At 72.8% G+C, this 57,671-nt stretch carries 53 protein-coding genes and 1 pseudogene (1 of these 54 running past the window's edge); 8 read left to right on the plus strand and 46 right to left on the minus strand.

Annotated elements, in window-relative coordinates:
* Both AC162C_RS12880 and AC162C_RS12885 read right to left on the minus strand, forming a co-directional pair.
* Positions 1-237 (minus strand): annotated as a pseudogene (locus tag AC162C_RS12880) (polysaccharide deacetylase family protein); the annotation flags it as partial.
* A 95-nt stretch (positions 238-332) separates the two neighbouring features.
* Complete coding sequence (locus tag AC162C_RS12885; RefSeq protein ID WP_484097891.1) at positions 333-3,626, minus strand: DNA polymerase III subunit alpha; 3,294 nt, start codon at positions 3,624-3,626, stop codon at positions 333-335.
* A 107-nt stretch (positions 3,627-3,733) separates the two neighbouring features.
* Here AC162C_RS12885 and AC162C_RS12890 point away from each other — a divergent pair, with 107 nt between their 5' ends.
* A complete protein-coding gene (locus tag AC162C_RS12890) occupies positions 3,734-4,078 on the plus strand; it encodes a hypothetical protein (protein WP_484097892.1) in 345 nt (114 codons plus the stop codon).
* 41 nt (positions 4,079-4,119) lie between these two features.
* Here AC162C_RS12890 and AC162C_RS12895 read toward each other — a convergent pair whose 3' ends face one another.
* From AC162C_RS12895 to AC162C_RS12910, 4 genes are all read right to left on the minus strand, one after another.
* A complete protein-coding gene (locus tag AC162C_RS12895) occupies positions 4,120-4,302 on the minus strand; it encodes a hypothetical protein (protein WP_462974388.1) in 183 nt (60 codons plus the stop codon).
* Between the two features lie 53 nt (positions 4,303-4,355).
* Positions 4,356-5,540: a Y-family DNA polymerase gene (locus AC162C_RS12900; protein WP_484097893.1), complete on the minus strand. Its 1,185-nt coding sequence runs from the start codon at positions 5,538-5,540 to the stop codon at positions 4,356-4,358.
* A 293-nt stretch (positions 5,541-5,833) separates the two neighbouring features.
* A complete protein-coding gene (locus AC162C_RS12905) occupies positions 5,834-7,150 on the minus strand; it encodes a cryptochrome/photolyase family protein (RefSeq protein WP_484097894.1) in 1,317 nt (438 codons plus the stop codon).
* A 4-nt stretch (positions 7,151-7,154) separates the two neighbouring features.
* Complete coding sequence (locus AC162C_RS12910) at positions 7,155-7,853, minus strand: 2-phosphosulfolactate phosphatase (RefSeq protein ID WP_484097895.1); 699 nt, start codon at positions 7,851-7,853, stop codon at positions 7,155-7,157.
* Between the two features lie 264 nt (positions 7,854-8,117).
* Between AC162C_RS12910 and AC162C_RS12915 the strand changes: the two genes are divergently transcribed.
* Complete coding sequence (locus tag AC162C_RS12915) at positions 8,118-8,873, plus strand: rhomboid family intramembrane serine protease (protein WP_484097896.1); 756 nt, start codon at positions 8,118-8,120, stop codon at positions 8,871-8,873.
* Positions 8,874-8,937: 64 nt separating this feature from the next.
* Here the strand turns inward: AC162C_RS12915 and AC162C_RS12920 are convergent, their stop codons facing one another.
* The gene (locus tag AC162C_RS12920) at positions 8,938-10,335 is read right to left on the minus strand and encodes a hypothetical protein (protein ID WP_484097897.1); all 1,398 of its coding nucleotides are present in this window, start codon (positions 10,333-10,335) and stop codon (positions 8,938-8,940) included.
* 538 nt (positions 10,336-10,873) lie between these two features.
* Between AC162C_RS12920 and AC162C_RS12925 the strand changes: the two genes are divergently transcribed.
* Positions 10,874-11,668 (plus strand): DUF4397 domain-containing protein, encoded by a 795-nt coding sequence (locus tag AC162C_RS12925; protein ID WP_484097898.1) that lies wholly within the window; start codon positions 10,874-10,876, stop codon positions 11,666-11,668.
* 50 nt (positions 11,669-11,718) lie between these two features.
* Positions 11,719-12,432, plus strand: coding sequence for a class F sortase (locus tag AC162C_RS12930; protein WP_484097899.1), 714 nt, complete (start codon positions 11,719-11,721; stop codon positions 12,430-12,432).
* 36 nt (positions 12,433-12,468) lie between these two features.
* On the opposite strand, the gene ade is transcribed toward AC162C_RS12930, so the two are convergent.
* The 10 genes from ade to ppdK all read right to left on the minus strand — a co-directional run bounded on the left by ade (position 12,469) and on the right by ppdK (position 27,670).
* Entirely contained in the window at positions 12,469-14,238 is a 1,770-nt protein-coding gene (gene ade / locus AC162C_RS12935) for an adenine deaminase (RefSeq protein WP_484097900.1), read from the minus strand.
* Positions 14,225-15,166 (minus strand): carbamate kinase, encoded by a 942-nt coding sequence (gene arcC, locus AC162C_RS12940; protein ID WP_484097901.1) that lies wholly within the window; start codon positions 15,164-15,166, stop codon positions 14,225-14,227. The genes ade and arcC overlap by 14 nt, the downstream gene beginning before the upstream one ends.
* Positions 15,163-16,167 carry an ornithine carbamoyltransferase gene (locus AC162C_RS12945; protein WP_484097902.1) on the minus strand — a complete coding sequence of 335 codons (1,005 nt, stop codon included), beginning with the start codon at positions 16,165-16,167 and terminating at the stop codon, positions 15,163-15,165. The genes arcC and AC162C_RS12945 overlap by 4 nt, the downstream gene beginning before the upstream one ends.
* A gap of 43 nt (positions 16,168-16,210) precedes the next feature.
* Positions 16,211-17,233, minus strand: a complete 1,023-nt coding sequence (locus AC162C_RS12950) for an LLM class flavin-dependent oxidoreductase (protein WP_462974662.1) — start codon at positions 17,231-17,233, stop codon at positions 16,211-16,213.
* Complete coding sequence (locus tag AC162C_RS12955) at positions 17,230-18,552, minus strand: amidohydrolase family protein (protein ID WP_484097903.1); 1,323 nt, start codon at positions 18,550-18,552, stop codon at positions 17,230-17,232. Before AC162C_RS12955 ends, AC162C_RS12950 begins: the two co-directional genes overlap by 4 nt.
* Complete coding sequence (gene xdh, locus AC162C_RS12960; RefSeq protein WP_484097904.1) at positions 18,549-21,146, minus strand: selenium-dependent xanthine dehydrogenase; 2,598 nt, start codon at positions 21,144-21,146, stop codon at positions 18,549-18,551. The genes AC162C_RS12955 and xdh overlap by 4 nt, the downstream gene beginning before the upstream one ends.
* A gap of 2 nt (positions 21,147-21,148) precedes the next feature.
* A complete protein-coding gene (gene pyrB, locus AC162C_RS12965; RefSeq protein WP_484097905.1) occupies positions 21,149-22,102 on the minus strand; it encodes an aspartate carbamoyltransferase in 954 nt (317 codons plus the stop codon).
* A complete protein-coding gene (locus tag AC162C_RS12970) occupies positions 22,056-23,441 on the minus strand; it encodes a pyridoxal-phosphate dependent enzyme (protein ID WP_484097906.1) in 1,386 nt (461 codons plus the stop codon). Before AC162C_RS12970 ends, pyrB begins: the two co-directional genes overlap by 47 nt.
* The gene (locus AC162C_RS12975) at positions 23,438-24,940 is read right to left on the minus strand and encodes a pyridoxal-phosphate dependent enzyme (protein ID WP_484097907.1); all 1,503 of its coding nucleotides are present in this window, start codon (positions 24,938-24,940) and stop codon (positions 23,438-23,440) included. Before AC162C_RS12975 ends, AC162C_RS12970 begins: the two co-directional genes overlap by 4 nt.
* A gap of 132 nt (positions 24,941-25,072) precedes the next feature.
* A complete protein-coding gene (gene ppdK / locus AC162C_RS12980; RefSeq protein ID WP_484097908.1) occupies positions 25,073-27,670 on the minus strand; it encodes a pyruvate, phosphate dikinase in 2,598 nt (865 codons plus the stop codon).
* A gap of 213 nt (positions 27,671-27,883) precedes the next feature.
* Between ppdK and AC162C_RS12985 the strand changes: the two genes are divergently transcribed.
* A complete protein-coding gene (locus AC162C_RS12985) occupies positions 27,884-28,408 on the plus strand; it encodes a P-loop NTPase family protein (RefSeq protein ID WP_484097909.1) in 525 nt (174 codons plus the stop codon).
* Positions 28,405-29,910: a PQQ-dependent sugar dehydrogenase gene (locus tag AC162C_RS12990; RefSeq protein WP_484097910.1), complete on the plus strand. Its 1,506-nt coding sequence runs from the start codon at positions 28,405-28,407 to the stop codon at positions 29,908-29,910. Before AC162C_RS12985 ends, AC162C_RS12990 begins: the two co-directional genes overlap by 4 nt.
* Here AC162C_RS12990 and AC162C_RS12995 read toward each other — a convergent pair.
* The 10 genes from AC162C_RS12995 to AC162C_RS13040 form a co-directional block, all read right to left on the minus strand.
* Positions 29,889-30,098: a hypothetical protein gene (locus AC162C_RS12995; protein WP_484097911.1), complete on the minus strand. Its 210-nt coding sequence runs from the start codon at positions 30,096-30,098 to the stop codon at positions 29,889-29,891. The genes AC162C_RS12990 and AC162C_RS12995 overlap by 22 nt on opposite strands.
* Positions 30,095-30,931: a pyruvate, water dikinase regulatory protein gene (locus tag AC162C_RS13000; protein WP_484097912.1), complete on the minus strand. Its 837-nt coding sequence runs from the start codon at positions 30,929-30,931 to the stop codon at positions 30,095-30,097. Before AC162C_RS13000 ends, AC162C_RS12995 begins: the two co-directional genes overlap by 4 nt.
* Complete coding sequence (locus tag AC162C_RS13005) at positions 30,928-31,395, minus strand: aminoacyl-tRNA deacylase (RefSeq protein ID WP_484097913.1); 468 nt, start codon at positions 31,393-31,395, stop codon at positions 30,928-30,930. Before AC162C_RS13005 ends, AC162C_RS13000 begins: the two co-directional genes overlap by 4 nt.
* 14 nt (positions 31,396-31,409) lie before the next feature.
* On the minus strand, positions 31,410-33,236 hold the full coding sequence (gene glyS / locus AC162C_RS13010) for a glycine--tRNA ligase subunit beta (RefSeq protein WP_484097914.1): 1,827 nt from the start codon (positions 33,234-33,236) through the stop codon (positions 31,410-31,412).
* A complete protein-coding gene (locus AC162C_RS13015; protein ID WP_462975408.1) occupies positions 33,236-34,093 on the minus strand; it encodes a glycine--tRNA ligase subunit alpha in 858 nt (285 codons plus the stop codon). The genes glyS and AC162C_RS13015 overlap by 1 nt, the downstream gene beginning before the upstream one ends.
* 283 nt (positions 34,094-34,376) lie before the next feature.
* Complete coding sequence (gene recO / locus AC162C_RS13020) at positions 34,377-35,117, minus strand: DNA repair protein RecO (protein WP_484097915.1); 741 nt, start codon at positions 35,115-35,117, stop codon at positions 34,377-34,379.
* A gap of 29 nt (positions 35,118-35,146) precedes the next feature.
* Positions 35,147-35,977: a bifunctional DNA-formamidopyrimidine glycosylase/DNA-(apurinic or apyrimidinic site) lyase gene (gene mutM, locus AC162C_RS13025; protein WP_484097916.1), complete on the minus strand. Its 831-nt coding sequence runs from the start codon at positions 35,975-35,977 to the stop codon at positions 35,147-35,149.
* A 19-nt stretch (positions 35,978-35,996) separates the two neighbouring features.
* Entirely contained in the window at positions 35,997-37,295 is a 1,299-nt protein-coding gene (locus tag AC162C_RS13030; RefSeq protein ID WP_484097917.1) for a thymidine phosphorylase, read from the minus strand.
* Positions 37,292-38,014, minus strand: a complete 723-nt coding sequence (locus tag AC162C_RS13035) for a class I SAM-dependent methyltransferase (protein WP_484097918.1) — start codon at positions 38,012-38,014, stop codon at positions 37,292-37,294. The genes AC162C_RS13030 and AC162C_RS13035 overlap by 4 nt, the downstream gene beginning before the upstream one ends.
* Positions 38,011-39,177, minus strand: a complete 1,167-nt coding sequence (locus tag AC162C_RS13040) for a phosphopentomutase (RefSeq protein ID WP_484097919.1) — start codon at positions 39,175-39,177, stop codon at positions 38,011-38,013. The genes AC162C_RS13035 and AC162C_RS13040 overlap by 4 nt, the downstream gene beginning before the upstream one ends.
* Before the next feature lie 97 nt (positions 39,178-39,274).
* Here AC162C_RS13040 and AC162C_RS13045 point away from each other — a divergent pair, with 97 nt between their 5' ends.
* Entirely contained in the window at positions 39,275-39,433 is a 159-nt protein-coding gene (locus tag AC162C_RS13045) for a hypothetical protein (protein WP_484097920.1), read from the plus strand.
* Positions 39,434-39,439: 6 nt separating this feature from the next.
* Here the strand turns inward: AC162C_RS13045 and ald are convergent, their stop codons facing one another.
* From ald to AC162C_RS13090, 9 genes are all read right to left on the minus strand, one after another.
* Positions 39,440-40,564: an alanine dehydrogenase gene (ald, locus tag AC162C_RS13050; protein WP_484097921.1), complete on the minus strand. Its 1,125-nt coding sequence runs from the start codon at positions 40,562-40,564 to the stop codon at positions 39,440-39,442.
* A gap of 139 nt (positions 40,565-40,703) precedes the next feature.
* The gene (locus AC162C_RS13055) at positions 40,704-41,666 is read right to left on the minus strand and encodes a 2-hydroxyacid dehydrogenase (RefSeq protein ID WP_484097922.1); all 963 of its coding nucleotides are present in this window, start codon (positions 41,664-41,666) and stop codon (positions 40,704-40,706) included.
* Positions 41,663-42,469: an aldo/keto reductase gene (locus AC162C_RS13060; RefSeq protein WP_484097923.1), complete on the minus strand. Its 807-nt coding sequence runs from the start codon at positions 42,467-42,469 to the stop codon at positions 41,663-41,665. The genes AC162C_RS13055 and AC162C_RS13060 overlap by 4 nt, the downstream gene beginning before the upstream one ends.
* Positions 42,466-43,446 (minus strand): DUF3866 family protein, encoded by a 981-nt coding sequence (locus AC162C_RS13065; protein ID WP_484097924.1) that lies wholly within the window; start codon positions 43,444-43,446, stop codon positions 42,466-42,468. Before AC162C_RS13065 ends, AC162C_RS13060 begins: the two co-directional genes overlap by 4 nt.
* On the minus strand, positions 43,446-44,546 hold the full coding sequence (locus AC162C_RS13070) for a M20/M25/M40 family metallo-hydrolase (RefSeq protein WP_484097925.1): 1,101 nt from the start codon (positions 44,544-44,546) through the stop codon (positions 43,446-43,448). The genes AC162C_RS13065 and AC162C_RS13070 overlap by 1 nt, the downstream gene beginning before the upstream one ends.
* Before the next feature lie 56 nt (positions 44,547-44,602).
* Positions 44,603-46,249, minus strand: coding sequence for a CTP synthase (locus AC162C_RS13075; protein ID WP_484097926.1), 1,647 nt, complete (start codon positions 46,247-46,249; stop codon positions 44,603-44,605).
* A 274-nt stretch (positions 46,250-46,523) separates the two neighbouring features.
* On the minus strand, positions 46,524-48,185 hold the full coding sequence (locus AC162C_RS13080; RefSeq protein ID WP_484097927.1) for a DNA repair protein RecN: 1,662 nt from the start codon (positions 48,183-48,185) through the stop codon (positions 46,524-46,526).
* Positions 48,186-48,247: 62 nt separating this feature from the next.
* Complete coding sequence (locus AC162C_RS13085) at positions 48,248-49,066, minus strand: NAD(+)/NADH kinase (RefSeq protein ID WP_484097928.1); 819 nt, start codon at positions 49,064-49,066, stop codon at positions 48,248-48,250.
* Between the two features lie 10 nt (positions 49,067-49,076).
* The gene (locus tag AC162C_RS13090; RefSeq protein ID WP_484097929.1) at positions 49,077-49,838 is read right to left on the minus strand and encodes a TlyA family RNA methyltransferase; all 762 of its coding nucleotides are present in this window, start codon (positions 49,836-49,838) and stop codon (positions 49,077-49,079) included.
* A 21-nt stretch (positions 49,839-49,859) separates the two neighbouring features.
* Between AC162C_RS13090 and AC162C_RS13095 the strand changes: the two genes are divergently transcribed.
* On the plus strand, positions 49,860-50,495 hold the full coding sequence (locus tag AC162C_RS13095; protein ID WP_484097930.1) for a class I SAM-dependent methyltransferase: 636 nt from the start codon (positions 49,860-49,862) through the stop codon (positions 50,493-50,495).
* Positions 50,496-50,601: 106 nt separating this feature from the next.
* Here the strand turns inward: AC162C_RS13095 and AC162C_RS13100 are convergent, their stop codons facing one another.
* The 10 genes from AC162C_RS13100 to AC162C_RS13145 all read right to left on the minus strand — a co-directional run.
* On the minus strand, positions 50,602-51,372 hold the full coding sequence (locus AC162C_RS13100) for a polyprenyl synthetase family protein (protein WP_484097931.1): 771 nt from the start codon (positions 51,370-51,372) through the stop codon (positions 50,602-50,604).
* Positions 51,359-51,562: a hypothetical protein gene (locus AC162C_RS13105; protein ID WP_462973850.1), complete on the minus strand. Its 204-nt coding sequence runs from the start codon at positions 51,560-51,562 to the stop codon at positions 51,359-51,361. The genes AC162C_RS13100 and AC162C_RS13105 overlap by 14 nt, the downstream gene beginning before the upstream one ends.
* Positions 51,559-51,942 (minus strand): transcription antitermination factor NusB, encoded by a 384-nt coding sequence (gene nusB / locus AC162C_RS13110; protein ID WP_484097932.1) that lies wholly within the window; start codon positions 51,940-51,942, stop codon positions 51,559-51,561. The genes AC162C_RS13105 and nusB overlap by 4 nt, the downstream gene beginning before the upstream one ends.
* On the minus strand, positions 51,942-52,250 hold the full coding sequence (locus AC162C_RS13115) for an Asp23/Gls24 family envelope stress response protein (protein WP_484097933.1): 309 nt from the start codon (positions 52,248-52,250) through the stop codon (positions 51,942-51,944). The genes nusB and AC162C_RS13115 overlap by 1 nt, the downstream gene beginning before the upstream one ends.
* On the minus strand, positions 52,247-53,605 hold the full coding sequence (locus tag AC162C_RS13120; RefSeq protein WP_484097934.1) for an acetyl-CoA carboxylase biotin carboxylase subunit: 1,359 nt from the start codon (positions 53,603-53,605) through the stop codon (positions 52,247-52,249). The genes AC162C_RS13115 and AC162C_RS13120 overlap by 4 nt, the downstream gene beginning before the upstream one ends.
* A gap of 6 nt (positions 53,606-53,611) precedes the next feature.
* Positions 53,612-55,414, minus strand: a complete 1,803-nt coding sequence (gene accB / locus AC162C_RS13125; RefSeq protein ID WP_484097935.1) for an acetyl-CoA carboxylase biotin carboxyl carrier protein — start codon at positions 55,412-55,414, stop codon at positions 53,612-53,614.
* Positions 55,415-55,478: 64 nt separating this feature from the next.
* A complete protein-coding gene (efp, locus tag AC162C_RS13130; protein ID WP_484097936.1) occupies positions 55,479-56,045 on the minus strand; it encodes an elongation factor P in 567 nt (188 codons plus the stop codon).
* A gap of 17 nt (positions 56,046-56,062) precedes the next feature.
* Complete coding sequence (locus AC162C_RS13135) at positions 56,063-57,103, minus strand: M24 family metallopeptidase (protein ID WP_484097937.1); 1,041 nt, start codon at positions 57,101-57,103, stop codon at positions 56,063-56,065.
* Positions 57,100-57,528 (minus strand): type II 3-dehydroquinate dehydratase, encoded by a 429-nt coding sequence (locus AC162C_RS13140; RefSeq protein WP_484097938.1) that lies wholly within the window; start codon positions 57,526-57,528, stop codon positions 57,100-57,102. Before AC162C_RS13140 ends, AC162C_RS13135 begins: the two co-directional genes overlap by 4 nt.
* A 34-nt stretch (positions 57,529-57,562) precedes the next feature.
* Positions 57,563-57,671, minus strand: the 3' portion of a protein-coding gene (locus AC162C_RS13145; RefSeq protein WP_484097939.1) for a GFA family protein. Its footprint extends 260 nt past the window's final position; only the last 109 of its 369 coding nucleotides appear in the window; the start codon falls outside the window, past its right edge — the gene reads right to left on this strand; its stop codon occupies positions 57,563-57,565.

Raw genomic sequence — 57,671 nt, forward strand, 5'->3', positions numbered from 1 at the left:
GGTCGGGAGGTGCGCGAGGAGGTCATCCTTCGAGTCGAAGAGCAGCATGCCGACGGTCGCCCAGGTCGCCCGCACCCCGTGCCGCGCGAACGTCTCGAGGAGCACCGGGATCGCGCGCCTCGCGCCCAGGACGTTCTCGCCGTAGTCCGCGATCGTCCGGCGCTCGCGGACCCCCCACATGAGCTCGAAGTCGAGCGAGATCAGGAAGCGTGACGTCTCGGGCGCGTGGCGGGGCATCGGCGGCGTGGCGAAGGATAGGTCGGAGGTGCTCCTCGCGCCCGTCGTCGCGCTGCCGCCGGGCGGCTGTCCGGCGGCGGGTCGGGCCGGTGAGGTCAGCGATGGCCGAAGTGGTGGGCGCGTGGGAGCGAGACGACGACGTCGTCGCTCCCGGCGACCGTGCGGGCGAGGGCCGAGAGGCTCTCCAGCGTGGAGACGAGGACGTTGCGGTTCCGGTCGACCCGCTCGAAGCGCCCGCGGGCGAGGAGCAGCGGCTCGGTGCGCACGATCGAGCGATGGTGCTCGTACACCTCGGACGGGACGACGAGGTTGACCTGGCCGTGCTCGTCCTCGAGCAGCATGAACACGACCCCCTTCGCCGTCGACGGGCGCTGCCGCGCGACCGTGAGCCCGGCGAAGGAGACCGGCGCGCCGTGCCGCGCGCCGTGCAGCTCCACGCTCGTCAGCGTCCCGGCCGGAAGGTGCGGCCGCAGGAGCGCGAGGGGATGGCTGTCGACGGAGAGGCCGGTCTCGCGGTAGTCGGCGAGCATCCGCTCCCAGCGCGTGAGGTCACGGAGCGCCGGGGTCTCCGCCGTCGGCGTGAGCGAGAGCGGAAGCTGCTTCGCCGCCCCTCGCGAGCCCTCGATGGAACGCGGACGGGGGGCGAGCCCGAGCTCCCAGAAGAGGTCGCGCCGGCGCCCGAAGACATCACAGGCACCACCGCGGACGAGCGCCCGCAGGCCGTCGTGTGACAGCGGGACGCGGCGTGCGAGGTCCGCCACGTCGACGAACGGGCCCTCGGCGTCACGCGCTGCGACGATCGCGTCGGCGTCGTCCTCGCCGACCGCCTGCACGTACGCGAGGCCGATGCGCACGGCGGGAGCGCCACCGCCCCACGGCTCCAGCGTGCACCGGGCCGCGCTGAGGCCGACGTCCGGCGGACGCACCTCCACCCCGCGCCGCTGCGCGTCGCGGACGAGGCTCGCCGGCGGATAGAAGCCCATCGGCTGCGCGTTGAGCAGCGCGCAGAGGAACTCCCCCGGGTAGTGGTGGCGCAGCCAGGCCGACTGGTACGCGAGCAGCCCGAACGCGGCGGCGTGCGACTTCGGGAAGCCGAACCCGGAGAACCCGACGAGCTTGTCGTAGACGAGGTTCGCCGTCGCGTCGTCGACCCCGTTCCGGGCCGCCCCCTCCACGAACCGGTGCCGGTGCGCCTCCAGCGCGGCGAGGCTCCGCTTGCGGCTCATCGCGCGTCGCAGGCCCTCTGCCTCGCCGACGGTGAACCCCGCCAGCGCGATCGCGACGTCGAGCACCTGGTCCTGGAAGACGACGACCCCGAGGGTCGAGGCGAGCGGCTCGCGCAGCAGCTCGTGGTCGACCGGGAACACGAACGACGGGTCCTCGCGCAGCCGGCGCCGGTGCTCGATGTAAGGGTGCACCGCCTTGCCCTGGATGGGGCCCGGTCGCACCAGCGCCACCTGCACGGTGAGATCGTCGATCGTCTCCGGACGCGTGCGGAGGAGGCTCTGCATCTGTGCCCTGGACTCGATCTGGAAGACGCCGACCGTGTCCGCGCCCTGGATCTCACGGAAGACCCCGGCATCGTCGAGCGGGATCCGGGAGAGGTCGATCGGGGTGTCGTGCAACCGTGCGATCTGCTCCACGCAGTCCTCGACCGCCGACAGCATCCCCAGCCCGAGCAGGTCGATCTTGAGGAACCCCGCATCTGCACACGAGTCCTTGTCCCACTGACAGAGCTGTCGTCCCGCCATCGCCGCCGGTTGGACCGGGACGAGCTCGACGAGCGGACGCGACGAGATCACCATCCCTCCCGGGTGCTGGGAGACGTGCCGCGGCAGCCCGGAGATCTCTCCGGCGAGGACGCGGAAGGCGCGCCAGCGGCGCGACTCGAGCTTCCGCTCCGCATCGGGCAGCGCAGCCACCTCGTCGGCGACCCGCGTCGCGCTCCAGCCGTCGGTGACACGCGCTAGCCGTTCGAGCTCCGTCTGCGGCAGCCCGAGCGCCTTGCCGACGTCACGGATCGCACCACGGGAGCGATAGGTGGCGAAGCTCGCGACGAGCGCCGCGTGGTCGCGCCCGTAGCGCTCCGTGACCGCGACGATCAGCCTCTCGCGGATGTCGCGCGGGAAGTCGAGGTCGATGTCCGGCACGGACGCCATCTCCTCGTTGAGGAAGCGGCCGAGCGAGAGGCCGTTCACGACCGGGTCGACATGGGAGAGCCCGGTGAGGTAGCAGACCATCGAGCCGACGGAGCTGCCACGGCCCCGGCCCGGCGGCAGGAAGCGGCGTGGAGAGTGGCGGCCGCGCACCTCGAGCGCGCACTCCCGTGCGAGCTCGAGCACCTCGTGGTGGAGCAGGAAGAACCCTGCGAGGCCGAGCTCGTCGATCAGCCGGAGCTCCTCTTCCAGCCGCGCACGGGCCTCTCCGCGCAGCGAGGCGGCGCTCGCCGTGTAGCGCTCCCCGAACGCCGCCTCGCAGATCGCCGCGAGCTGCCGGATCGCCGGCTCGGCCCCCCCGGAGAAGTCCGGGTAGCGGTACCCGAGCTCCCGGGTGAGATCGAACTCCAGTCGCTCTGCGAGCACCGCGGTCCGCTCCGCCGCCTGGCGGTCGACGCTCTCGAAGCGCTCGACCATCTCTCCGGGAGGGCGCAGCACCGCCTCCCGGTTGCCGCGCCGCTCGGCCTCGCAGCCGTCGAGCGACGTGCGGCAGCGGATCGCGACGAGCACGTCCTGCAGCACGGCCCGTCGGCTCGTGTGCGCGTGGACGTTGCCCGTGGCGACCGTCTCCACGCCGAGGTGCTCCGCGAGGCCGACGAGCAGGGCGTGCCGCCGGGCATCGCCCCGCTCGTAGGCACGTTGCAGCTCGACGAAGAAGCGCTCCCGGCCGAACGCCCGGGCGAGCACCGCGGCGCCGTCCGGATCGCGCAGCGCGAGCCCGTGCCGGGCGCACCCGGAGAGGCAGACGAGCCCCTCGGTGTGCTCGGCGACCGTCTCCAGGGCGACGGACGGAGGGCGGAGGACGCGATGCTCCCTGCCCGGTGGCCGCGTGTGCGCATGCGCGGCCGTCAGGATCCGGCAGAGGCTCGCGTAGCCACGGCTCGACTCGCAGAGGAGGGTGATGTGCGCGTCGGCGCTCCCCGCTCCGGCGTCCTCGCGTCGCCGCTCGGTCGAGCCGGTGCCGTCGACCGTGACCTCGGCACCGGTGATCGGCCGCACCCCGAGCGCCTTCGCCGCGTGTGCGAACTCGAGGGAGCCGTAGACGCCGTCGTGGTCGGTGAGCGCGAGCGCTTCGTAGCCGAGCTCGGCGGCACGGGCGGCGAGCTCCTCCGGCAGGGAGGCCCCGTCGAGGAAGGAGTACGCCGAGTGGCAGTGCAGCTCGACGTACGTCATAGACTCCTCCCGTGGAGCCCGTCGTCGCCACCGACCGCCGCGAGGGCGCCGCGCCCGATCCCGCCTGCTGCGAGCGCCACGACGTCCACGACCCCGCGTAGGCACCGATGACGCCCGTCGCTCGCGAGCGCTACGACGACATCGTCGACGCGATCACCGGCTGGCACCCGCACTGCCGCGCTTCGAAGGTGTTCGGGATGCCGTGTGTGAAGCGGGGCGGCCGGGTCGTCTTCGGCCTCTCCCGCACGGGGATGGTGTTCAAGCTCACCGACCCGGCCGCCCGTGCACGCGCGCTCTCCGCTCCCGGGGCGCACCTCTTCGACCCCTCCGGCCGGGGCGAGGCGTTCCGACAGTGGGTCGTCGTCCCCCCGGACCGGGCCGAGGACTGGGAAGCGTTCGCCTACGAAGCGGCGCAGCAGGACCACTCGCTCCCTCCCGGCCCGTCGCCGTAGAGCGTCGCGGCGGGCACGCGGATCGCGGGCCGCCGTTCGCCTCATGCGCGCTGCGTGAACCAGGACGCCGTCTCCCGGTCGCGGTAGACGGCGGTGTTGCGGCCGGACTCGAGCACGACGTCGAAGTAGCGCCGGTCGATCGGCTCGTCCGTCCACCAGCGGTCGACGACCCGCCACTCCTCGCGCACGGCCACGACCGCCTCGCGGTTCACGAGGCGCGGCACCCCGTCCACCCCTGCCTCGACGAGCGCGGGGCGCGGCGGGTTCAGCCGTCCCGCTACTCGTCCCGCGGCACGACGAGCGCCCGCGCCTCGGGTATCCGCGACCACGGCGCCACCTCCACTACCGAGCAGACCGATCCAGATCCCACCCCTGCGCGCACCTGGCGCAGGCCTTCGCGCAGCCGGACGTCGAGCTCCTCACCCTCGGGCGCCACGAGCGCGAGCTGCTGCCCGACGTGCTCCGCGAGCTCGACCGCCTCCAGCCGCAGCTCGACGACCGGAGCGGGGATCTCTGCGAGCTTCGGCCCGAGCGCCGTCCGCAGGCGCCCGCTCTCGGCCGACGCCTCCCGCAGCGTCACCGTGCGCCTCCAGGAGCCGCCGTCCACGAGGCGCGCGCCGATCGCGAGCTTCCGGAACGGCCTGGAGGCACGCTCCGGTCGCGCGAGCAACCGCTCGAGCAGTGCGGTGAGCGCGCGCCGCAGGGTCAGCTCGTTCGCAACCGCCTCGGGGAAGGAGAGGGCCTCGACCAGCTCCGCCGCGGGAGATCGCCCGCGCACACGACGGCGCTCCCCGCCGCGCGCAAGGCTCCACGCCCGCTTCCCCTCAGGCCCGAGCCGCTCCGCGACGGCGCCTCCCGGCAGCTGGGCGAGCTCGCCCAGCTGCCGGATGCCGAGGCCTTCGAGCTCGGCGTAGCGCTCTCGCTCGAGCGGCAGCAGGGTGAGGGGGAGCGGCTCGAGGAACGCCTGCTCCTCCTTCCCCTCGACGATCACGGCCTGCCCAGGGCGCGCGACACTCGCCGCCGCGAGGGCGACGAAGCGGCGCTCCCCTGCGCCGGCACGCGGGTCCCAGGCAGGCCCGACGGAGCCGAGGGCACGCTTCAGCGCCTCCTCCACTCCTCCGTAGAGCCGCTCCACGCCGGACGTCTCGAACACGACGACGCCGGGCTCGACCGGCTCGACCGCGAATCCCGCGTCCTCCAGCCGTCGCAGGATCGCCTCCCACTCCTGCTCCACCGCCGCCGGGTCGCGCTCGACGAGCACCAGCCCCGGACAGGTGGCGAGCGCCTCCCCCAGGCGCATGCCCGGCGTCACGCCCGCGTGCTCTGCGGCGGCCGTGACCGCTCCGACCCGCTGCTCCGTCCCCGGCTCGGGCGCGAGCGCCGCGGGAGCGAGCAGGAGACGGGGCCGGGCCCGCAGCGCCGCCCGCAGCTCGAACCCGGAGACGACGACACAGGCGATCATGGGAACATGTGTTCTATACGAACACGTGTTCTCCTGTCAAGAGGCGGCACCCCACGCGCGGTTCGCGTGTCACCCGAGCGGCCCGGTCACCCGGTGACCGAGCGCGACCAGTGAGCGGGTCGCTTCCCCCTCCCCGCGCCGAGGTCGACCACGTCGCACGGTCGTTCCCCGGCCAGCCAGCGCACCGCATCGTCCGGGTAGCCCGGCCGTGCCGCTCGTAGGCGTCGGCGGCCTCGGCGAACGAGCTCGCACCACCGCGTCTCTCGTCGCGGTGGACGACCACGTGCAGGAGGCTACGTCGCGCGTGCCCGCCGCGCCCGGAACGCGGCGATCGCCTCGGCGTGCTCGACGATCGGCGTGGGGTACGAGGGGGCGAGCAGCCCGGGCTCGGCGATCTCCCGGGCGGGGACGTCGGCGAGCTCCGGAACGTAGCGGCGGACGTACGCGCCTTCGGGATCGAGCTTCCGCAGCTGGGCGGTCGGGTTGAAGACCCGGTTCGGCCGCGTGTCGACGCCGGTGCCCGCGACCCACTGCCAGTTGCCCACGTTCTGCGCCACGTCGCCGTCGAGCAGGAGGTCGAAGAAGACCCGGGCGCCCTCGCGCCAGTCGATGCCCAGGTGCTTGGTCAGGAACGACGCGACGACCATGCGCGCGCGGTTGTGCATCCACCCCTCGGCCCGGAGCTGGCGCATGCCGGCGTCGACGAGCGGGTAGCCCGTCATCCCCTCGCGCCACGCCGCGAGCGACTCCGGGTCGTCGAGCCAGCGGTCGCCACGTGAGCGGAGGTCGTCGACCTGGGTGTGCGGGTTCGCCCAGAGGAGCTGGGCGTAGAAGTCCCGCCAGCAGAGCTGGCGCACGAACGCATCACCGGTGCGGCCGTCGGCCTCGACGGCGAGGGCGCGCGCGGAGACGCAGCCGAAATGGAGGTACGGCGACAGGCGCGAGGTCACGTCGCCGCCGAGGTCGTCGTGCCCCCCGGTCCCGTACCCGCCGAGGTGCTCGTCCAACCACCGCGCCGCCCGGGCGCGCCCTGCCCGCTCCCCACCGGTGAAGGCGCCGGCACCGGTGCCGGGGGAAGGCGGCGGCGTCGGCGCGACCCCGTCGGGCAGCCGCAGGCGGGCCGGTGGCGGCAGCGGGTCGCCCATGGGCACCTGCTGCCATGCGCGGTGGTAGGCGGAGAAGACCTGGTAGTGGTCGCCGCCGCCCGGCGTCACCTCGCCCGAGGGGACGACGAAGTGGCCGTTGACGAGGCGCAGGTCGAGCTCGCGGGCGAGCCGGTCCTCACGCCGGCGCGCGTACGGGCTGACGTCCGCCGACGCGTAGACGGCCTCGGCGCCGACCTCGCGTGCGAGGCGGACGGTCTCGGCGACGACGTCCCCTCGACGCAGCACGAGCCCGCCGCCGAGCTCGCGAAGCGACCGGTCGAGGTCGACGAGCGCCTGCTCGAGGAACGCGCGCCGGCCCGGAGCGCCTCCGTACCGCGTCGCGCGGATCCCGTCGTCCTCCACGAACAGCGGGAGCACCGCGTCGGCCGCCTCGGCGGCCGCGACGAGAGCAGGGTGGTCGTCGACCCGGAGGTCGCGCGTGAAGAGGACGACGGCGACGCGCACGGCCTCAGAGGCGGACCTCGGCCGCGACGCCGTGCATCGAGGTGAACCTCGGCACCACGGTGAGCACGCTCTCCCGGGCGCACCGCGGGATGTCGGCCTCGAGCTCGGGCCCGTGCGCGATCAGGTTGCGCCCGCTGCGCGACTGCCGGAACGCCTCCTCCGCGCTCGCGTAGGTCGAGACGAGACGGACGGCGGCCTCGGCGGCGTCCGTGCGCTCGCAGCCGAGCCCCTCTGCGATGCGTCCCGCGACGTAGGCGTCGTCGAGGGCGAACGCGCCCTTGACCCCGGCGCAGACCACGACCACGTCTTCGCCGGGCTCGGCGGCTGCGGCGACGACGGCGTCGAGGTTGAGGAGCGACGCGACGAGCACGCGGTCGCATCGCTCCACGGCGGCGACGATCGCCCGCGTCCCGTTCGTGGTCGACATCGAGAGCACCGGTGAGCGCGGCTCCAGGTACTCCTGCGGCGAGTTCCCGAGATCGAAGCCGTCGATCCGGACGCCGAGCCGCTCTCCGCCGAGCGTGACGCCCTCGAGCTCGTCCCGCAGCCGGCGAGCGTCCTCGACCTCGGCCGCGCACAGCACGCGCTCGTAGCCGCTGTCGAGCGCCTGGCAGATCGTCGACGTCGCCCGGATCACGTCGACCACGACGCCGGTGGGCGCCGCCGCGGCGACATCCGGCGTGAAGGCGACGTCGACGCGCACGCCGGTACGCTAGTCGAATGACCGGTACCGCTCGCCGGCTCGTCCCGGGCTCCGTCCCGGCATCGGGGGACGACCGCTGCACCCCGTACGCTGGTGGCACGACGGGCGCTCGCCATCACCGGCTCGCTCCCTCCCCGCTCCGAGCGCACGCGATGGCCTGACACCTCCACGGACATGACGGAAGCCGAACGCTGCTATCGGCACCCGGATCGGGAGACCTACGTCTCCTGCTCCGAGTGCGGCCGACCGATCTGCGAGGACTGCATGACCTTCGCGCCGGTGGGGATCCGCTGTCCCGACCACGCGAGCGTCGGCCCCGGCAAGGCACCGGCGCCGACACGCACCGCGCAGGCTGCAGGACGCCGGGTGGGCGGGCTCGTCGCGCCCGCGACGATGACCCTGGTCGGCATCAACGTCTTCGTCTACGTCGTCACGGTGTTCCAGGGGGGCGGCATCTCCTCCCCGGGCGGGACGATGTTCGAGAAGGGCGCGCTCGTCGGCGTACTCGTCTCGGACGGCGAGTGGTGGCGCCTGATCACGGCGATGTTCCTCCACGCGAGCCTGCTCCACCTCGGCTTCAACACGCTCGCGCTCTACTGGCTCGGCTCGATCGTCGAGCAGGCGATCGGCACCTGGCGCTTCGTGCTCGTGTACTTCGCGGCGGGTCTCGCAGGATCGGCCGGCGCGCTCATCTTCAGCTCCGCGTTCGCGATCACGGTCGGGGCGTCGGGGGCGATCTTCGGGATCATGGGCGCGTTGATGATCCTCGAGTACCACGCGACGGGCTCGCTCGCCGGCCAGGCGATGGGGCTGATCGTGATCAACCTCGCGCTGACCTTCACGATCCCCAACATCTCGATCGGCGGCCATCTCGGCGGCCTCGTCGCCGGGATCCTCGCGACGTTCGCGCTCGTCCGGACGCGCGGCATGTCGCCGTGGCTCGGCCCGGCGATCGTGGTCGCGATCGCCGCCGTCAGCGTCGTGGCCGCCTGGATCCGCGTGGGGAACTACGGCTTGTAGGCGTGGATCCCGCCACCGTATTCGGCGGCTACCGCACGTACCGCTTGGAACGAACCGTGGCAGGTCAGCCGGGCGGGCAGCTGATCGCGCCGCCGTTGATCCTGAAGTTGTCGAACGCGACCTTGACCGGGGCGGAGAACGGCGCGCGATTCGTCCAGACGGAGAGCCTTGCCGCTTGACTCGATGGAGCGGCGTAGGGGAGGCTCGTGAACGACCACGGAGCACCGTGGAGCCGGGAGGCGGTCACCCTCGTGACGCCGGCCGTGGTCGTGCGGACGAGGCGGAGCGTCCCCGACTGTGAGGTGTCCGGGACGAAGTCGTTGTAGGGGGGGCCGTAGACGCCGGGGTGAGGGAAGTGCGTGGCGATGCCGTGGTTGTTCCCGCCGGCGTTGTGTACGAACAGGCCGTGTTGGCCGCTGTAGCCTTCTCCTGTGAATTCTGCTGCGTCGAGCCCGACGGTGATCCTGTCGGTCGGAAGCAGGCCGGAGAGCAGCCGGTAGTCGACCTGGATGTCGAAGTCGCCTGGGAACCGGCACGTCGTGAGAGCAGACGCGTTCGCGTAGCCATCTGACCCGAGCGACGTCCCCGCGGGAAGCGTGACCTCGAGCTGCCCGTTGGCCTGGACGATCGTCGGGCCCGACCCGCTCGTGGTCAATGACCAGAACGGGCTCACGCGATCACCGGTGAAGGTGTCGACGAATCCGGAGACGACGCTCGTGGGAGCGGACGTCGCCACCGTCCCACCCACCGAGTTCCGCGCGGTCACAGCGACGCGGAGCGTCGATCCGAAGTCGGTCTCGGCGACGACGTATGCCTGGCCGGTGGCGCCGGGGACCCCTGTGCACGCGGCACCGGCCGCGTCGCAGCGCTGCCACTGGTAGGCGAACTGCGTCGGGCTGCCCGACCAGCTTCCACTGGACGCGGTCAGCGTCTGCCCGACGGCGGAAGCCCCAGAGACAGTGGGAAGTCCTGTGTTCCGAGGTGCCAGCTCGGCGATCATGCGCGCGACCGAGATCCTTGCCAGGCGCCTGACCACCGGAAGCGTCACGGGGCTTCCCGGCTCGCCGACCGCGCTCACGAAGCCGAGCACGCGCTCGACGCGGAACCAGGCCACATGGAGATCGGTTCTGAGCCCGAGGATGCGGGCGGTGACGAGGACGTCGAAGGAGCCGGGGCCGGCTCCGAGATCGCGCGGACGTCGGACCTGGAGGTTCGAGATCACCCCGTCGCTCGCGATGTCCTCCTCGAAGGACTCGGCGATGAACCGACGGGCCTCCTTCGACGCAAGGAACGCTCTGAGCGAGCCGAGGAACCGCTTCGTCGTCGCCGCGGTCGTGCCCACCTCGGCCATGCTGTCCACGTACAGCAGCCGTGTGGAGCCGGACGTCCCCTCTTCGAACTCCCGCTCGTACGAGATCACGGACGGGAAGTCCGGATCCTCGAAGTACCGCTGCATCTTCACGCTTGCGCGACCGAGATCCCCGCTCGTGAGGACCATCGCCCTCGGATCGGGCGTGCCCGGCGCCGGGCGTATCGACGTCGCCGCCGATACATCGGCCGCACCGGCTGCCGCGAGGAGAGGAACAACGAGCGCGAGCGCTGCGAGCGTCCACCGTCGCACGACTCGGAGCGCCCGCGCCTGCGAGGCGCTGCGAGGATGGCCACCGGCCGTGCGCGCACCCTCGCAACGCACGCTCGAGGTCTGCTCGAGGCATGATCGACGCCAGCGGCCAAGTCCCCTCGCAGCCGGCGTTCGCCTGCGGGCGCTGCTACCCATAGCTCCTGTCGATACACATGAATCTATCTTCAGGTTCATTATCAGACCGTCTCGCTGGATAGTCAACAGGTACCAAGCCGCACAATCACATCGCGTCCTGCTGACGATCAGCCGGGTGCGAGGGAGCCGGACGCCCGGGTGAGGGTCGCTCCTAAAACTCGACATAACATGTACAGAAATGGTAGGGTCGGCGCGAGGCAGTCATCACACGCTAGGAGGAATCATGAAGCGCCTACTGCTCCTGATCACCGTCGGAGCGTTCGCATCGCTCGCGGTCGCGGGCATCGCCCACGCCGCCAAGGTCACCGTCGTGCACGGCGTCCCCGACCTCACGGTCGACGTCTACGTGAACGGTGAGCTCACCCTCGAGGGCTTCGAGTTCGAGACGATCACCGACCCGATCGACCTCCCGGCGGGTGACTACCAGCTCGACATTCGCCCCGCGGGCGCCCCGGCCGACTCCGAGCCGGCGCTCTCCGGGAGCGCGAGCGTGGCCGACGACACGAACGCGTCGATCGTCGCCCATCTCGACGCGAACGGAAACCCGACGCTCTCCGTCTTCGCCAACGACACGAGCACCGTCGCGGCCGGCGACGCGCGCCTGACGGTGCGTCACACCGCCGCCGCTCCCAGCGTGGACGTGCTCGCGGACGGCTCGGCGGTCTTCACGAATCTCGCGAACCCGGACGAGCAGTCCGCCGACGTCCCGGCCGGCACCTACTCGGTGTCCGTGGCAGCCACGGGGACGACCGATCCCGTGATCGGGCCCGTCGACCTCAGCCTCGACGCCGGCACGGCCTACATCGCGTACGCCGTCGGATCGCTGCAGGACGGCAACCTGAACGTCCTCGTGCAGACGATCTCGGGCCTCGGTGGCTCGCCGTCCGGCGTCCCGTCCGGCACCGTTGGCCTCGCCTCGAGCTCGAGTGGGCTCCCGACCTGGGTGATCGCGATGCTCTCGATCGCAGCGGTCGGCGTCGTCACGTCCGGGCTCGCGCTCGCCCGTTCGCGGCGCTAGTCGTACGATCAGCGGCGGGGGCCTCGCGCCCCCGCCGCACATCACCCGCCATGAGACGGCACGCACTCGTCCTGCTCCTCGTCACCAGCGTCGCGACGCTCGTCGCGATCCCCGCCTGGTGGCTGACGACGCGGCCCGACACCTCCGCCGGCTCACTGAAGGGCCTGGGCCTGGACGCCTCGCCCGCCCTCTCCCCTCCGCCGAAGACGAGCCGCCCGCGCTTCGCGGCCCGCCGCGCCGCCGCGCGGGCCCCGGCCGTCGTCGTCCCGGTCCGGAGCGCGCGGATCGAGGACCTGCGGAGCCCCACGGCCCCCGTGCCCGTCTCGCTCCGCATTCCCGCGCTCGAGGTCGACGCGCCGGTGGTGCCGGTCGGGGTCGACCGCTCGACGGGCGAGATGGAGCTCCCCCCCGACAATGCGACTGCCGCCTGGTACCGGTTCGGGGCGTCACCGGGGCGCGCGGGCTCGGCCGTGATCGCCGGCCACGTCGACTACGGGGAGGGTCGGGCCGTGTTCTTCCGGCTCTCCACGCTGCAGCCCGGGAACCGGGTACTCGTCCGTTACGGCGACGGCACCTCGACGGCCTTCCGTGTCGTCGCGCGCCGGCTCGTCGGCAAGGACGCGCTGCCGGCCCGCATCTTCGCGACCGACGGCCGGCCCCTGCTGACGCTCGTCACGTGCGGCGGGGCCTACGACGCCGATCGGCGCCGATACCTCGGAAACACCCTCGTCTTCGCCGTCCCCGTGACCCGGCGCGACGCCTGACACTCCGCACGACGGCACTCCCCGGTCGTTCGCTGGTCAGCGCTGCGCGGTGACCGGCGCAGGAGACGTCCTCCCCGCGCCCGGCTCCGCCGTGACGCGCGGCTCGGCCGCGAGCGGCACGAGCTCGCCTCGATCGACGTCGAGGAGGCCGTGGTCGGTGATCTTGAGCGAGGGGATCACCGAGAGCGCGAGGAACGCCAGCACCTGGAGCGGCGACGGGCACGTGACGCCGAGGCCGACGACCGCGGCGTTGACCTCGCGGCTCGCGGCGAGGACGTCGTGCAGCGGCCGATCGGAGAGCAGCCCCGCCACGGGCAGCGGCAACTCCGCCAGCACGCGCTCGCCGTCCGCGACGACGAGGCCACCGCCGAGCGCACGGAGCCGCTCGACGACGATCGCCATCGCTTCGTCGTCGACCCCGACGACGATCACGTTGTGGGCGTCGTGGGCGAACGTCGCACCGAACGCGCCGCGCCGGATCCCGAAGCCCCGGACGAAGCCGAGGCCGATGCGGCCCGTCCCCAGGTGCCGCTCGAGCACGGCGATCTTCGCGAGGTCGCGTGTGGTGTCCGCGACGGCCACCCCATCCTCCGCCGGCAACTCCTCCTCGAGCGACGCGGTGACGATCTCCCCGGGAATCAGGCCGATCACGCGTGCACGACCGCCCGTCCACGGCACGGCGAAGTCCCGGGGCGCCACGGCGCCGAGGTGCATCGAGTGCGTCACCCAGTCGGGCACGGCGACGTGTGGGATCTCACCGACCGGTGCGCCCGCGAGCAACACGAGATCGGGGACGAACCGCTCCAGGTCGGGGAGCACGAGGACGTCCGCCCGGTATCCCGGAGCGATCGCGCCGAGACGGTCGAGTCGGTGATAGAGCGCCGGGTTGTGCGTCGCCATCACGAGCGCGTCCTCGGCGGGCAGCCCGAGGGCGACCGCATCGCGGACGATCGCGTTGACGTGCCCGTCGTCGGCGATGTGCTCGGGCTCCCGGTCGTCGGTGCAGAACGCGATCCGCGCGGGGCCGTACTCGAGCGCGAGCGGCAGGAGGGCACGGAGGTTCCGCGCCGCCGAGGCCTCTCGGATGAGGAGCCAGAGGCCCGCCCGGAGGCGCTCCCGGCCCTCCTCGATCGTCGACGCCTCGTGATCCGATCGGATCCCGGCCGCGGCGTAGGCATTCAGCTCGCGTCCGCGCACCCCGGGAGCGTGCCCGTCGACGTGCCGGGCGAGCGCGAGCTTCGCGAGCTCCGCGGGAGCCCCGCGGACGACACCCGGGAAGTTCATCATCTCCGCGAGCCCGAGGACGCGGTGGCGGTGGAGCAGCCCCTCGAGGTCGCCGATCGTCAGCGTGCGCCACGGTGACTCGAAGCCCGACGCGGGAACGCACGACGAGGCCATGAAGTAGACGTCGAGGGGCAGCGCATCGCAGGCGTCGATCAGCCAGTGCACGCCGTCGGTGCCGAGCACGTTGGCGATCTCGTGCGGATCCGCGACGACGGCCGTCGTGCCGAAGCGGAGGACGAGGCGCGCGAACTCGTCGACGAGCAGCTTCGACGACTCGAGATGGAGATGCGCGTCGATGAACCCGGGGACGACGAATCGCCCGGTCGCGTCGACGGTCTCCGCCGCCTCGTAGGCCCCGAGCCCTGCGATCGTGCCGTCGACGATCGCGACGTCCCCCTCCAGCCACTCACGGGTGAACACGGAGAAGACGTGACCGCCGCGGATCACGAGGTCGGCCTCGGCGTCGCCCCGCGCGACGGCGGGTCGGCGGGCGAGCAGCTCGGTGGGCTCAGGCAGCGACATCGGGTGTCACCGTCGTGCCGGCGGCGCCGGCGAGGATGAGCGATGCATCGGCGAGGGCGCCGATCGCGGCGACGCCGCCCGTCCGCTCGACGAAGCGGCAGGCCGCCTCGACCTTCGGCCCCATCGACCCGTTCGCGAACCGCATGCGCCGGAGCTCCGACGGGGTCGCCCGCTCGATCGGTCGGGCGCGCGGCGTGCCCCATCCGCGCATCACCGCACCGACGTCGGTGAGCATCACGAGCACGTCCGCCTCGAGGCTCCGGGCGAGGAGCTCCGCGGCGAGGTCCTTGTCGATCACCGCCTCGACGCCGCGCAGCGCCCCGGCACCGTCGACCGTGACGGGGATTCCGCCGCCGCCGGTGCAGACGACGATCGCGCCGGCGTCGACGAGGAGCCGGATCGCCGCGAGCTCCACGATTCGCAGCGGCTCCGGGGACGCGACGACCCGGCGGAAGTGCTCACCGTCCGCCGCGACCGCCCAGCCTCGCTCGCGCTCGAGCAGGCGCGCCTGCTCCTCGGTGTACACGGGCCCGATCGGCTTCGTCGGCGTCGTGAACGCCGGGTCGCCCCGGTCGACGACGACCTGCGTGAGGACCGTGACCGCGTTCCGGCCCGGCAGGCGGTTGCGGAGCTCCTGCTCGAGCACGTAGCCGATCATCCCCTCGCTCTCCGCTCCGAGGACGTCGAGCGGGTACGGCGGGACGTCGGTGTAGGCCGACGACTGCAGCGCGAGCAGCCCGACCTGCGGCCCGTTGCCGTGCGTGAGCACGACGTCGAACTCCTGCGCGAGGTCGGCCACGGCTTCCATCGCCTCGCCCGCATGGGCCCGCTGCACGTCTGCGGTCAGGGGCTCCCCACGGCGCAGGAGGGCGTTCCCGCCGAGGGCGACGACGAGCCGGCGTCGCGGCTGCGCACGCGCACCCGTCATCCGCCGAACCCGCCCATCGTCAGGGCCATCAGCGCCTTGCCGGTGTGCATCCGGTTCTCCGCCTCGTCGTAGACGACGGAGTGCGGCCCGTCGATCACGTCGTCCGTGACCTCGCTCCCGCGGTCGGCCGGGAGGCAGTGCATGTACAGGGCGTCCGACTTCGCGAGGGACATGCGGCGCGCATCGCAGATCCAGTCACGGAACGCACCGGACTCGGCGAGCGCCGTCGCCTCGTCCCGGAACGCGTCGAGGCGGCCCCAGGACTTCGGGTACACGACATCGGCGTCGGCGAACGCCTCGTCCATGTCGTGCGTGACCGTGATCGTCGTCCCCGCGGCGGCAGCGGCGGCCTCCGCCCGCTCCATCACCTCGGGCATCAGCTCGAACCCCGGCGGGTGCGCGATCACGACGTCGATCCCGAACCGGGGCAGCAGCGTCGCCAGCCCCTGCGGCACCGACAGCGGCTTCGCGTAGGACGGCGCGTACGCCCACGAGACGGCGACGCGCAGCCCCCGCAGGTCGGTGCCCCGGTGCTCGCGCAGCGTCATCAGGTCGGCGATCGTCTGCGTCGGATGGTCGACGTCGCACTGGAGGTTGATCACCGGGATGTCCGCCCAGCGGGCGATCTCGCGCATCCACGCGTTGCCCTCGTACGGGGCGAGGTCGTGGCGGATGGCGAGCCCGTGGCCGTACCGGGACAGGATCACGCCCATGTCCTTGGGGCTCTCGCCGTGCGCCACCTGCGTCTTCTCGGCGTCGAGGTAGATCGCGTGGCCCCCGAGCTGCGTCATCCCGGACTCGAACGCGTTCCGCGTCCGCGTCGACTTGTCGAGGAAGAGCATGAACAGCGTCTTGTCGGGCAGGAGCCGGTGCGGCTCCCCGTTCCTGAAGGCCGCCTTCAGCTCGCCGGAGACGGCGAGCGCCTCGTCGATCTCCTCGACCGTCCAGTCGAGGGTCTCGATGAAGTCGCGGCCGACGAGTGCCGTACGGTCGATCGCCACGTGCATCACAACCTCGCTTTCGTCGGTGCCTGCGGGACGTCGCTCATCGGACACCGACGGTGGCGAACGCCTCGATCATCGCCGGCACGTCGTCGCCGAGCGGGTAGAGCACCGGGCAGGTGCAGCCTGCCGCGACGTACTCGTCCACCTTCGCGCGGCAGTCGTCCACGGTTCCCGACGCCGTGATCAGCTGCACGACGTCGTCGGGGACGAGCGTCATCGCGCGCTCGATCTGCTCCGGGGTCGCGGGCCAGGTCAGGATCCGGCCGATCTCCTCGAGGAGCGATGCGTCGACGCCGCTCGCCTTGCCGATGTGCGGCTGCTGGCCGAGGTACTGCGTGACGAGCTCCCGGGCCCGGTCGAGGGCGAGCGCGCGGTCGTCGTCGAGCGAGCAGACGACGAGCTGCGGGCGGTCGACGTCGTCGAGGGAGCGGCCGGCCCGCTCCGCCCCGATCGCGAGGTGCTCCATCGCGGTCCGGTTGTACTCCGGGCCGACGAGGTAGTTGAGGAGGACGCCGTCCCCGATCTCGCCGGCGAGCTCCATCATCCTCATGCCGGTCGTCGCCGCGATGTAGATCGGGACGTCCTTGGGCGAGCGGTCACCGTGGACGATGTCGATCTCGATCTCGTCGACGTCGACGAACTCGCCGTGGTAGGTGACACGCTCCATCGCGAGCAGCCGCCGCGTGACCTCGACGAGCTCGCGCATCGCCTGGACGGGGCGCCGCCGGTGGATCCCGACCTTCGACGCCAGCGGGTCCCACCACGCGCCGAGGCCGAGCGTGATCCGGCCGGGCGCGAGGTCGTCGAGGGTCGAGAACGTCGCGGCGAGGAGCCCGACGTTCCGGGTCCAGGTGTTGACCACGCCCGATCCGATGCCGATGCGCTCGGTGACCGCCGCGAAGGCGGCCATCGGGACGGTCGCCTCGCGTACGAGCCGGCTCTCGGCCTGCCAGACGGCCTCGAACCCGCAGGCCTCCGCGAGCTGCGCGTAGCGCATCCCGTCACGGATCGGGTGCTTGTCCTGTAGGTAGAGCGCGACGCGCTCTCCGGTGGCGATCGTCATCGCCGGCCTCCTTTCGGCTCGAAATCGTGCGCGCCGATCCCGTCCATCCGCTCCCAGAGCCTCGCTGCCGCGACGCGTGCGGCGGCCGCCAGCTCCTGATCGTCGACGCGCGTCAGGCGTCGGTCGAGGACGACCCATTCACCGGCCACCATCACGTCGCGGACGGCTCGCGACGAGAGCCCGAAGACCCAGTGCCCGGAGAAGCTGCGCTCGTCGAGCGGCGCGGGCGCCGCGTAGTCCAGCACGACGAGGTCGGCGGGCGCCCCGACGTGGAGCGTGCCGAGCGCGGGCTCGTCGAAGACCGAGGCGGCGAGGCTGGCCCCCTGTGCGAGCCGCTCCAGCGGCCAGTCGGCGCCTGCGCCCGGATCGTCCTCGCGGAGGCGGAAGTACGCCGTCCGCGACTCCTCGAACATGTCGGCACCGATGCCGTCCGTGCCCAGCGCCACACGCCGGCCGAGCGCCCCGATCCGTGCCCGCCCGATCGCGTTGTTCATGTTCGAGCGTGCGTTGTGGGCCACCCACGCCCCCGCCTCGCCGACGATCGCGATCTCGTCGTCGTCGAGATGCACGCCGTGCGCCAGGAGCGTCCGGTCGTCGAGCGCCCCGGCCTCGGCGAGACGCTCCGCGACCCGGCGGCCGTGGAGCGCAAGCGCGTCGCGCTCGTCGACCGCGTCCTCCGCGGCGTGGACGTGGAGCCCGGTCGCGAGCGCACGCGCCGCATCCGCGCACGCGGCGAGCGTCTCGTCGCCGAGCGTGAACGAGGCGTGCGCGCCGATCAGCGACCTGGCCAGGGGCGGCGTCTCCGTCCGGACGCGCGCGGCGAACCGACGGTTCTCGGCCAGGCCGGCCCGGGCGCGCTCGGGGCCGTCCCGATCGGAGGTCTCGTAGCAGAGCACGGAGCGCACGCCGAGTGAGCGGAGCGCCTCCTCGAGGACGTCGAGCGAGCCGTCGATCGCGTTCGGGGACGCGTGGTGGTCGACCAGGGTGGTCGTCCCGGAGAGCAGGGCCTCCATCCCGCCGACGAGGGCCGACGCGCGGACGGCGTCCTCGTCGAGCGCCCGGTCGAGCCGCCACCAGATGCGCTGGAGGATCTGCAGGAAGTCCTGTGGCGGCGCGAGGTCGTAGGGCATGCCCCGGGCGAGCGCCGAGTAGAGGTGGGTGTGGCCGCAGACGTTGCCGGGCACGACGAGGCAGCCGGAGCAGTCGCGCCGTGCGCCCCCGCCGGAGTCTGCGACGCGCCCCGCGACGACGTGGAGGTCGGCCTCCGTGACGCGCACGGGGTCGAGCGACGCCACGACGGTGGCGCCCGAGAGGATCATCTCTTCCCTCCGACGCGGACGAGGTGCGGCACGGCGGCCCGCGCGGCCGGCGAGTCCTTCATCGGCAGCCGGGAGCGCCGGACGCCGTCGAACGCGTGGAGCGCGCCGGCGACCGCCGCGGCGGTCGGCACCATCGAGGCCTCACCGACGCCCTTCGCCCCGAAGGGGCCTTCGGGCTGCGGCTCCTCGACGAGGATGCACTCGACCGGCGGCATCCCGGTCGGCGGGACGATGTGGAGCGACTTCAGGGTCTCGGTGACCGGCACGCCGCCGTCGACCACGAACTCCTCGGACAACGCCTGGCCGAGGCCCATGTGCACGCCGCCCTCGATCTGGCCCTCGACGAGCATCGGGTTGATCGCGCGCCCGACGTCGTGTGCGGCGATCACCTTCGCGAGGCGGCCGTCGTCGTCGAGGATCACCACCTGCGTCGCCCAGCCGTACGCGAGGTGCGTGACGGGCTCGTCGGCGTCGTTCGGGGTCGTCCAGTCGACGAGCACCTCGCCCTCGATCTCCTCCCCGGCGAGCGCCTCGAGCGGCCGCCCGTCGAGCGCGTCCCGAAGCCTCCGGGCGGCGGCGAGAACGGCGTTGCCCCCGAGCACCGTCGAGCGCGAGGCGGTCGTGAGGCCCGTGTCGAGCTCGCGCTCGGTGTCGACGACGACCCGGACCTGCTCCGGCGCGACGCCGAGCTCCTCGCAGACGAGCTGGCGCAGGATCGTGTGCACGCCCTGCCCCATCTCCGTCCACGAGTGCAGCAGCGTGAGCGAGCCGTCGGCCTCGGGCCGCAGGATCGCCCGACCCCGCTCGGGGACGCCGTTCCCGATCCCGGTGTTCTTGAGGCCGCAGGCGATGCCCGCGAACGCCGCGTCCCGGTACGCGTCCCGTACGGCCAGCAGCGTCTTCTTCAGGCCCACTCCCGGGCCGAGCTTCTGCCCCGTGCCGGTGCGGTCGCCGACGTCGAGCGCGTTCCGCCAGCGGATCTCCCAGCCGTCGACGCCGACCTCGTCGGCGAGGCGGTCGAGCATGCCCTCCACCGCGAAGTTCGACTGGCTCACGCCGAAGCCCCGCATCGCCCCGCACGGGGGGTTGTTCGTGTAGACGGCGGTCGCCTCGACGTCGACGTTCGGCACGACGTAGGGGCCGCAGGCGTGCCCGGCAGCCCGCTCGAGCACCTTGTCGCCGACGCTCGCGTAGGCGCCGGTGTCGCCGACGATCCGCGCCCGCAGGCCGAGCAGGCGGCCGTCCGCGTCGCAGCCGACCGTGTACTCCATCCACATCGCGTGGCGCTTCGGGTGGAAGCGGAGGCTCTCGCGTCGGCTCAGCGTCAGCGAGACGGGACGGCCGGTGGCCGTCGCGAGCAGCGCGGCGTGGCACTGGACGCTCAGGTCCTCCTTCCCCCCGAACGCCCCGCCCGTCGGCACCTGCGTCACGCGGACGCCGTCCTCGGGGAGCCCGAGGAAGGACGCGATCTGCCGCCGGTCCTCCCACGCCCCCTGGCCCTGCGAGAACACGCGCACGGAGCCGTCGGCCCCGGGCACCACCAGCGTCGACTCCGGCTCGAGGAACGCGTGCTCGACGAACTGCGTGCGGAACGTCTCGGTCACGACGTGGGCGGCCCGCTCGAGCGCCTCGTCGACGTCGCCGCGCCGTACCGTCGAGACGGAGAGGACGTTCCCGCCCGGGTGGAGCGGCGGCGCCCCGTCCGTGATCGCCGCGAAGGGATCGGTGACGGGCGCGAGCACCTCGTACTCGACGTCGACGAGCAGCGCCGCCTCCCGTGCCGCGTGACGCGTCTCGGCGGCGATCGCGACGAGCACGTCACCGACCGTGCGCGTCGTCTCACCCTCCGCGACGAGCTGCGGCCGGTCCTTCTTCAGCGGCCCCTGCAGGCGCTCGCCGGGCACGTCCGCAGCGGTCACCACGGCGACGACGCCCGGGTACGCCACCGCGCGGGCGACGTCGATCCGCAGCGCCCGGGCGCGTGGATGGTCGGCGAAGCGGAGCGCCCCGTGGAGCATGCCGGGGACGGTCATGTCTCCCACGAACGGCGTATCTCCGAGCGCGAGCCCGTCTGCGAGGTAGCGCGGGGCACGCGCCCCGACGCCTCCTCCCCCCTCGGCGGGGCCGGCGGCGGGCTCGGCGCCCCGCCGAACCGCTGCTGCACGCTCGATCGCCTCGACGACCTTCGTGTACCCGGTGCAGCGGCAGAGGTTTCCGAGCAGCGCACGGGTGATCTCGTCGCGCGTCGGATCGGGATGCTTCGCCAGCAGGGCCTCGGCCTTCATCACGATTCCGGGCGAGCAGAAGCCGCACTGCGACGCGCCGGCGGAGGCGAACGACTCCGCCCAGAGCCGGCGGTCGGCCTCCGTCAGGCCCTCCTGCGTGACGACCCGCTTGCCCTCGAACCGTGTCGCCTTCTGGGCGCAGGAGACGACCGCGTGGCCGTCGACGATCACCGTGCACGCCCCGCACGAGCCTTCGGGGGCGCAGCCGTCCTTGACCGACCGTAGCCCCAGGTCGTCCCGGAGGACCTCGAGCAGGCTCTGCCCCCGGGGCTCGACGACCACCTGGGCACCGTTGAGGGTGAACTCCATCGCTACTCCATCGCCCCGAGGACGAGCGCGAGGAGGGCCATCCGCATCACGACGCCGTTGAACGCCTCCTGCCAGTAGCGGGCGTGACGCGTCGCGTCCACGTCCTCCGGGAGCTCGTCCATCCGCGGCAGGCTGTGCAGCACGATCGCTCCCGGTTTCGCGCGCTCGCGGAGGAGCTCGCGCGTCACGCGGTAGGCCTCGGGCGTCGTCCCGACGACGTCGCCACGCTCGTCGCGCGACTTCGTGTAGTCGGGCTGGACGACCGGCTCCATGTAGACGACGTCGCATTCCGCGATCACCTCCGCCACCGACTCGGCCTCCCGGTAGCGGACGCTGAGGGCGTCGAGCTCCGCCTTGAACTCGGGCAGGAGCGACATGTCCGGCGGCCCGACCACGTAGGCCTGGGCGTCGAACTGGGACAGCGCGTAGAGGATCGAGTGCATCGTCCGCATGCGCATGTCGCCCACGAGGAGGAACGTGACGCCGTCGACCGTGCCGAGCTCGCACCTCGTCGTGTAGAGGTCGGTCAGCACCTGCGTCGGGTGCTCGCCCCAGCCGTCGCCGCAGTTGATCACCGGCACCGACGCCCACCGCGCCGCCTCGGCCGGCGCCCCCTGCTCGAAGTGGCGCATCGCGATGACGTCGCCGTAGTACTCGAGCATGTGCACGGTGTCCTTGATCGACTCCTGGTAGAAGTCGCCGGCCCGCGTCATCTTCGCGTCGGAGAAGCCGAGGACGTGCCCTCCGAGCCGGTGCATCGCGGCCTCCGTCGCCAGTCGCGTGCGGGTGCTCGGCTGGTAGAAGGCGGTCAGGAGGGTCTTGTGCGCGAGCAGGTCGGCGTTCCGGCGACGCCTCGCGATCGGCGCCAGCTCGTCGCAGACGTCGAACACGTGCTCGAACTCGGCGCGCTCAAAGCCCTTGAGCGACAGGATGTCTCGTCCGAGGAAGCTCCTCATTCTCGTTGCTCCTTCCCTCGGGAGCCGATCTCACGGCCCCCGTGAACAGCACTGCGATGCGCTCGTCGGCGGCGAGCTCGCCCGCTCGCGACAGGGCGAGCAGCCCGGCGAGACCCGCCGATCCCGTGTGGTCGACGGCGATCCCGGTCGCCTCCAGCGCGAGCGCGTTGGCGCGCCGGAGCGTCTCCTCGTCGACGACGAGGGGGCGGCCGCCGGTGGCGAGCATCCCCTCCACGACGGCCAGCCAGTCGTACGTCTCGTCGTCCAGGATCCCGTGCGCGACGCTGCGCGGCTCGACCTCCCACGGCCACATGAACTGCGAGCGGTGCCGGGCCGCGAAGCGGAGCGCCTCCGCCGTCGGGCCCCTCGCACGGACGGCGTCGAATGCGCGCTTCAGCGGCCATGCCCCCTCCGTCTGCACCGTGTCGATGCGTGGCGAGGCCGGGAGCGCACCCAGCTCGACGCTCTCGGCGAGCGCGTGCACGCAGGCGCTCGCGAGCGCACCGCCGCCCACCTGGACGACGAGTCGGTCGACGGCGACGCCGGAGGCGGCGATCTCCCAGCCGAGCGTCTCTCCCCCCTCGACGGCGAGGCCGTTCAGGTTCCCCTGGCACGTGAAGGGCACGGCTCCCTCGTCGAGCGCCTCCAGGAGGCGGCGGTAGGCAGGGTCGCCGGGCCGGCCGTCGCGCGGGCAGACGACGATCACGGCACCGAGCTGCTCGAGGCGGTCGAGAACGACGGGATCGGCGTCGGACGGGACGAAGACGCGCAGCGTGCGCCCGCCCGCGCGCGCGACGACGGCGGCGGCGAGTGCGGCGTTCCCGCAGCTCGCGATCGCGAGCTCCCGCCGACGGGACGGATCGGCGAGCCCGAGCCGCTCCGCGACCTCGAGGTGCAACAGCACCCCGAAGAGATGCCGGGCCTTGTGCGACCCCGACACGTTGCCCGTCTCGTCCTTCACCCAGACGCCGCCCGGCGGGGAGAGCCCGACGGCCGCGCTCAGTCCCGGGCTGCGCGCGAACGGCGTGACAGCGAAGCCGTGGCCGTCGACGTCGGCCATGCGCGCATCGAGCTCCCGGACGAGGCCGCAGAACGCCTCGTCGCCGAGGCCGCCGCGCAGCGCCAGGTGGTACGCGTGGAGGAGCGAGCGAAACCGGATGTAGGGGTTCGGGTCGTCCGTCGCCGGGAAGCGGGCCGTCGACGGATCGAGCTCGCGCCGGAGGACGTGGTCGACGTCGTCGCCGGGCAGTGCGTCCGGGCAGCGGAACGGCGTCGCCTCCGACCAGGGGACGACGGCGCCGCACGCCGCACAGACGAGACGTGAGGCGGGCGGTCTCACGACTCCTCGAGCACGCCGGTGCGCGCGTTGACGTCGTCGATGAGCTCGTCCCATGCCGGGACGGCCTCCCGGACCGTCGCCCAGAACCCCGGGGCGCGCCGCGCCTCGAACTCCTCGACCGGGACTCCCTGCTGCTCGACCCACGTGAAGTAGCCGAGGTTGAAGATCCGCTCGCGCTCCGTGCGCCCGAGCTCGAGGAGGTTGTCGGTCGTCGTCCCCAAGAGGTGCTCGCCGAACGCCTCGGCCGCGTCGAGCTCGTCGAAGCCGTCGCCGAAGTACCGACCGAGCGCCGCCCGTTGCTCGCTCTCGTAGAGCGCCGCGCCGTCGGTGGCGACGGTGACGACGGCGTCGTCCGGCCCGAGGTCGTGGTACTTCGCGACCTTGATCGCCCCGAGGACGTTGCAGATGCTCGAGAGCCCGAGCGAGGGCAGGGCGGCGAGCACGTCGTCGGGCACGCCGCGCCGCCCCAGGTACGACCGACCGACGTCCGTGCCGAAGAGCACGCCCAGGCGGTCGGTTGCGCGGTCGGAGACGGCGAGCACCATGTCGGTCGCCATCACGTTGTGGATCAGGGGCACGTGCTTGTCGCCGATCCCCTGGATGTTGTGCTCGCCGAACCCGTTCCGCAGCAGCGTCGGGCACTCCAGGGCCTCGCACGCGACCGTGAGCGAGCCGAGGTGCTGCTTCAGGTAGTCGCCGGCGCCGATCGTCCCGGCCGAGCCGGTGGCGGCGACGAACGCACGCAGCGACAGGCCGCTCCGGCGAGCGGCCAGGTGCCGGAAGACCGCCTCCAGGGCGGCTCCGGTCGCGAGGTAGTGGACGACGTAGTTCCCGAACTCGGAGAACTGGTTGAGGACGACGTTCTCGGGGTCGGCGGCGAGCTCGCGGCACGCGTCGTAGATCTCCTTCACGTTGCTCTCGGTGCCCGGGGTGCGGACGATGTCCGCGGGGTCCGCCACCCACCGCTCGAGCCACTCGAAGCGCTCCCGGCTCATCCCCTCCGGGAGCACGGCGACGCCGCGGCAGCCGAGGAGCCGCGAGATCGCCACCCCGCCCCGGCAGTAGTTCCCGGTGGACGGCCAGACCGCCCGTTGGTGCGTGGGGTCGAACGCGCCCGTGACGAGCCGCGGCACCAGGCAGGCGTACGCGGCGAGCACCTTGTGGGCGCCGATCAGCGGGAACCGGTCGCCGAGCACGACGACGATCGGGGCGTCGACGCCCGTCAGCTCGCGCGGGAGCACGAGGTGCTCGGGCACGGCGACCGCGTCGACCCGGTTCGCGGCGTTGTACCAGTGCACGCGGAAGAGGTTGAGAGGGTGCGCCGCGTCGGGGTCGACCCCCGACAGCGCCGCCCGCACCGCCGCCGGGATCAGCGCCGGGTCGGCGAGCTGGGCGAACGTCGGGAGCGCGACACGGTTCTCACGAAGGCGGGCAACGGCCCGTTCGAGCCTCTGTGGGTCGACGACCTCGCGTCTCCCGTCGAGCACACTCGTCCGCACGCACCCCTCCTGTCGAGGGCTTTGCTCCACGGTAGAGCCGGGCGTTCCGCCCGGCGACAGGGCTTCGACGCAGACCCGATCAGGGGATCCCCGCATGGCGCAGGGACGGGCCCCTGGGGCGATCCGGGGGTGTCAGCCGCCGATCGCGACGGCGACCACGCCCGCCTCCGCCAGCGCCACCTGCGCCGCGGCCAGCCGGGCGACCGGAACCCGGTAGGGCGAACAGCTGACGTAGTCGAGGCCGAGCTCGTGGCAGAACGCAACCGAACGCGGCTCGCCGCCGTGCTCGCCGCAGATGCCGAGCTTGATCTCCGGCTTCGTCCCCCGTGCGCGCTCGACGGCGATCCGCATCAGGTCGCCGACGCCGTCCTGGTCGATCGTCTCGAACGGGTTCGCGTCGAGCACGCCGTCCTCGAGGTAGTGCGTGAGGAACTTGCCCTCCGCGTCGTCGCGCGAGAAGCCGAGGGCGGTCTGGGTGAGGTCGTTCGTGCCGAAGGAGCAGAAGTCGGCCACCTCCGCGATCTCGTCGGCGCGAATGCACGCCCGGGGCAGCTCGATCATCGTTCCGCAGAGGTAGGCGACGGACGGCTCCTCCTGCGCCACCGCCTCCGTCAGCTCCCGGAGCCGGCGCAGCTCCTCGCGGAACCCGACGAGCGGATGCATGATCTCGACGAGGGGCGGCTCACCGGTGCGGTCCGCGACCGCCCTCGCCGCCCGCACGATCGCACGGACCTGCATCTCGTAGATCTCCGGGAACTGGAGGCCGAGGCGGCAGCCGCGGCTGCCGAGCATCGGGTTGGCCTCGTGCAGCTGTCGGATGCGCGTCCGCATCGCGTCGCTCGTCGCCTCCTCGAGCGACGGGAGGAACTCGTGCAACGGCGGGTCGAGCAGCCGGATGATCACGGGAAGACCGCGCATCGCCTCGAAGATGCCCTCGAAGTCGGCCTGCTGCATCGGCAGCAGGTCGTCGAGCGCAGCCCGGCGCTCCGGCTCGGCGTCGGCCAGGATCATGCGCTGCACGACCGGGAGCCGCTCCGGCGCCATGAACATGTGCTCGGTGCGGCAGAGCCCGATCCCCTCCGCGCCGAACTCCCGCGCCTTGGCCGCGTCCTCGGGCGTGTCCGCGTTCGCGCGCACGCCGAGCCGGCGCATCCCGTCGGCCCAGCCGAGGACTGTCCGGAAGTTCTCGTCGATCGAGGGCGCGACGAGCGGCACCGACCCGATGATCACGCGGCCGGTGCCGCCGTCGATCGTGATCACGTCCCCCTCGGAGAGCTCCTGCTCGCCGAGGCGGATCACCCCGGCCGTCGCGTCGATGTGGAGCGCGTCGCACCCCGCCACGCACGGCTTGCCCATCCCGCGCGCGACGACGGCCGCGTGCGACGTCATCCCGCCGTGTGCCGTGAGGATCCCCTTCGCGTGGATCACGCCGTGGATGTCGTCCGGGGTGGTCTCCCAGCGCACGAGGATGACGTCGTCGCCGGCGCGTCCGCGCTCCTCCGCGGTGTCGGCGTCGAGCACGATCGCGCCCGAGGCTGCTCCCGGTGACGCGTTCAGGCCCTCCGCCGCGACCACGACCGCCGCGTCGGGGTCGATCATCGGGTGGAGCAACTGGTCGAGCTGGGCCGGGTCGATCCGGGCGACCGCCTCCTCCCTGGTGATGAGCTCCTCGTCGACCATGTCGACGGCGGCACGGAGCGACGCACGCGCGGTGCGCTTCCCGGTGCGGGTCTGCAGCAGGTAGAGCGTCCCCTCCTCGATGGTGAACTCGATGTCCTGGAGGTCGCGGTAGTGCTCCTCCAGGCGCTCGAGCGTCGTCACGAGCTCGTCGTAGGCGTCGGGCAGCACGTCGCGCATCCGCTCGATCGGCTCCGGCGTGCGGATGCCCGCGACGACGTCCTCGCCCTGGGCGTTGACGAGGAACTCCCCGTAGAGCCGGGCCTCGCCCGTCGACGGATCCCGCGTGAAGCACACCCCGGTGGCGGAGCGCTCCCCCCTGTTGCCGAACACCATCTGCACGACGTTGCACGCCGTGCCGAGGTCGTCCGGGATCTCGTACGTCCGCCGGTAGACCTGGGCCCGAGGGGTGTCCCACGAATCGAAGACCGCACGGTAGGCGCGGCGCAGCTGCTCGCGCGCATCCTGCGGGAACGGCGCGCCTGCGTCCTGCGCGAAGATCTGCTCGAACGTCGCGATCAGCTCGCGGAGGTCGTCGGCGTCGAGATCGAGGTCCTGCGTGACCCCGCGCTCCCGCTTCAGCTCCGTGAGCGCGTTCTCGAAGTGGTGCCCGTCGATGCCCTCGACGACCTCCCCGTACATCTGGAGCAGGCGGCGATACGAGTCGTAGGCGAACCGCGGGTTCCCGGTCGACTCGGCGAGGCCCGCGACGGCGACGTCGCCGAGCCCGAGGTTGAGGATCGTGTCCATCATCCCGGGCATCGAGATCGCCGCGCCGGAGCGGACGGACACGAGCAGCGGGTCGTGCGGGTCTCCGAACCGCTTCCCGGCCCGCTCCTCGAGAGCGACGATGTGCTCGTCGACCTCCTCGTCGAGGCCGTCCGGGACCTGGCGGCCCGCTGCCGTGTAGGCGCGGCACGCATCCGTCGTGATCGTGAAGCCGGCCGGCACGGGGAGGTCGAGCGCGGTCATCTCGGCGAGCCCGACGCCCTTGCCGCCGAGCAGCTCACGGCCCCCTGGGGCCTCCTCTTCGAACCCGTACACGTAGCGCATCGGCCGCCATCCTCGCACACGGCGGTCGCCTCCCGCCTGGGGAGACGGCCGGCCCAGGCTGCCCGCGCGGCCCGGGTCGTGAGCGCTCTGCGACGATGTCGAGGTGGACGGAGACTCCGTCGAGGCGAGCCGCCGGCGTCCGCGCTCGTCTCGCCGTGACGAGGCCCGGGGGCGGCACGTCACCGCGCGCCCGCTGACGTGAGGCGCGTCTGCGTGCTCGCCTCCGCGAGCGGCAACGGCAAGACGACGTTCGCGCACGCGCTCGCCGTGCGCCTCGGTGTCCCGTTCCACGAGCTCGATGCGCTCAACCACGGCCCCGGCTGGACGGAGGCGACGCCCGCCGAGCTCGCATCCGCCGTCCGTGCGATCGTGGCCGACGACGCGTGGGTGATCGACGGGGCGTACCGGGACAAGCTGGGCGATCTCGTCCTCGAGTCCGCAGACACGGTCGTCTGGCTCGACCTGCCGCTGCACATCTGGCTGCCGCGGCTCCTCACACGCACGACACGACGCGTCGTCCACGGGGAGGAGCTCTGGAACGGGAACCGTGAGACGCTCCGGACGACGTTCTCCCGCGACTCCGTCGTCCTCCACGCCCTGCGCACGCACCGTCGGCGACGACGGGACTATCCGCTGCAGCTCGCCCGGTTCCAGCCCGTGCGTCTCCGTAGCCAGGCCGACGTCGACGCGTTCCTCGCCGCCGTCCCGGGCGTTCTCACGGCTAGCCTGCCGCCGTGACCGGGGCCCGTGCGAAGCGACTGGGACGCGCCGTGATCGTCGCGGCCGCGGCGGCGACCGTCGTCGCGGTCGCCTGGTCGGCGGCCGCCCGCGGCGGGGACACCGCCACCACGCGGCCGGTGACGATCCGCGTCGACGCGAAGGACTTCTCGTTCGCGCTGTCGCGCCGCGCCGTCCCGGCCGGCACGACGGTCCGCTTCCTCGTTCGCAACCGCGGCGCCGTGCCCCACGACTTCGTGATCGCGGGCAAGCGCACGCGCGTCTTGCCTCCGGGGCGGTCGCAGACCCTCACCGTCCGGTTCCCGAAGAAGCGACGCCTCGCTTTCCTCTGCTCGGTCCCCGGGCACGCCAAGCTCGGGATGAAGGGCGTGTTCTCCGTCGGGAAGCCGCCTGCGCCACCGCGGCCGCCGTCACCGCCATCCGTCGACGTGACGGGGCTCGTGCAGCTGGAGCGGGTCGGGGCGTTCGCTCGCCCGGTGCTCGTCACGGCACCGCCGGGCGACGATCGCCTGTTCGTGGTCGAGCAGCCGGGAGTCATCCGGGTCGTCAAGGACGGAGAGACCCTCGAACGGCCCTTCCTCGACATCCGTGATCGCGTCCAGGCCGCGAACGAGACCGGGCTGCTCGGCCTCGCATTCGCGCCGGACTACGCAACGAGCGGCCTCGCCTACGTCTACTACACCGCCCGCCGCGGCAGCGGCGACGTCGAGATCGTGGAGTATCGCCGTTTCGAGGTCGATCCGGACCGGCTCGACCCCGGGAGCGAGCGACTCCTGCTCAGGATCACCGAGCCGTATGAGAACCACAACGGGGGCATGCTCCAGTTCGGGCCCGACGGCATGCTCTACGCCGCCGTCGGCGACGGCGACTCCGGCGTGCTGAACCCGCCGGGGGCGTTCGCGCAGACGCTCGACGACCTCCTCGGGAACATCCTGCGTATCGACCCCCGGGGCGGCACGCCGTACGCAGTGCCGGCCGACAACCCGTTCGTCGGCGTCGAGGGCGCCCGTCCGGAGATCTGGGCGACGGGCCTCCGCAACCCGTGGCGCTTCTGGATCGACCACGAGACCGGCCGCATGTTCATCGGCGACGTCGGCTACGCCGAGCGAGAGGAGATCGACGTCGTCCCGCCCGGGGCGTCGGGCCTGAACTTCGGCTGGCCCTGCTTCGAGGGCACGCTCCCGTTCGACCGGACGGCCACGTGTGGTGACGGCCTCGTGCCGCCGCTCTTCGAGGTCGACCACTCCCGCGGCGCGTGCTCGGTGATCGGCGGGCTCGTCGTCCGCGACCCGCGGCTGCCCGACCTCGTCGGCCGGTACCTGTTCGGCGACTTCTGCCTCGGCCGCATCACCGCGCTCATGCTCGACGAAGCCGGGGCGGTCGCCCGGTCGGACGACCTCGGCCTCGACGTCCCCCAGCTGACGAGCTTCGGCGTCGGCGGCGCCGGTCGCATCTACGTGACGGCGCTGACGGGCGAGGTCTACCGGCTCGACCCGCGCTGAAGACGCGCACGGACGTCCGCGAGCCATGCGGCGGCCCGCAGACCGAGCCAGAGCGGCGTGAGCACGACGTAGAAGAGCACGACGCCGACGCCGAGCGCCGTCCACCACGTCACCCAGTAGCGGAGCGGCGCCCAGCCCTTGTCGGACAGCGCGCGGCCTTCCGAGCGCCAGAGGCTCCGCCCGCTCACCGTCGCCTCCGCGCGCGCCGCCGCTCGTCGACGAGCTTGACGATGCGCATCGCCGTCTCCTCCACCGACAGCTCCGAGACGTCGATCACGGGACAGCGGAGGCGGCGATGGAGGGCGGCCGCGAGGTCGAGCTCCGCGTAGACGGCCGCGAGGTCCGCGTAGTGCTTCCGCGGGGCCCCCATCGAGCGGACGCGCTCGCCGCGGATCTCGGACAGGCGCTCGGCGTCGATCGTCAGCCCCACGATCTTGGCCCGGTCGATCTCGAACAGGACGTCCGGTGGATCCACCCCACGGACGACCGGGACGTTCGCGGCCTTGTGACCGAGGTACCCGAGGTAGATCGACAACGGTGTCTTCGACGTCCGGGAGACGCCGACGAGCACGACGTCCGCCTCGTCGAGCCCGCCGCCGACGCCGTCGTCGTACTTGACCGCGAACTCGATCGCCTCGATGCGGCGGAAGTACGTCTGATCGAGCGGCGCGCGCGCGCCGGGCTCCATCCTCGCGGCCACTCCCGCCACGCGTGAGATCGAGTCGATCGGGTGGCCGAGGAGGTCGCAGTAGTGGACCCGCGCACTCCGGCAGAGCCGCCGCATCTCCTCCCGCAGCCCACGCTCGACGAGCGTGTACACCATGACGGCGGGCCGTCCACGCGCCCGGGAGACGGTGAGCTGGAGGTCATCCCGCGTCTCGACGCGTGGGTGCCGCACCTCCTCGAACACGAGGTCGGGGAACTGCGCCTCGAGTGCGAGGACGAGACGTGCTGCGGTCTCCCCTGTCGAGTCGGAGACGATGTGCAGCTCGACGGGGACGTCGGTGTGGCCGTCCGTCACGTGCGGGAGGCTAGCGGTGCCCAGCGTCCCGCGGTGAGCCGGAGGAGATCCACCGGGGACAGCTCGATGTCGAGCCCTCGCCGGCCGGCACTGACGAGGATCGTGTCATGGTCGCGCGCGGACTCGTCGAGGAGGAGCGGCAGCCACCGCCGCTGGCCGAGGGGGCTCATCCCTCCGACGACGTAGCCCGTCGCCCGCTCCGCGTCCCTGGGTCTCGCGAGCGCGGCACGCTTGCCGAGCGCACGGAGGTCGAGCACAGCCTCGACCGGCAGCACCGCGACCGTGAGCGTCCCGTCGATCGAGACGACGAGCGTCTTGAAGACGCGCGCCGGGTCGACGCCGAGCTTCTCCACGGCGTCGCGACCGTAGGACTCGGCACGTGGATCGTGCGGGAACTCGTGGACGCGGAAGGCGATCCCGGCCGTTGCGGCCGCCGTGATCGCCGGTGTCCCTTTCCCGGCCACCGCGGGGGCGCCGCCTAGCCGGGGAGCTGTCCGAAGTCGCCGAGCAGGCCGACGCGGTCGCGCACGTCGCGCAGCAGTCGCAGCCTGTTCGCCCGCACCGCCTCGTCGGGATCCATCACGAGCACCTCGTCGAAGAAGCGCTCGACGATCGGAGCGAGTCGTGCGGCCGCGTCGAAGTCTGCGTCGAGCGCGCCCGAGGGCGCGAACCCGTCGAGCGCCTCGACGAGCGCCTGCTCGGCGTCCTCGCGCAGCAGCAGCCTGTTGACGGGCTCGTCGTCGGTCGTGTCGCCGACGATCCGCGACGCGCGCTGGTGCACCTCTCGAACCGGGGCGAGCCGCTCCTCGTCGAGGCCGTGCAGGAAGCGCACGAGCTCCGCCACCGTGCGCAGGTCGTCGTGGGGGGCGCCCCGCGCGGCGCGGACGACCTCGACCGAAGCGTCGAGCACGCCCTCGAGGCGCTCCTCGACGAACTCCCTCAGCGCCTCGTCCTCGAGCGTGACCGCGACGCCGCCCTCGATCGCGAGCCGACACAGCCCGATCGCGGCACGGCGCAGCGCGAACGGGTCGCGCGACCCCGACGGCTTGAGCCCGAGCCCGAAGGCCACCTCGAGCGTGTCGAGCCGGTCGGCGGCGGCGAGCACGCGCCCGTCGCCCGTCGACGGCAGCGGTGCGACCGCGCCGTCTGGGAGGTAGTGCTCGTCGATCGCGACGCAGACGGCCTCGGCCGCGCCGCCGAGCCGCGCGTACTCGGCGCCGATGTGCCCCTCGAGCTCCGGGAACTCGCGCACGAGCTCCGACGCCTGGTCGGCCTTGCACAGACGTGCCGCCTCGACCGCGTCGGCGCCCCCTCCGAGCTCTCGAACGCGGGACTGGAGGCGGGAGCTCTTGTCGGCGTACGTGCCGCCCCCCCGGAGGAACGTGATCGCACCGAGACGCGCGACGAGCTGCTCGATCCCGACGGCCACGTCACGTTCGAACGTGAACTCGGCGTCTTCGAGCCTGCCCCGGAGCACCCGCTCGTTGCCCGCGCGCACGACGTCGGGATCGCCTCCGTTCGCGACGATCGCGAACCGTGTGCCGCCGAGCGGGAAGTACCGCTGGTGCGACTGCATCGCCGTCTCGACGACGCGGCGCGGCAGCCGGAGGAAGCGCTCGTCGAACGCCCCTTCGACCACGGTCGGCCACTCGACGAGGTTCACGACCTCGGGCAGCTTCGCGAGCGCGTCGGTCCATCCACCGAGCGCGTCGAGGCCCTCCACGACCAGCTCCCGGCGGCGCTCGAGGTCCGGCTCGACTCCGTGCTCGCGGAGCGTCTCCGCGTACGCCGTGGCGGCCGGGACCACCACGTCGCCGCCGGGAATCCGTCGGCCCTGGGACACCGACCCGACGACGACCTCGTCGTCGAGCAGGGCGAGCGTCCACCGCACCGGCCGCGCGAACCGCATCCCGCCCGGCTCCCACGTCATCGACTTCGAGAACGCGATCCCGGAGACGATGCTCTTCACGCGCGTCGGCAGCGTGACGGCGAGCGGCTCCGCCGGCTTCACCCAGCCGAGCGTCCCGTCCCGCTCGACGAGGGCGTCACGGGGCACGCCGAGCTTGCGGGCGAACCCCTCGGCGGCCTTCTCGCCGACGGAGACCGGCGGCCCCTTCACCCACTCCTCCGGCACCTCGGCGGGGAGGTCCGGCACGAGGACGGCGAGTCGGCGCGGGCCGAGGAACAGCTGGGACGGATCGGTGCCGAGATGCTCGCGGACGAGCCCCGGGAGCTGGCCTCCCGCCTCGTAGACGGCGCTCGACGGCAGCTCCTCGCAGCCGATCTCGAGCAGGAGCGTCGGCATCAGCCCTCCCCTCCCTGGTCGGCCAAGTACGCCTCGCAGACACGGCGTGCGAGCGTACGGACACGGCCGATGTACGCGGCGCGCTCCGTCGCAGACACCGCACCCCGGGCATCGAGGAGGTTGAAGGCGTGCGATGCCTTGAGCACCTGGTCGTACGCGGGGATCGGCAGCCCGGCGCCGAGCAGGAGCGCGCACTCGTCCTCGTACTCCGCGAAGCGGCGCTCGAGGACGTCGACGGGAGCCTGCTCGAAGTTGTACGTCGACCACTGCCGCTCGTTCTCCCGGTAGACGTCACCCCATGTCACGCCCGACGCCCACTCGATGTCGAGGGCGCTGTCGACGTCCTGGATGAACATCGCCAGGCGCTCGAGCCCGTAGGTGATCTCGGCCGGGATCAGCGCCAGGTCGAGCCCTCCGACCTGCTGGAAGTACGTGAACTGCGTCACCTCCATGCCGTCGATCCAGACCTCCCAGCCGAGGCCCCACGCTCCCAGCGTCGGCCCCTCCCAGTCGTCCTCGACGAAACGCACGTCGTGTCGCGCGAGGTCGACGCCGATCGCGGCGAGCGAGCCCAGGTACAGGTCGATGACGTCGGGCGGGGCAGGCTTGAGGATCACCTGTCCCTGGAAGTAGTGCTGGAACCGGTACGGGTTCTCGCCGTACCGGCCGTCCGTGGGGCGGATCGACGGCTCCACGTAGAACGTCCTCCACGGCTCCGGGCCGAGGCAGCGCAGCACGGTCGCCGGATTGAAGGTGCCGGCGCCGAGCTCGGTGTGGTAGGGCTGCATGACGATGCACCCGCGCTCGGCCCAGTACCCCTGGAGCCGGGCGATCATGTCCTGGAAGTTGAGCGCCATGGGACGGGTCATGCTAGTCGGTGGCCGCCGATGTCACCGGGGCCGCGGTCGCACGACCCGCCACGGCCCGACCGCTGCTCCTCGCGTCCCGGCCACAGCCCACTCGGCGCAGCGCCACGGGCGACGCGCTGGAGCGGAGCCGGGCCGCGCACGTCCTCACGACGCCGGCCCGGGGTCCTCCAACCTCCTCCCCGCAGCTCGATCGTAACCCCGTGCGGGGGCCACGTGTGCACCGACCCCGGATCGCGTGTGAGCCGAGATCGTCACGGCACGGGCGCCGTCGCTACGCGGTCACGGTGCGCAGCCTGAACCCACCCTGGAACTCGTAGGACGCCGTCACGACCGCGAGCGCGTCGCGCGCGCCTGCGCGCTCGAGCCCGACGGTCGGAGCGTCGGCGATCGGGGCACGCAGGAGCGCGGAGATCGCCCGCAGCCCGTCGGGCGACACCCGGATCGCCCCGACGTCGCATCGGCCGCAGACGACACCGCCCGCCGCCGGGAGATAGCCCGCGAGCCCGGTCTCCGCACCGCACTCCACGCAGCTGTCGAGATGCGGCAGGTACCCGGAGACCCACAGCAGCTTGAGCTGGAACGAGAGGACGAGCGGGTCGAGCGCCGGGCTCTCGGGCGCCCGCGACGGCGCGTCGTCCAGCGCGTCGAGGAACCGGGTGAGCGCGAGGAACGCGCGGTCGTTCCGCTCCTCGCCCGTGAACAGGCGGAGCATCGCCTCGAGCCCGATCATGCCGACCCCGAGGCGGTACGAGTCCGCGCGGATCCGGTCGTGCGCCCGAACGAGCGCCGCACCGGTCACCGTGAGGAGCTCACCGCGGCCACGATGGAGCAGGAGCTCGACATGCGAGAACGGCTCGAGCCGGCCTCCGAGGCGGCTGCGGGTGCGCCGCACGCCCTTCGCAACGGCGCCCAGCCGCCCGTGCTCCTCGGTGTAGAGGTGCAGCACCCGGTCGGCCTCGCCGAACCGGAAGCTGCGGAGCACGACCGCCTCCGTCTTCGAGGCGCGGGACATACCGGCAGTCTAGGCCCGGCCCCTGCGGTTCACGGCGCCGGCTGGCACCGTGGGCAGAACGTCGTCCCCCGCCCGGCGACGACCGTGCGCTCCAGCGGGGCACGACAGCGCGAGCAGGGCTCCCCCGACCGGCCGTAGGCATGGAACTCGTCTTGCATCGTGCCCTCTCGGCCGTCGGGTGCCGTGTAGTCGCGGAGCGTTGCGCCCTGGCGGTCGATGCCGACGCGGAGTGCCGCCCGCATCGCCCGCACGAGCCGGGCGCCGTCCACTGCGTCGAGGGACGCGGCCGGCCGAGCGGGATGGAGCCGGGCGCGCCACAACGCCTCGTCGACGTAGATGTTCCCGAGGCCGGCGACGACGCGCTGGTCGAGGAGCACCGCCTTCAGCGGCGCCCGCCTTCGCGTGACCCGATCCGAGAGCCAGCGGCCGGTGACGACGCGCGCGAACGGCTCCGGCCCGAGCCGATCGGCGAGATGCGGCTCGACGTCCACGGGCTCGAGGAGCTCCCACGTCCCGAACCGCCGCAGGTCGCGGTACGCGACGTCCAGCCCGTTGTCGAGGCGCAGGAGGGCACGGCGATGGGCGTCCGCCGGCAGCGACGCCCGCGGGGCGACGCGAAACGACCCGGTCATCCGCAGGTGGACGAGCAGCACCCGACCAGGGCCGAGGACGACCAGGAGGTACTTCCCGCGGCGCCCGACCGCCGTGACCCGCTCTCCGACGAGCTCGGCGGCGACGATCCCCGGGTCGAACGGACGGGTCAGGCGCGGGTCGACGATCTCCGCGTGGAGGATGCGCGCGCCCACGAGCGCGGGCTCGAGCACGCGCCGCACGGTCTCGACCTCGGGGAGCTCCGGCACCGTCGGCCCCCGGTAGCGGTCAGGAGACCACGCCGAGCAGGACGTCGCGCTGACGGGGCGGCTCGTCGCCGATCGCGTAGGCGTCACCGACCGCGGCGACGGCCGCCGCGGCGGCATCGCCGGATCGCGCGTGGACCTCGGCGAGCACGTCGCCGACGCTCACGACCGTCCCGCGCTTGGCGCGACACACGACGCCGACCGCGTGGTCGACGGCGTCCCCCTTCGCCCGGCGGCCCGCGCCGAGCTCGAGCGCCGCCACCCCGACGGCGAGCGCGCCGAGGTCGACGACCACCCCGTCCCGCGCGGCGACGACCTCGGCGACGACCGGCGCGCGCTCGAGCGCGTCCAGCGACGGGTCACCGCCCTGCGTGCGCACCCAGCGCTCGTACGCGGCGAGCGCCGAGCCGTCGGCCGTGACGGCCTCCGCCCGGCGGCGGCCCTCGTCGAGGTCGACGCCCAGGTCGGAGAGCGCCAGGAGGCGTGCGCACGCGTCGAGCACCAGCTCCGTGAAGTCCGGCGGGCCCTCGCCGCGGATCGTCTCCACCGCCTCGCGGATCTCGAGCGCGTTGCCGACGGCGCTCCCGAGCGGCTGGCCCATGTCGGTCAGCAGGCAGACGACCTCCTTGCCGGCGCGCCGTCCGAGCTCGAGCATCACCTCCGAGAGCGTGCGGGCGTCGTCGAGCGTCTTCATGAACGCGCCGTCGCCGACCTTGACGTCGAGCACGATCGCGTCGGCACCCCCGGCGAGCTTCTTCGACATGATCGAGGACGCGATCAGCGGGACGACGTCGACGGTCGCCGTGACGTCGCGAAGCGCATAGAGCTTCTTGTCCGCGGGGACGAGGTCGCCCGACTGGCCCACGATCGCGAGACCGATCTCGCGCACCTGCGCGACGAACTCCTCGGTCGTCAGCTCGACGCGGAAGCCCGGGATCGCCTCGAGCTTGTCGAGCGTCCCGCCGGTGTGCCCGAGCCCCCGGCCGCTCATCTTCCCGAAGGGAACGCCGCACGCGGCGACGATCGGCCCGACCGCGATCGACGTCTTGTCCCCCACGCCCCCCGTCGAGTGCTTGTCGACGACCCGCCTGCCGAGCGCGGATCGGAGGTCGAGCGTCTCGCCCGAGCGGACCATGGCGTCCGTGAGGGCGAACGTCTCCGCTGCCGACAGCCCCCGGAAGTACACCGCCATGCACCAGGCCGCCATCTGGTAGTCGGGCACCTCGTCACGGGCGTAGGCGAGCACGAGCTCGGCCAGCGCGTCGGCGGGGAGCTCCTCCCCGTTCCGCTTGCGCTCGATCAGCTCCGCCGGCCGGATCATCGCGCGGTCTCCGCGACGAAGACGACGGCGGCGCGGGTCGCGACGAGCGGCGTCTCGAACGCGGCCAGCTCCCCGTCACCGTAGAACCCGAGGCGGGCGGACGCGCGCACGTACCCCTCGACCGAGGCCCGATCGGGAAAGCGGATCGTCCCGCGCGCGTCGCGCACGTCCACCGTCGCGAAGCGCCGGCCGAGGAGCTCCGCGCCGTTCCGTGCGCTGAACGGGGTCTCGGGCCGGAGTCGCGGGAGGCCGGCGAGCTCGCGCAGCTCGGCCATGTGGTCGAGATCGTTCGTGACGGCGACCAGTCGGCCCCCGGGTCGGAGGACGCGGGCGAGCTCGGCCAGGGCGCGGTCGACGTCGGCGACGTGGTAGAGCATCCACGCCGCCACCGCACAGTCGAACTCGGCGTCGTCGAACGGCAGGTCCTGCACGTCGCCGAGGCGCGCGTCGACGCCCCGTTCGCGGGCGAGCTCCACCATGCGCGCGGAGACGTCGAGCGCGACGACCGCGGCGCCGAACTCGGCCGCCATCCGCGCAGCGAGCATCCCGGGGCCCGAGCCGGCCTCGAGGATCGATCGCGGCGCGACCTCGGCGACGGCCGCGAAGGCGGTCTCCACGGCATCGGTGCCCTCGGCGTGGCGGTAGGCGGCGCGACGGCCCTCGAGCCCGTCGGGGCTCGCGTACTCGGCGAGGACGGCCTCCGGATCGTTGAGTCTCACGGCTCGACGATCGGCGTCCCCGGGACGCCCCTGCCCGGGTGCTTGCCACCGAGCCAGGCGTTCACGGTCGCGCCGACGTCGGCGAACTCCCCCTCGTGGACCCGACCGGCGGCGTTGCGACCCATCGCATAGAGGAGCAGGAGCGCGTGCTCCCGCGAGTGGTCGGTCGACGGGGTCGTCGGGTCGCAACCGTGGTCCGACGTGAGCACGAGCAGGTCGCCGTCGCGCAGCGTGTCGAGGATGTCCGCGAGGCGGCGGTCGAAGCCCTGGAGGCACCGGTGGAAGTTGACCGGGTCGTTGCGGTGCCCCCAGACCTGGTCGGTCTCGACGAGGTTCGCGAAGACGAGCCCCGAGTCGATGTTCTCCATCAGCTCGATGATGCGCGTGATGCCCTCGGGGTTCGACTTCGTGGGGAAGGACTCGTCGATGTCGCAGCCGGCGAAGATGTCGTGGATCTTCCCGACGCCGTAGACGGGATGACCCGCGTCGCGGATCGTCGTCAGGTAGTTGGGCCGCCTGGGCTCGAGCGAGAAGTCGTGGCGGTTGGGCGTGCGCTCGTAGTGGCCGGCGTCCCCGACGAACGGGCGCGCGATCACGCGCCCGACCGCGTGCTTCCCGGTGAGGATCTCCCGTGCGATCCGACAGCCCTCGTACAGCTCCTGGAGCGGGATCGTCTCCTCGTGGGCTGCGATCTGGAAGACGGAGTCCGCCGACGTGTACACGATCCACTTGCCGGTGCGTTGGTGCTCCTCGCCGAGCTCCTGGATGATCTCGGTCCCGGACGCGGGCCGGTTGCCGATCACCCCCCTCCCCGTGCGGTTCATGAACGGGTCGATCACCTCGTCCGGGAACCCGTACGGATAGGTCGGGAACGGCACGGGCGTGACCACGCCCATCAGCTCCCAGTGCCCGGCGGTCGTGTCCTTCCCCTTCGAGCGCTCGACCAGCCGTCCGGCGACCGCGGGCGCGGCGGGCTGCGGCGGACATCCCTCGAGCGGCTCGACGTTGCCGAGACCGAGCGCCTCCATGTTCGGCAGATCGAGGCCGCCGACGACACGCGCAACGTTGCCGAGGGTGTCGGAGCCCTCGTCTCCGTAGTCGGCCGCGTCAGGCAGCGCCCCCGCGCCGACGGCGTCGAGCACGATCACGCACGCGCGCGGCACTAACGGCTGCTCGCGTGGTGTCGGCGGGGACGGTCGTCGGCCGCCGACCGGAGGCACGGAGACGTCCGGTCAGGCATATGGCTATTCTACGCGGCCGATGAGCGATCTCCTGAGCCTGGTGGAGCTGGCCGGCTACGTGGCCGCCATCCTCGCGGTGTCGGCGGCCGTGACGTGGGCCGTCGTCAAGATCTCGCCCTCCGAGGCGGCGAAGGAGCAGCGGGCCCGGGAGAAGGCGCGCGCCGCCGGCGGCGACTAGCGGGCGCTACACGCCGACCAGGGGGAGAACGTCGCCGAGCGGGGTGAACGGGATCCCGTGTGCCTCCGCCACCGCCGCGTACACGACCTGGCCGGCGACGACGTTGACGCCGCGCGCCAGCGCGGGGTCCTCGGCGACGGCCCGCTCGGCCCCCTTCGCCGCGATCGCCTCGACGTACGGGAGCGTGACGTTCGTCAGGCCCTTCGTCGACGTGATGGGCACCGCGCCCGGCATGTTCGCGACGCAGTAGTGGACGATCCCGTCGACCTCGTACACGGGGTCGTCGTGCGTCGTCGGCCTCGACGTCTCGAAGCACCCGCCCTGGTCGATCGCGACGTCGACGAGGACGGCGCCGGGCTTGAGCGCGGAGAGCAGCTCCCGGGTGACGAGCTTCGGCGCGCGTGCGCCGGGAACGAGGACGGCACCGATCACGAGGTCGGCATCGACGATCGCGTCTTCGACCTGCAGGACGCTCGACTGCGCGAGCGTCACGCGCCCGCGCAGCGCGACCTCGAGGTCCCGCATCCGGTCGACCGACAGGTCGAGCATCCAGACGTTGGCCTGCATGCCGACCGCGATCAGGCCGGCGTTGTAGCCGACGACCCCACCGCCGAGGACCACGACCTTCGCCGGCGGCACGCCGGGAAGACCGCCGAGCAGGATCCCGCGGCCACCCTGTGCCCTCTCGAGCGCCCAGGCGCCCATCTGCGGCGCCAGCCGCCCCGCCACCTCGCTCATCGGTGCGAGGAGCGGCAGCCGCCGGTCGGCCGTCTCGACGGTCTCGTACGCGATCGCCGTGATCCCGGAGTCGACGAGCGCACGGGTCAGCGGCTCGTCGGCCGCGATGTGGAGGTACGTGAACAGCACGAGGCCGTCGCGGAGCCGCGGGTACTCCTCGGGGATCGGCTCCTTGACCTTGAGCAGCAGTTCGGCCTGCTCCCAGACGGCGTCACGGGAGACGATCCGCGCACCGGCCGCCTCGTAGTCGGCGTCGGCGAACGCGGAACCGACGCCGGCGCCCTCCTCGACGAGCACGTCGTGCCCCTGGCGCGTGAGCTCGAGCGCTCCTGCCGGGGTCAGGGCGACACGGAACTCCTGCGTCTTGATCTCCTTGGCGACTCCGATGCGCATCGCGCGCGGGACGATAGCGTCCGGGCACCCGGGGTGCTCACTGCAGTCGACGGGAGGCGGGGGCGACCGCGCGCACGACGTGGTCGGGGCGCGACGCGACACCGGTCGACGCGAGATCGCGCGGGAGGCGACGGGGCGCTCAGGTGACGGGAGTCGGTGGCGCGTGACCCCGAAGGACGGCGACCACGTTCTCTGCGGCGAGCAGCGCCATCGCCTCGCGCGTCTCGATCGTCGCCGAGCCGAGGTGCGGGAGGAGGACGACCTGCTCGAGCTCGAGCAGCCCCGGGTGCACCTCCGGCTCCCGCTCGAAGACGTCGAGACCGGCGCCGGCGATCGCCCCGGCGCGGAGCGCCTCGACGAGGGCGCCCTCGTCGACGACCGGGCCGCGCGTCGTGTTCACGAGGAACGCGGACGGCTTCATCGCGCGCAGGGCGTCGGCGTCGACGAGGTGGTGCGTCTCCGGTGTCAGCGGGCAGTGGAGCGAGACGACGTCGCTCGTCCGCAGCAGGTCGTCGAGCGTCGTGAACCGTGCGCCGAGCTCCTGCTCGACCTCCGGGCTCGCCCGGCGTCGGCCCGTGTAGACGATCTCCATCCCCAGCGCGCGGGCGCGCCGTGCCGTCGCCGTGCCGATCTGGCCGAGACCGACGACTCCGAGCGTGGCGCCCTGGAGCCCGCGGCCCAGGTGGAACGTCATGCTCCAGCTCCAGCGCTCGCCGCGACGGACCAGCCGCTCGGCCTCCCCGAGCCGGCGCGTGGCCATCAGGATCAGTGCCAGCGCCAGGTCCGCCGTCGCCTCCGTGAGCACGCCGGGCGTGTTCGTGGCGACGACACCACGCGCACGGCACGCGTCGACGTCGACGTTGTCGACGCCGACGGCGACGTTCGCGACGACGCGGAGCGCCGGACCGGCGGCGTCGAGGAACGCGTCGTCGACACGGTCGTGCAGCAGCGTGACGACGGCGTCGGCCCCTGCGACGGCCTCGTGGAGCTCGGTGACCGACAGCGGCCGGTCCTCCGCGGAGACCCAGAGCTCGCCGGCGGGCGCGAGGAGGTCGAGGGCAGGTGCCGGGATCGGCCGCGTGACGACGATCCGCGGCCTCATGCTGCCCCGGCGAGCCTCGAGACGAGCGTCCGCTCGTCCTCTCCGAGCCACGGCGGCGAGCCGACCGCCACGTTCGTCCGCGCACGCTCCGGGCGCGACGTCGCCGGGATCACGACGTCGACGCGCGGGTCGGAGAGCGCCCAGGCGAGGAGCGCCTGCGGCCAGGTCTCGACGCCGAAGGGACGCAGCGGCTCGAGCGCCCGGGGGCCCGGGTCGCGTCGCAGCAACGATCCCCGGAGCCACGCGCCGCGAACCTTCCCTCCGAGCGGCCGCATCACGATCACCGCGATCCCGAGCTCCTCGGCCAGCGGCAGGATCCGACGCTCGCACTCGCGCTCGCGGGGGTTGAGCGGGACCTGCACCGTGTCGAAGCGGCCGGTCCGCAACGCCGTCTCGAGCTCCTCGAACGCGTTCGCGTCGTAGTGGGTGACGCCGAGGCGGTCGATCCGGCCCTCGTCCCGCTCGCGCTCGAGCCAGGCCAGATGCTCGCGCCAGGCGACGAGGTTGTGCACCTGCTCGATCTCGACGCGGCCGAACCAGCGCTGCTGTCTCGCGTACTGGGCACGGCCCTCGTCGACGTCCGGCGTCCAGATCTTCGTCGCGACGACGGCCGCGTCACGACGCCCGGCGAGCGCGGCGGCGAGCGACTGCTCGGCGCCGCCGTACATCGGGGACGAGTCGACGAGCGTGGCGCCACTGTCGAAGGCGGCGCCGACGACGCGCGTCGCCATGTCCGCGTCGTCGTCGAACGTCCCGTACGTGCCGAGGCCGACGACGGGTCCGAGCTTCCGCTGCTCGATCACGGCGTGAGCCCCCGCGCGAGCCGACCCGCCGCGAAGGCGCTCGCGAAGAACCACGGATCCTCCTCGATGCCGCGGCCACGGTGATCGAGCGGGAGCCCCGAGCACTCGCTCTCCCATCCCCGGACGTCGACGGCCTCCACCGCGATTCCGGCCGGGACGTCGAGCCCGGTGGGCCAGGCGACACGGACGTGCCCGAGGCAGAGCCGGAACGCCGCCCGCGTGTGCTCGGAGAGGCCCTGGTGCGGTTCCGGCGTGTCCGCGAGCGAGACGCACGGGGCGAGGACGGCCGTGCCGCCGAGCGCGCACGCAGCATTGGCACCGTCGGCGGCGGCGATGCCGCCGTTGGCGTACGCCGACTCCGTCCCGACGGCCCCGGGGCCGATCGCCACCACGATCGCCTCGGCACCACGCGCAGCGGCGGTGAGCAGCGCCGAGGCCACCGTCACGCACTGGAGCTCGGCCTCGAGGCACGGGGAGACCGCGATCGTCACCTCGAGCAGCCCGCGTGCGCGCAGGGCGCGCAGCGCATCGGACAGGCAGACCGGGAGCGCACCTCCGCCGAGCTGCACGTAGGCGACCCGGAGGCCGCGAAGCGCGGCGCACACGGGCGCCACCTGGCCGTGGACGCTGCAGCAGACGACCGGCCGGCCGTCCAGCCCGTCCGGCAGGGAGACGCCCTGCTCGGCGAAGTGACGGCCGTGCTGCCCCGGCGCGAAGGGCAGCGCCGCGGCCCGCGGCCCGTCGGCGGCCGGCAGTCGGAGGCCACGCGTGAGGTTGGCGTAGAGGACGTCGAAGCCCCCCGAGCCGAAGCCGAGCTCCCGCGCCTCCGTGTTCACGAGCACGACGTCGCCCTCGCGCACGTCACCCGTGACCTCCGGGTAGGAGACGCACGGCCGCCCGTCCACCTCGAGCCGGACGAGCCTGCTCTCCCGCTCCCTGATCGCCGTCACCGTCCCCCAGTGCAGCGCAACCGGCATCACGCCTCCAGGGCTGCGCCCACCAGCGCGAGCGTCACGTCCACCATCGTCTCGAGGTCGGCGACCGCGATGTGCTCGTCCGGCGTGTGGATCTCGGCCATGCCGTTCGCGAGGTTCAGGCACGGCAGGCCGTGCTCGTGGAGCGCGTTCGCGTCGGCGCCGCCGCCGGAGAGCGACGTCGTCGGCGTGAGCCCGCATCGCGTCAGGGCCGCGGTCGCGAGCTGGACCGGGAGGTCGTCGTCCCGGAAGCGGTATCCGCGGTACTGGGTGCGCACCTCCGTCTCGACGGTGCAGTCGGAGAGGCTGGCCGCGAACGCGAACGCGTCGACCATCTCCTGGACGAGCGCCACGAGCGACTGCTCGTCGTGCGAGCGCGCCTCGGCGATGACGCGGCAGTGCTCCGGCACGATGTTGCGGGCGGCGCCGCCCTCGATCATGCCGACGTTGGCCGTCGTCAACGCATCGACGCGGCCGAGCCTGAGGTCGGCGATCGCCCGGGAGGCGGCGAGGATCGCCGAGCGGCCCTCCTCCGGCGCCATGCCGGCGTGCGCCGCCCGCCCGTGGAAGCGCGCCTCGATCGACCGCGCCGACGGCGCGCCGAGGATGATCTCGCCGATCGGGCCCGCCTGGTCGTACACGAAGCCGACCTCCGCCTCCAGGAGCGCCCGGTCGAAGGCGTAGGCGCCGAGGAGCCCGACCTCCTCCTTGACGGTGAAGAGCAGTTCGATCCCGCCGTGCGGCCGATCCTCCGCGAGGACGCGGCGTGCCGTTTCCAGCATCACGGCCACCGCCGCCTTGTTGTCGGCGCCGAGAATCGTGCCGCCGGCGTTCCGCACGAACCCGTCCTCGACGACCGGCCGGATCGGCCCCTGCGGCGGAACCGTGTCGAGGTGCGAGCAGAGCACGATCGGGGTGCCTCCGCGGCGACCGGGCAGACGGCAGAGGACGTTCCCGGCGTCGGAGCCGACCGCCGCCCCGCAGCCGTCCTCCTCCCACGCGAGCCCCAACGCATCGAGCGTCGCCGTGACGAGGTCGGCGACCGGCCGCTCCGACCCCGGTGGGCTCGGCGTCTCGCAGAGCGCGAGGAACAGGTCGAGCATGCCGGGAGCAGTCACGAGACTCCCGCCGCCAGCGCCTCGACCTGCACGACGCCTCGCTAGCGGGCGGTCTCGACGCGCACGCCGGCCCGCGCTCGCGCGCGCTCGAGCGCCGCCCCGACGAACTCGCGGAAGAGGGGCGCCGGCCGCGTGGGGCGCGACTTGAACTCGGGGTGGAACTGGCTGGCGACGAACCACGGGTGATCCGGGAGCTCGACGATCTCCACGAGGCGACCCGACTGGAACGTCCCCGAGACGACGAGGCCGGCGGCCGAGAGCCGGTCGCGGTACGCGTTGTTCACCTCGTACCGGTGGCGATGCCGCTCGTGCGCGATCGGGACGCCGTATGCCTCGCGCACCGCGCTCCCCTCGAGCAGCTCGACGGCCTGCGCACCGAGGCGCATCGTCCCGCCGAGGTCCTCGATCTCCTTCTGCTCGGGCAGGAGGTCGATCACGGGGTGCGGCGTCTCCGGGTCCATCTCGGTCGAGTTGGCGCCGTCGAGCCCGCACACGTGGCGGGCGAACTCGCTCACGGCGACGTGCATGCCGAGGCAGATGCCGAGGTACGGGATCTCCCGCTCGCGTGCCACCTGGCAGGCGAGGATCTTCCCCTCCCAGCCCCGTGACCCGAACCCGCCCGGGACGAGGACGCCGTCGGCACGCTCGAGCTCGTCGACCGCCTCGTCGTACGTCATGTGCTCCGCGTCCACCCAGCGGACGCGGACGCGGCAGCCGTGGTGGATTCCGGCATGCTTGAGCGCCTCGTGGACGGAGAGGTAGGCGTCGTGCAGCTTCACGTACTTGCCGACGAGCGCGATCTCGACCTCCGTCCGCCGCGCCGCGATGCGCCGGGTGAGCTCGGCCCACTCGCCGAGGTCGGCGGGAGGGCAGTCCAGTCCGAGCTGCTCGCAGACGAGTGCGTCGAGCCCCTCGCGCTGCAACCGCTCCGGGACGAGGTACACGTCCGAGACGTCGGGGCACGAGATCACGGCTCCGGGATCGACGTCGGCGAACAGCGCGATCTTGTCGCGGATCTCCTCCGAGAGCTCGTCGCCCGACCGACAGACGACGATGTCGGGGTGGATGCCGATACGGCGCAGCTCGTTCACCGAGTGCTGTGTCGGCTTCGTCTTCAGCTCACCCGCGGCGTCGACGAACGGGACGAGCGTGACATGGACGTACACCACGTTGTCCAGGCCGACCTCCCGCCGGAACTGGCGGATCGCCTCGAGGAACGGCAGCGACTCGATGTCTCCGACGGTGCCGCCGATCTCCGAGATCACGACGTCGACCGGGTCGTTCTCCGCGACCCTCCGGATACGCGACTTGATCTCGTTCGTGATGTGCGGGATGACCTGCACCGTCGCCCCGAGGAACTCGCCCCTGCGCTCCTTGCGCAGCACCGTGTCCCAGATCGCCCCGGCCGAGTGGCTCGCGTTGCGCGAGAGGTTCTCGTCGATGAAGCGCTCGTAGTGGCCGAGGTCGAGGTCGGTCTCCGCTCCGTCCTCGGTGACGAAAACCTCGCCGTGCTGGAACGGGCTCATCGTGCCCGGATCGACGTTCAGGTAGGGGTCGAACTTCTGCACCTGGACGCGCAGCCCGTGGGCCTTGAGGAGCCGGCCCAGCGACGCGGCGACGATCCCCTTGCCGAGCGCCGAGACGACGCCGCCGGTGACGAACACGTACTTCGTGGCCCGCTCGGTCACGTCCGCGGCCTCGACGGGTCGAGGCACGGGTCGCATCCCCGTCGGGTCACGGCACACAGCGCCGGGACGCCGAGGGTGCCGGGAGCGCCGATGAGGCAGCTCCACCGACCCGTGAACGGCTCCACGGGATGCAAACCTATCACGGCCCCGCGCACACCCGCCCCGGCCTCTCCGAGCATCGCCATCTCGCCGGGATCGTAGGGAGCGAGCAGGACGACCGCCCCGGGGCGCCGCCACCGACGCCGCGCCACACGCTCCCCCACGTCGACGCGCCTCAGCGGCTCACGTCGTCGTTCGTCGTCGAGCCGTCGCCACGGGCGACGAGGCTCAGGAACTCCTCGCCGCCGAGCATCCGCTCGAGCTCCGCGCGGCGGTCGTCGTCGGCGAGCAGCTCGATCCGGGTGTGCGTCGGGTCACCGGGGAGCTTCTCGACCCGGAAGTGCGCATCCGCGACGCTCGCGATCTGGGGGAGGTGCGTGATCGTGAGCACCTGGGCACGGCCGGCGAGCCGCCGCAGCGTGTCGGCCACGCGGTGCGCGGTCGTCCCTCCGATCCCGGCGTCGATCTCGTCGAAGACGAGCGTCTCGCCGCCGGCGACGGCGGCGATCGCGAGCGCGATGCGCGAGAGCTCTCCGCCCGACGCCGTCGACGCGACGGCGGCGAGCGGAAGCCCCGCATTGGGTCGGACGAGGAAGGAGACGTCGTCGCGGCCCGTCGGCCCGAGCTCGCGGCCCTCGAGCTCTACCGCGAACTCGCCCTCGCCCATGCCGACGCCCTGGAGCTCGGCCGAGACCGCGGCCTTGAAGTCGTCGACCGCGGCCCGGCGGGCGGCGCCGAGCTCGTCCGCGAGCACCTCCATGCGTCGCCGGGCGTCCTCCAGGTCGGCCCGCGCGACGTCGAGCGGGTCGCCCCCCTCCGCCAGCGCCTCGAGCTCGACGAGCGCGGCGTCGCGACGACCGATCAGCTCGTCCGGGGTCTGCGCACGGTATCGCCGACGGAGGTCCGCCCACAGCTCCAGCCGCTCCTCGATCTCCTCGAGCGTCGCCGGGTCGGTGTCGAGGCCGTCGACGAAACGGCGCAGGTCGGTCGCGAGCTCCCGCAGCCGGATCGTGAGCTCTCGCAGCTCGGTGACGCTGCCTGCCAGCTCGGGCGCGAGGCGCTCGATGGGCGCTAGTGCCGCCTCCGCCGCAGCGGCGAGCGTGGCCGCTCCCGGACCGTCCTCCGGCTCGATCGCCTCGCAGGCCGCAACCGCGCCGGCACCCAGCTCCGCCACGTGCCGCATGCGCTCGCGCGCCTCGCGCAGGCTCTGCTCCTCTCCGGCCTCGAGCCCCGAGGTGTCCTCGACGAGCGCCCGGAGCTCCGCGAGCCGGGCACGGGCCGCGCCCGCGTCGCCTGCGAGCTCGTCGTGGCGACGCTGGGCGTCGCGAAGCGTCCGCCAGGCCCCCTGTGCCTCCCGGAGCCGGCGACCCTGCTCCTCACCGCAGAAGCGGTCGAGCACCTCGAGCTGGTACGCCGGTCGCGCGAGGCGACGCTGCTCGAACTGCCCGGACATCGCGATCAGGCGTTCGGCGGCGGCGGCGAGATCGTCCCGCGCCACGGCCCGACCCCACGCGTAGCCCCGTGTGCGGCCGTCCGCGAACACGCGGCGCGCGAGCACGAGCCCGGGCTCGTCGGAGGGCCTGAGGTCGGCCAGCGCCGCGAGGTCGCCGTCGAAGAGCTCGTCCGGCACGTCCAGCTCGGCCTCGACGTACGCCTCGTCCCCCGCCTCGCCGACGATCGCCGCGTCCCCTCTCGCCCCGAGAAGGAGGCCGATCGCCTGCGCGAGGATCGTCTTGCCGGCGCCGGTCTCGCCCGTCACGGCGTTCAGCCCCGGGGAGAGGACGAGCTCTGCCTCGCGGATCAGGACGAGGTTCTCGATCCGGAGGCGACGCAGCACACGGTGGATCGTAGACCGGCGTGCGTCGCGCGGCACCGTCCTCTCCGGACGGCCGGCCTCGATCAGGCGGAGAAGCTCTGACGGTAGCGACTGACGAACGTCGCCTCGGGGAGCGTGGCGAGCAGCGACCGCTCCTGCGCGAGCCGGATGTCGACGCGCTCGCTCGGTGAGACCTCTGCGACCCGGTGGCCGTCCACGAGCACCGCGACCGGCACGCTCTCCGTCCGGTTCCAGACGAGCACGTCACGACCGCGCGGCACGACCAGCGGACGGGCGTGCAAGGAGTGCGGCGCGACGAACGTGAGCGCCATCGCGTCGATCCCCCACATCAGGACCGGGCCGCCGTTCGAGAGGTTGTAGGCCGTGGAGCCCGAGGGCGTGGAGCAGATCACCCCGTCACAGGGAACACGGCCGAGCGGCTCGCCCCCGACGGCCCACTCGAGCTCGACCATGCGTCCGAGCGAGCCGCTCGTGGCGACGACGTCGTTCACCGCGACGTGCCGGACACCGGCCGCGACGACCTCGATCGTCGGCAGCTCGACGACGTCGTAGTCGCCCGCGAAGATCCGCGTCAGCCCGGACTCCAGCCCGTCGCGGTCCATCGCGCTGAGGAAGCCGACACGACCGAAGTTGACGCCGACGACCGGGATCCCGTCGCCCAGCTGCCGAGCGAGTGCGCGCAGCATCGTGCCGTCCCCCCCGAGGACGACGACGATGTCGACCCCGCCGTCGCCGTCGCTCGGCGCGATCGCGTGCTTCGCGGCCTCCTCGGGCGAGACGACGAGGTCGACCCCCGACTCGCGAGCGACGGTCTGCAGTCGCGCGATCCCGGCCCCGATCTGCTCCGGGCGTCCGTGGGTGACGACGCCGGCACGACGCACCGGGGGCCGATCAGTCAACGGCACGGTCGATCCAGCGGTCGACGTCATCGGGGTCGGTCGCGCTCTCGCTCGCTCGCAGATGGACGAAGAACTCCCGGTTGCCCTTCGGCCCGGGCACCCCCGAGTCTACGACTCCGAGCACCTGCGCGCCCCAGTCCGACGCAACCGCACAGACTTCTCGGAGCACGCGCCTCTGGACGGCGGGATCACGGACGACGCCCTTGGGGGCCTCTCCGCGTACAGCCTCGAACTGCGGCTTGACGAGGACGAGCCCCTCCCACGACGGCGCGGCGAGACGGAGGGCCGCCGGCAGCGCGGTCCTGACGGAGATGAAGGAGACGTCGCAGACGACCAGGTCGGGCGCGAACGGCAGCGTCGCGAGGTGGCGGACGTTGACGCGCTCGAGCACCGTGACGCGGGGGTCGTCCCGGAGTCGTGGATGCAGCTGGCCGTGGCCGACGTCGAGGGCGATCACCCGCGCTGCTCCTCGCTGGAGGAGACAGTCGGTGAAGCCACCCGTCGACGCTCCGACGTCGAGGCAGTCGTGGCCCGACGGGTCGAGGTCGAGTGCGTCGAGTGCGTGCGCGAGCTTCTCGCCCCCCCGCGAGACGAAGGCCGGCGAAGACACGACCGTGAGCTCGGCGCGCTCGTCCACCTGCGTGCCCGGCTTGTCGTACCCGGGGACGAGACCCGCGATCACGAGCGCCTGTGCCTTGCTCCGGCTCTCGGCGAGCCCCCGCTCGACGAGGAGGACATCGAGTCGCTTCCGCATCCCTGGCATTCTCGCGCGGAGATGGACACCGTCGTGGAGGAGGTCGACGTCGGCCGCTGGCGGCTCGAGATCGAACGGCCGAAGGACGCAGACGCACTGATCGACGAGGCGAGGTTCGACGAGTGCGAGTTCCTGCCCTACTGGGCCGAGCTGTGGCCGTCCGGCGTCGCGCTCGCCCGCGCCGTAGCCTCACGCGCCCTCGGTGGCCGCACGGTCCTCGAGTTGGGCTGCGGGCTCGGCGTCCCGTCGATCACCGCCGCGCGCGCCGGAGCACGGGTGTTCGCGACCGACTGGGCGCCCGAGGCTCTCCGCCTCGTGGCGGCGAACGCGCACCGGAACGGCGTCGTCGTGCGTCCACTCCACGTCGACTGGCGCGCCCCGGAGGCGATCGGTGACCGGCGCTTCGACCTCGTGCTCGCGGCGGACGTCCTCTACGAGGAGCGGAACGCGGCTCCACTCGCCCGGTTGCTCGGCGACATCGTCGCCCGCGACGGAGAGGCGCTCGTCGCCGATCCGGGACGGCGCCACGCCGCTCGCTTCCTCGCGATCGTCGCGGAGGGTGGCTGGAGCCGGGACACGATGGCCGTCGAGGAGTTGCCGCGAGGTGGCATCCACCGGCTGTGGAGGAAGCGGATCACGATCGGCGCTCATCCGTGACAGACGTGGGCGAGGAACGGCGGGTACGCTCATCGCGGGTGGAGGAACGGGGTGGCCCCGGCTCCCGAGGCCTCGCGCGAGCCGGGCCGTCCGTCCCGAGTTCCGGCTAGGCAGTCCGAACGGCGAGCCCGTCGACGATCTCGAGCAGGACGCTCGTGTCCGCCGCGATCTCGCCCAACCGGGCCCGGGCACGCTCGGCGGCGTCGGCCGCCAGCTCCCGGGTTCCGTCCGCGCCGAGGCGGAGGACGTAGCCGTCGCCGTCGAGGACGTCGTCCACGACCTGGAAGAGCAGGCCGAGCTCGTCGCCGAACGCCCGCCAGTCGAGCTGCACGTCCTCCGGGACGTTCGCGACCCTGACCCCGAGGCCGATGGACGCGCCGAACAGCCTTCCCGTCTTCAGCCGGTGCAGTCGCCCGAGGTCGACGTCGGCATCGGTGATGTCGAGGAACTGCCCGGCGATCATGCCCTGCGTCGCGACGGCGAGCTCGCGGGCGATGTCGACCCGCTCGTACGAGAGGGCGAGACGGAAGGCCTCGGTGAGGAGGGCGTCTCCGGCGAGGAGCGCGACCCCGTCCCCGAACACGACGTGGACGCTCGGTCGACCGCGGCGCTCGTCGTCGTCGTCCATCGCCGGCAGGTCGTCGTGGACGAGGGAGAACGTGTGCACGAGCTCGAGCGCGAGCGCGGCGGGAAGCGCCTCCTCGACGCTCCCCCCTGCCGCCTCCGCGGTCGCGAGGCACAGCGTCGGACGGATGCGCTTGCCGCCTCCGGCGAGCGCGTAGCGCATGACCTCGGTGAGATCCCCGAGCTCAGGCGTCAGGACGAGATCCTCGAGCCCGTGCTCGACGAGCGCCCGGAGCTCGTCAGGCTCCCGCATCGGCGGCCTGCCGCGCGCGTTGCACCTCGGCCTCGATCTCCTTCGCGATGTCGGCGACCTCGGCCAGGTCGTCGACCGCCTCGTCGACGTCGCCGCTTCCGCTCGCGAGCGCCTCCAGGCGCTCGATCTTCAGGCGTAGGCGCTCGAGGAGCTCCTCTGCGCGCTGGAAGGAGGCGTTGGCCTCGGTCACCGGGCCGCCACCTCACGCTGGACGCGGCCGAGGATCCCGTTGACGAGCCGCGCCGCGTCCTCGGACGCGTACCGCTTCGCGAGCACGACCGCTTCGTTGATCGCCACCTCGGGCGGCACCTCACCCTCCTCGAGCTCGAAGACGCCGATCCGCAGGATGTTCCGCTCAAGCGTACCCAGGCGGTCGGCCGGCCACTCGTCGGATGCAGAGGAGATCACCCGGTCGAGCGCGTCCGCCCGGACGGCGACGTCCTCCGCGAGCGAGAGCGCGAACGCGTCGGGCTCGCCGTCGAAGAGGCCCGCGAGCGGCAATCCGGTCAGATCCCACTGGTAGAGGAGGAACAGCGCCTGCCGCCGCGCCTGCCGGCGCCCGATCGCCATCACGCGTCGATCCCGTCGAAGGTCACGTCGACGGTGACGGCGTACCCCGTGGTCTGCTCGAGGGCCTGGGCGACGGCGCCCTGGATCGCTTCGCCGACCGCCGGGAGCGCCGTTCCGGCCGCCGCCACGAGACGGAGCGCGACGTGGACGCGCCCGTCCTCGATCTCGATCCCCACGCCGCGCCGCGGTCGACGCACTCGGACGCCGTGAATGGTCTGCGCCGCCCGCACCGCCTGCGCGGTGAGCGCGCCACCGGTGAGCACGATGCGCCCCAGCCGGTTCTTCGTCACGAGGTCTCCGCGACTCATGAGCGGGCCAGCGAGGGGAGTCGATCGTGCATCTCCTCAAGGTAGCTCGTCGAGTAGTCACCGGCCCGGAAACCGGCCGAGCGCAGGACGTCGAGCGCGAGCCCGCGGGTGGTCGGCACACCCTCGACGGCGAGCTCCTCGAGCGCGCGGATCGCACGCGCGAGCGCGGCGGGGCGGTCATCGTCGTGCACGATCAGCTTGGCGACCATCGAGTCGTAGTAGGGCGGGATCACCGAGCCCTCCTCGAGCGCCGTGTCGACCCGCACGCCGGGCCCGCCCGGGAGCCGGAGCCGCGTCACCTGCCCCGGGGCCGGCGCGAAGCCGCGGGAGGGATCCTCGGCGTTGACGCGGATCTCGATCGCGTGCCCCGACCGCGCGGCGCGACCCGTGTGCGCAAGGGGCGCGTCGGCTGCGACGCGCAGCTGCTCGCGGACGATGTCGACGCCGGTGACGAGCTCGGAGACCGGGTGCTCGACCTGCAGCCGGCAGTTGACTTCCATGAAGTACGGGTCCCCGTCGGCGCCCAGGAGGAACTCGTACGTCCCGGCCCCGACGTACCCGACGTGGCGACAGGCGCGCTCCACGGCAGCCTCCATCTCCTCACGCGTCGCCGGCGTGAGCGCCGACGACGGAGACTCCTCGATGAGCTTCTGGTGCCGACGCTGGATCGAGCACTCGCGCTCGCCGAGCGTGAGCACGCCTCCGTGCCCGTCGCACAGCACCTGGATCTCGACGTGCCGGGCGGGGGCGAGCGCGCGCTCGAGGTAGAGGCCGCCGTCGCCGAAGGCGGCCTCCGCCTCGGCGGCGGCCTGGGCGAACGCGCGCTCGAGCTCCGTCTCGGCGGCGACGAGCCGCATCCCCTTCCCCCCGCCTCCGGCGGTCGCCTTCACGAGCACCGGGTACCCGATCTCGGCGGCGGCGGCCCGCATCTGCGCCAGCGACGCGGTGCCCTCGGTTCCCGGCACGAGCGGAACGCCCGCGGCTCGCATCTCCGCCTTGGCCGACGCCTTGTCCCCGAGCCGCTCCATCACGTCCGCGCTCGGCCCCACGAAGACGAGGTCGTTCTCCGCGCACGCGCGAACGAACGCCGGGCTCTCGGCGAGGAAGCCGTAGCCGGGGTGCACGGCCTCACAGCTGGTCGTCTCCGCCGCCGCGATCACGCTGGAGATACGCAGGTAGCTCTCGGACGCCGCCGGCGGGCCGATGCAGACCGCCTGGTCCGCCATGCGCACGTGGAGCGCGTCGCGGTCGGCCGTCGAGTACACGGCGACTGCCTCGATGTCGAGCTCGTGCAGGGCACGGATCACGCGGACCGCGATCTCCCCGCGGTTGGCGACGAGGACGCGCTCGAACATGCGCCGCTAGACCGCCGGAGGCGTCGAGACCGGCTCGATCTCGAAGAGCAGCGTCCCGTACTCCACGGGCTGGCCGTTCTCGACGTGGATCGACCGGATGCGTCCGTCGACCTCTGCGGTCAGCTCGTTGAACAGCTTCATCGCCTCGAGCAGGCACAGCGTCTGGCCGGCGGCGACGACGTCGCCGACGTCGACGAAGGGTGGCGATCCGGGATCGGCGGAGCGGTAGAAGACGCCCACCATCGGGGACTCGACCCGGACGAGGCCGCCGTTCCCGGACGGTGCGGCCGCCCCCGCCGGCGCCTCGTCCGTGACGACGATGCCGCCCCGCATGGGCTGAGGCTCGTCCGCGCGTCGCACCGAGACGCGCATGCCCTCGTCCTCGATCTCGATCTCGCCGACGCCGGACTCCTGGACGATCTTCACGAGCTCGCGGATGCGCTCTGCCCGCTGGGCGTCGACGTCGCCGACGAGGAGGGAGGCCTCCCGCGAGTGTCGCTGCCGGATCGTGCGCAGGAGGGCGCTCGCGTCCTCGCCGAACATCGCGATCAGCACGAGGTCCTCCTCCGCGGCGGCGAGCCCGTCCGCGGCGTCCCGCACGTCCTCGGCGCTCGGCGGATCGTCCCCGAGCGCGGGCGTGTCGGCAGCGAGCAGCTCGACGGCGCGGCGCACCGACGGGTCGATCGGTGCGGGCGTCTCGCCGTAGGCGCCGACCACGAGGTGCCGGAACTCGTCGAGCACCGTTCCGTACCGCCGGGCGGAGAGGATGTTGAGCAGCGCCTGCGAGCCGAGGATCTGGCCGATCGGCGCGGCGAGCGGGGGCCAACCGGCGTCCGCACGGATCCGCTGCACCTCGGAGAGCGTGTCGAGCAGCCGGTCGCCGGCCGCATGGGCGCGGAGATGGACGTCGAGCGCCGCGACGAGCCCCGCCGGGAGGTCGTACTCCGCCGCCCGCACCGCGATCCGCGGCGCGACCGGCGCCACCGGCTCGTCGCCGATGTACTCGTCGACGATGTCGGAGGCGTCCCACAGGGAGCCGACGTCCACGCCCGTCTCGCGGCCGAGCCCGTGGAGGGCCTCGACGAGCGACTGGCCGGCGACACGGTGCAACGTGAGCGCGAGCGGGTAGACGGCCGTCGCGATCAGGTCGGCCCCGACGCGGGTGGCGACGATCGCGTTCAGCAACCCGGTTCCGGCGGCGCCCTGGACGTGGAGCCCGACGGGGAGCCCGGTCACCTCGCCGACCCGGGTCACGAGCTCCTCGGTGAGGTGCGGCAGCAGCGCGTCGGTCGGGTCGTTGATGATCACCCGGGCCGCGCCGAGCTCGGGCACCGGACGGGCCTGCTCGACGAGCGCGTCGACCTCGCCGGTTCTCCCCGGGCTGTACACGAGGCCGACGTGGAGCGTCTTCCCCGCACCGACGATCGCCTGCCCGGCCTCCCGCAGGTTCGCGACGTCGTTGAGCGGGTCGTGGAGCCGGAAGATGTCGATCCCGTTCTCGGCGGCGCACGAGACGAAGCGCTGCACGACGTCGGCCGAGACCGGACGCGAGCCGACGAGGAACCGGCCCCGGAGGGCGATCCCGAGCGGCGTCACGGTGCGCGCGTCGAGCGCCCGGATCCGCTCCCAGGGGCTCTCGACGCCACGACGCACGGTCGACTCGAACGCTCCGCCTCCCGACACCTCGAGGCATGCGAGCCCAGCCGTGTCGAGGATCTCCGCGATCCGGAGGATTTCGCCCGTCGGGATGCTCCCGGCGAGCGGCTCTTGGCTCAGGAGACGGATCGTGGAGTCGAGGAGCTGTGGCATCGGGGCATGACCATAGCGCGTTGCCCCGGCGGCACGGGCGCCCGACCGCGGGCTCCGGCGGAGGTCAGGCGCGCGAGATGTACCGGGCTTCGCGCGGGTCGACCTTGATGCGGTCGCCGACGTTGACGAACAGCGGCACCTGCACGACGGCTCCGGTCTCCAGCGTCGCGGGCTTCGTCACGTTGGACACGGTGTCGCCCTTGACGCCGGGCTCCGTCTCCGTGACGGCGAGCTCGACGGACGCGGGGAGCTGGAGGCCGGAGGGCTTGCCGTTGACGGTGAGGATCTGCACGGAGGACGACGGCTGCATGTACGGGAGCTCCGCCGCGAGGTCGGCCCTCGGCAGGCCGAACTGCTCGAAGGTCTGCTCGTCCATGAAGTGCGCCTCGGTCCCGTCGTCGTAGAGGAACTGCACCTGCTTCACCTCGGTGTGCACGCGCGCGAACTTCTCCCCGGCCCGGAACGTCTCGTCGACCACCGCTCCGCTCTCGAGGTTCTTGAGCTTCGTCCGGACGAACGCCCCGCCCTTGCCGGGCTTCACGTGCTGGAACTCGACGATCCGCCACACCGAGCCCTTGTGCTCGATGTGCATGCCGTTCCGGAACTGGTTCGTGGTGACGACGTCCGCCATGCGGGCACCCAGGCTACCTACTCGACGGTGGTCAGCTCCTTGGTGAACGTGGTGAGGCGCTCGCACCCGTCGTCGGTGACGACGACGAGATCCTCGATCCTCACGCCCCCGACTCCCGGGAGGTAGATCCCGGGCTCCACGGTGACGACGTTGCCCGGCTGCAGGACGTCCTCCGACTCGGGACGGAGCACGGGCGCCTCGTGGACCTCGAGACCGACGCCGTGCCCGAGCCCGTGGCCGTAGGCCTCGCCGAGGCCCGCCTCGTCGACGGCGACGCGCGAGGCGGCGTCCACGTCGCGACCGTGCGCACCCGGGCGGACGGCGGCGAGCCCGTCGAGCTGCGCCCGGAGGCAGAGGTCGTACGCGGAGGCAAGGGACGGGGGGAGTTCGCCGGTGGCGAACGTGCGGGTGCAGTCCGAGCAGTACCCGTCGACGACGCAGCCCGCGTCGACGACCACGAGCGTTCCGGGCTCGATGATCCGGTCGCCCGGATCTGCATGCGGTGAGGCGGCTCGGGCTCCGGCGGCGACGACGACGCCGAACGCGATCCCCGTCGCCCCCTCCTCGCGGAGACGACGCTCGACCCACCAGGCGAGCTCACGCTCGGTCCGGCCCGTGAACTGCTCCCTGGCGAGCTCGGCGAACACGCGGTCCGACACCCGCGCGGCCCGCCGGAGCGCCTCGAGCTCGTCGGCGTCCTTGACGGCGCGCCGCGCCATGACGACGCCGCGCGTGGGGACGAGCTCGACACCGCCGCGGGCGAGGGCCTCGAACCGGGCCACCGTCAGGTGCTCCGCCTCGATCGCGATCCGCCGCCCCGCGAGCAGCGTCGCCAGCTCGCCGACGACGTCACGCCGCGTCTCGACGAAGGTGACGTCGGGCACGGTGCGGGCGGCCTCCGCGTAGCGGAAGTCCGTGTACAGCGTCGTCCCGCCACCGGGCTCCACGAGCAGCACGGCGTTGCTGCTGTCGAGGCCGGCGAGGTAGCGGACGTTCGTGGGATTCGTGACGAGCAGTGGATCGTCGAGCGTCGAGGCGAGGCCTCGGAGGCGGCTCACTCGAGCTCCTTGAGGAGCGTGAGCGCCTCCTTGTACCCCTCGATGCCGCGCCCGACGATGCGCGCGCGCGTGAGGCCCTCGAGGACGGAGTGCCGGCGCCACTCCTCCCGCGCGTCGACGTTCGAGATGTGCACCTCGACGACCGGCCCCTCGAACGGCTCGACCGCGTCGTGGATCGCCCACGAGTAGTGGCTCCACGCGGCCGGGTTGAGGACGAGCGCGTCGGCGCTGTCGAGGGCCTCGTGGATCCAGCTGACGTACTCGCCCTCGTGGTTCGTCTGCCGGCAGCGCACCTGGAGCCCGAGCTCACGGGCCCACGCGTAGATCTGCGTCTCGAGGTCCGGGAGCGACCCGTTCCCGTAGATCCCGGGATCGCGCCGTCCGAGCATGTCGAGGTTCACCCCGTTGATGACGTCGATGCGCACAGCGTGACTCTACTCCGCGCCGCCCACGCGTCGATCACTCCTGCGACGGCTCCCATGCCGCGGCGTCCTCGACGTGCACGTGGCGGAGGATCGAGAGGCCCGCGTCGTCGTCGAGCGCACCCGCCGACACGGAGACGCCCTCC

The sequence above is a fragment of the Gaiella sp. genome, from assembly GCF_057140465.1.

Coding starts and splice junctions, on each gene's coding strand:
- AC162C_RS12885 (WP_484097891.1), bottom strand. CDS start 3,626: ATGACGTACGTCGAGCTGCACTGCCACTCGGCGTACTCCTTCCTCGAC.
- AC162C_RS12890 (WP_484097892.1), top strand. CDS start 3,734: ATGACGCCCGTCGCTCGCGAGCGCTACGACGACATCGTCGACGCGATC.
- AC162C_RS12900 (WP_484097893.1), bottom strand. CDS start 5,540: ATGATCGCCTGTGTCGTCGTCTCCGGGTTCGAGCTGCGGGCGGCGCTG.
- AC162C_RS12915 (WP_484097896.1), top strand. CDS start 8,118: ATGACCTTCGCGCCGGTGGGGATCCGCTGTCCCGACCACGCGAGCGTC.
- AC162C_RS12925 (WP_484097898.1), top strand. CDS start 10,874: ATGAAGCGCCTACTGCTCCTGATCACCGTCGGAGCGTTCGCATCGCTC.
- AC162C_RS12930 (WP_484097899.1), top strand. CDS start 11,719: ATGAGACGGCACGCACTCGTCCTGCTCCTCGTCACCAGCGTCGCGACG.
- ade (WP_484097900.1), bottom strand. CDS start 14,238: ATGTCGCTGCCTGAGCCCACCGAGCTGCTCGCCCGCCGACCCGCCGTC.
- arcC (WP_484097901.1), bottom strand. CDS start 15,166: ATGACGGGTGCGCGTGCGCAGCCGCGACGCCGGCTCGTCGTCGCCCTC.
- AC162C_RS12950 (WP_462974662.1), bottom strand. CDS start 17,233: ATGACGATCGCCACCGGAGAGCGCGTCGCGCTCTACCTACAGGACAAG.
- AC162C_RS12955 (WP_484097903.1), bottom strand. CDS start 18,552: ATGATCCTCTCGGGCGCCACCGTCGTGGCGTCGCTCGACCCCGTGCGC.
- xdh (WP_484097904.1), bottom strand. CDS start 21,146: ATGGAGTTCACCCTCAACGGTGCCCAGGTGGTCGTCGAGCCCCGGGGG.
- pyrB (WP_484097905.1), bottom strand. CDS start 22,102: ATGAGGAGCTTCCTCGGACGAGACATCCTGTCGCTCAAGGGCTTTGAG.
- ppdK (WP_484097908.1), bottom strand. CDS start 27,670: ATGCGCTACGTGTACGGGTTCGAAGAGGAGGCCCCAGGGGGCCGTGAG.
- glyS (WP_484097914.1), bottom strand. CDS start 33,236: ATGCCGACGCTCCTGCTCGAGATCGGCTGCGAGGAGCTGCCGTCGAGC.
- AC162C_RS13015 (WP_462975408.1), bottom strand. CDS start 34,093: ATGGCGCTCAACTTCCAGGACATGATCGCCCGGCTCCAGGGGTACTGG.
- recO (WP_484097915.1), bottom strand. CDS start 35,117: ATGTCCCGCGCCTCGAAGACGGAGGCGGTCGTGCTCCGCAGCTTCCGG.
- AC162C_RS13030 (WP_484097917.1), bottom strand. CDS start 37,295: ATGATCCGGCCGGCGGAGCTGATCGAGCGCAAGCGGAACGGGGAGGAG.
- AC162C_RS13045 (WP_484097920.1), top strand. CDS start 39,275: ATGAGCGATCTCCTGAGCCTGGTGGAGCTGGCCGGCTACGTGGCCGCC.
- ald (WP_484097921.1), bottom strand. CDS start 40,564: ATGCGCATCGGAGTCGCCAAGGAGATCAAGACGCAGGAGTTCCGTGTC.
- AC162C_RS13055 (WP_484097922.1), bottom strand. CDS start 41,666: ATGAGGCCGCGGATCGTCGTCACGCGGCCGATCCCGGCACCTGCCCTC.
- AC162C_RS13065 (WP_484097924.1), bottom strand. CDS start 43,446: ATGCCGGTTGCGCTGCACTGGGGGACGGTGACGGCGATCAGGGAGCGG.
- AC162C_RS13070 (WP_484097925.1), bottom strand. CDS start 44,546: ATGCTCGACCTGTTCCTCGCGCTCTGCGAGACGCCGAGCCCACCGGGG.
- AC162C_RS13090 (WP_484097929.1), bottom strand. CDS start 49,838: ATGCGGAAGCGACTCGATGTCCTCCTCGTCGAGCGGGGGCTCGCCGAG.
- AC162C_RS13095 (WP_484097930.1), top strand. CDS start 49,860: ATGGACACCGTCGTGGAGGAGGTCGACGTCGGCCGCTGGCGGCTCGAG.
- AC162C_RS13100 (WP_484097931.1), bottom strand. CDS start 51,372: ATGCGGGAGCCTGACGAGCTCCGGGCGCTCGTCGAGCACGGGCTCGAG.
- nusB (WP_484097932.1), bottom strand. CDS start 51,942: ATGGCGATCGGGCGCCGGCAGGCGCGGCGGCAGGCGCTGTTCCTCCTC.
- AC162C_RS13115 (WP_484097933.1), bottom strand. CDS start 52,250: ATGAGTCGCGGAGACCTCGTGACGAAGAACCGGCTGGGGCGCATCGTG.
- AC162C_RS13120 (WP_484097934.1), bottom strand. CDS start 53,605: ATGTTCGAGCGCGTCCTCGTCGCCAACCGCGGGGAGATCGCGGTCCGC.
- accB (WP_484097935.1), bottom strand. CDS start 55,414: ATGCCACAGCTCCTCGACTCCACGATCCGTCTCCTGAGCCAAGAGCCG.
- efp (WP_484097936.1), bottom strand. CDS start 56,045: ATGGCGGACGTCGTCACCACGAACCAGTTCCGGAACGGCATGCACATC.